This window comes from Mycobacterium venezuelense, assembly GCF_054919535.1.
Genome location: NZ_JBONDW010000022.1, coordinates 1 through 55,846, shown reverse-complemented (window position 1 = coordinate 55,846; position 55,846 = coordinate 1). Strand labels below are relative to the sequence as shown.

General features: G+C 66.5%; 58 protein-coding genes and 1 other RNA gene (1 of these 59 cut by a window edge). 23 read left to right on the top strand and 36 right to left on the bottom strand.

Annotation, left to right across the window (positions count from 1 at the left end; translation table 11 throughout):
* From ACRCUN_RS28510 to ACRCUN_RS28485, 6 genes are all read right to left on the bottom strand, one after another.
* Positions 1-527 carry the 5' portion of a lysophospholipid acyltransferase family protein gene (locus ACRCUN_RS28510; protein ID WP_462144978.1) on the bottom strand. Its footprint begins 316 nt before the window's first position, so 527 of the gene's 843 nt are visible here — the first part of the coding sequence; its start codon is at positions 525-527; the stop codon falls past the left edge of the window.
* Positions 524-1,372, bottom strand: a complete 849-nt coding sequence (locus ACRCUN_RS28505) for a GNAT family N-acetyltransferase (protein WP_462144977.1) — start codon at positions 1,370-1,372, stop codon at positions 524-526. The genes ACRCUN_RS28510 and ACRCUN_RS28505 overlap by 4 nt, the downstream gene beginning before the upstream one ends.
* 100 nt (positions 1,373-1,472) lie before the next feature.
* The gene (locus ACRCUN_RS28500; protein WP_462144976.1) at positions 1,473-2,123 is read right to left on the bottom strand and encodes a nitroreductase; all 651 of its coding nucleotides are present in this window, start codon (positions 2,121-2,123) and stop codon (positions 1,473-1,475) included.
* Position 2,124: 1 nt separating this feature from the next.
* Positions 2,125-2,868, bottom strand: a complete 744-nt coding sequence (locus ACRCUN_RS28495) for an SDR family oxidoreductase (RefSeq protein ID WP_462144975.1) — start codon at positions 2,866-2,868, stop codon at positions 2,125-2,127.
* Between the two features lie 171 nt (positions 2,869-3,039).
* Positions 3,040-3,996 (bottom strand): electron transfer flavoprotein subunit alpha/FixB family protein, encoded by a 957-nt coding sequence (locus ACRCUN_RS28490; RefSeq protein ID WP_462144974.1) that lies wholly within the window; start codon positions 3,994-3,996, stop codon positions 3,040-3,042.
* A 45-nt stretch (positions 3,997-4,041) separates the two neighbouring features.
* Positions 4,042-4,833: an electron transfer flavoprotein subunit beta/FixA family protein gene (locus ACRCUN_RS28485; RefSeq protein WP_462144973.1), complete on the bottom strand. Its 792-nt coding sequence runs from the start codon at positions 4,831-4,833 to the stop codon at positions 4,042-4,044.
* 227 nt (positions 4,834-5,060) lie between these two features.
* On the opposite strand from ACRCUN_RS28485, the gene ACRCUN_RS28480 reads away from it, so the two are divergent.
* From ACRCUN_RS28480 to ACRCUN_RS28460, 5 genes are all read left to right on the top strand, one after another.
* On the top strand, positions 5,061-5,840 hold the full coding sequence (locus ACRCUN_RS28480; RefSeq protein ID WP_462144972.1) for a class I SAM-dependent methyltransferase: 780 nt from the start codon (positions 5,061-5,063) through the stop codon (positions 5,838-5,840).
* On the top strand, positions 5,837-7,384 hold the full coding sequence (locus tag ACRCUN_RS28475) for a 1,4-alpha-glucan branching protein domain-containing protein (RefSeq protein ID WP_462144971.1): 1,548 nt from the start codon (positions 5,837-5,839) through the stop codon (positions 7,382-7,384). The genes ACRCUN_RS28480 and ACRCUN_RS28475 overlap by 4 nt, the downstream gene beginning before the upstream one ends.
* 106 nt (positions 7,385-7,490) lie before the next feature.
* Positions 7,491-8,732 carry a glycosyltransferase family 4 protein gene (locus ACRCUN_RS28470; protein ID WP_462144970.1) on the top strand — a complete coding sequence of 414 codons (1,242 nt, stop codon included), beginning with the start codon at positions 7,491-7,493 and terminating at the stop codon, positions 8,730-8,732.
* A 45-nt stretch (positions 8,733-8,777) separates the two neighbouring features.
* Positions 8,778-10,145: an MFS transporter gene (locus ACRCUN_RS28465; protein ID WP_462144969.1), complete on the top strand. Its 1,368-nt coding sequence runs from the start codon at positions 8,778-8,780 to the stop codon at positions 10,143-10,145.
* The gene (locus ACRCUN_RS28460) at positions 10,138-10,902 is read left to right on the top strand and encodes an ArsR/SmtB family transcription factor (RefSeq protein WP_462144968.1); all 765 of its coding nucleotides are present in this window, start codon (positions 10,138-10,140) and stop codon (positions 10,900-10,902) included. The genes ACRCUN_RS28465 and ACRCUN_RS28460 overlap by 8 nt, the downstream gene beginning before the upstream one ends.
* Before the next feature lie 7 nt (positions 10,903-10,909).
* On the opposite strand, the gene ACRCUN_RS28455 is transcribed toward ACRCUN_RS28460, so the two are convergent.
* The 3 genes from ACRCUN_RS28455 to ACRCUN_RS28445 are packed head-to-tail and all read right to left on the bottom strand — an operon-like array spanning position 10,910 to position 12,340.
* A complete protein-coding gene (locus ACRCUN_RS28455) occupies positions 10,910-11,224 on the bottom strand; it encodes a DUF202 domain-containing protein (protein WP_462144967.1) in 315 nt (104 codons plus the stop codon).
* Positions 11,221-11,589 (bottom strand): YidH family protein, encoded by a 369-nt coding sequence (locus ACRCUN_RS28450; protein WP_462144966.1) that lies wholly within the window; start codon positions 11,587-11,589, stop codon positions 11,221-11,223. Before ACRCUN_RS28450 ends, ACRCUN_RS28455 begins: the two co-directional genes overlap by 4 nt.
* 10 nt (positions 11,590-11,599) lie before the next feature.
* Entirely contained in the window at positions 11,600-12,340 is a 741-nt protein-coding gene (locus ACRCUN_RS28445) for an acyltransferase (RefSeq protein WP_462144965.1), read from the bottom strand.
* A 95-nt stretch (positions 12,341-12,435) separates the two neighbouring features.
* Between ACRCUN_RS28445 and ACRCUN_RS28440 the strand changes: the two genes are divergently transcribed.
* Both ACRCUN_RS28440 and ACRCUN_RS28435 read left to right on the top strand, forming a co-directional pair.
* Complete coding sequence (locus tag ACRCUN_RS28440) at positions 12,436-13,719, top strand: BamB-related PQQ repeat family beta-propellar protein (RefSeq protein ID WP_462144964.1); 1,284 nt, start codon at positions 12,436-12,438, stop codon at positions 13,717-13,719.
* A 69-nt stretch (positions 13,720-13,788) separates the two neighbouring features.
* Positions 13,789-15,333 carry an alanine/glycine:cation symporter family protein gene (locus tag ACRCUN_RS28435; RefSeq protein ID WP_462144963.1) on the top strand — a complete coding sequence of 515 codons (1,545 nt, stop codon included), beginning with the start codon at positions 13,789-13,791 and terminating at the stop codon, positions 15,331-15,333.
* Positions 15,334-15,348: 15 nt separating this feature from the next.
* On the opposite strand, the gene ACRCUN_RS28430 is transcribed toward ACRCUN_RS28435, so the two are convergent.
* From ACRCUN_RS28430 to yczE, 7 genes are all read right to left on the bottom strand, one after another.
* Entirely contained in the window at positions 15,349-16,047 is a 699-nt protein-coding gene (locus ACRCUN_RS28430; protein WP_462144962.1) for an esterase, read from the bottom strand.
* Positions 16,048-16,117: 70 nt separating this feature from the next.
* A complete protein-coding gene (locus tag ACRCUN_RS28425) occupies positions 16,118-17,251 on the bottom strand; it encodes a THUMP-like domain-containing protein (RefSeq protein WP_462145057.1) in 1,134 nt (377 codons plus the stop codon).
* A 26-nt stretch (positions 17,252-17,277) separates the two neighbouring features.
* Positions 17,278-18,234, bottom strand: a complete 957-nt coding sequence (locus ACRCUN_RS28420) for a class I SAM-dependent methyltransferase (protein ID WP_462145056.1) — start codon at positions 18,232-18,234, stop codon at positions 17,278-17,280.
* 91 nt (positions 18,235-18,325) lie between these two features.
* On the bottom strand, positions 18,326-18,997 hold the full coding sequence (locus tag ACRCUN_RS28415) for an enoyl-CoA hydratase (protein WP_462144961.1): 672 nt from the start codon (positions 18,995-18,997) through the stop codon (positions 18,326-18,328).
* Positions 18,994-19,833: an NUDIX hydrolase gene (locus ACRCUN_RS28410; RefSeq protein ID WP_462145055.1), complete on the bottom strand. Its 840-nt coding sequence runs from the start codon at positions 19,831-19,833 to the stop codon at positions 18,994-18,996. The genes ACRCUN_RS28415 and ACRCUN_RS28410 overlap by 4 nt, the downstream gene beginning before the upstream one ends.
* A 140-nt stretch (positions 19,834-19,973) precedes the next feature.
* Entirely contained in the window at positions 19,974-20,828 is an 855-nt protein-coding gene (locus ACRCUN_RS28405; RefSeq protein ID WP_462144960.1) for an ABC transporter ATP-binding protein, read from the bottom strand.
* On the bottom strand, positions 20,774-21,472 hold the full coding sequence (gene yczE, locus ACRCUN_RS28400) for a membrane protein YczE (protein ID WP_462144959.1): 699 nt from the start codon (positions 21,470-21,472) through the stop codon (positions 20,774-20,776). Before yczE ends, ACRCUN_RS28405 begins: the two co-directional genes overlap by 55 nt.
* 215 nt (positions 21,473-21,687) lie before the next feature.
* Between yczE and yczR the strand changes: the two genes are divergently transcribed.
* Positions 21,688-23,127: a MocR-like transcription factor YczR gene (gene yczR, locus ACRCUN_RS28395; RefSeq protein WP_462144958.1), complete on the top strand. Its 1,440-nt coding sequence runs from the start codon at positions 21,688-21,690 to the stop codon at positions 23,125-23,127.
* A 7-nt stretch (positions 23,128-23,134) separates the two neighbouring features.
* Here the strand turns inward: yczR and ACRCUN_RS28390 are convergent, their stop codons facing one another.
* From ACRCUN_RS28390 to ctaD, 3 genes are read right to left on the bottom strand one after another with little or no spacing between them, the layout of a single operon-like run.
* Positions 23,135-23,428, bottom strand: a complete 294-nt coding sequence (locus ACRCUN_RS28390; protein ID WP_462144957.1) for a hypothetical protein — start codon at positions 23,426-23,428, stop codon at positions 23,135-23,137.
* Between the two features lie 17 nt (positions 23,429-23,445).
* Positions 23,446-24,687: a phosphoserine phosphatase SerB gene (serB, locus tag ACRCUN_RS28385; RefSeq protein ID WP_462145054.1), complete on the bottom strand. Its 1,242-nt coding sequence runs from the start codon at positions 24,685-24,687 to the stop codon at positions 23,446-23,448.
* A gap of 45 nt (positions 24,688-24,732) precedes the next feature.
* Positions 24,733-26,460: an aa3-type cytochrome oxidase subunit I gene (gene ctaD / locus ACRCUN_RS28380; RefSeq protein WP_462144956.1), complete on the bottom strand. Its 1,728-nt coding sequence runs from the start codon at positions 26,458-26,460 to the stop codon at positions 24,733-24,735.
* 212 nt (positions 26,461-26,672) lie between these two features.
* Between ctaD and ACRCUN_RS28375 the strand changes: the two genes are divergently transcribed.
* From ACRCUN_RS28375 to ACRCUN_RS28365, 3 genes are all read left to right on the top strand, one after another.
* Positions 26,673-27,692, top strand: a complete 1,020-nt coding sequence (locus ACRCUN_RS28375) for an iron-siderophore ABC transporter substrate-binding protein (RefSeq protein WP_462144955.1) — start codon at positions 26,673-26,675, stop codon at positions 27,690-27,692.
* 9 nt (positions 27,693-27,701) lie between these two features.
* Positions 27,702-27,977, top strand: a complete 276-nt coding sequence (locus tag ACRCUN_RS28370) for a YciI family protein (RefSeq protein WP_462144954.1) — start codon at positions 27,702-27,704, stop codon at positions 27,975-27,977.
* A 153-nt stretch (positions 27,978-28,130) separates the two neighbouring features.
* A complete protein-coding gene (locus tag ACRCUN_RS28365; RefSeq protein ID WP_462144953.1) occupies positions 28,131-29,180 on the top strand; it encodes an NAD(P)-dependent alcohol dehydrogenase in 1,050 nt (349 codons plus the stop codon).
* A gap of 3 nt (positions 29,181-29,183) precedes the next feature.
* Here the strand turns inward: ACRCUN_RS28365 and ACRCUN_RS28360 are convergent, their stop codons facing one another.
* Positions 29,184-29,510 carry a DUF3349 domain-containing protein gene (locus ACRCUN_RS28360; protein ID WP_085145202.1) on the bottom strand — a complete coding sequence of 109 codons (327 nt, stop codon included), beginning with the start codon at positions 29,508-29,510 and terminating at the stop codon, positions 29,184-29,186.
* Positions 29,511-29,653: 143 nt separating this feature from the next.
* Here ACRCUN_RS28360 and ACRCUN_RS28355 point away from each other — a divergent pair, with 143 nt between their 5' ends.
* A complete protein-coding gene (locus ACRCUN_RS28355) occupies positions 29,654-31,105 on the top strand; it encodes an LLM class flavin-dependent oxidoreductase (RefSeq protein WP_462144952.1) in 1,452 nt (483 codons plus the stop codon).
* Between the two features lie 73 nt (positions 31,106-31,178).
* Here ACRCUN_RS28355 and nrdF read toward each other — a convergent pair whose 3' ends face one another.
* The 3 genes from nrdF to ACRCUN_RS28340 form a co-directional block, all read right to left on the bottom strand.
* Complete coding sequence (gene nrdF, locus ACRCUN_RS28350; RefSeq protein ID WP_462145053.1) at positions 31,179-32,141, bottom strand: class 1b ribonucleoside-diphosphate reductase subunit beta; 963 nt, start codon at positions 32,139-32,141, stop codon at positions 31,179-31,181.
* A gap of 75 nt (positions 32,142-32,216) precedes the next feature.
* Positions 32,217-33,758, bottom strand: a complete 1,542-nt coding sequence (locus tag ACRCUN_RS28345; RefSeq protein WP_462144951.1) for a flavin-containing monooxygenase — start codon at positions 33,756-33,758, stop codon at positions 32,217-32,219.
* Positions 33,759-33,848: 90 nt separating this feature from the next.
* The gene (locus tag ACRCUN_RS28340) at positions 33,849-34,589 is read right to left on the bottom strand and encodes a TetR/AcrR family transcriptional regulator (RefSeq protein ID WP_462144950.1); all 741 of its coding nucleotides are present in this window, start codon (positions 34,587-34,589) and stop codon (positions 33,849-33,851) included.
* Positions 34,590-34,741: 152 nt separating this feature from the next.
* On the opposite strand from ACRCUN_RS28340, the gene ACRCUN_RS28335 reads away from it, so the two are divergent.
* The gene (locus ACRCUN_RS28335) at positions 34,742-35,926 is read left to right on the top strand and encodes an NAD(P)/FAD-dependent oxidoreductase (RefSeq protein ID WP_462144949.1); all 1,185 of its coding nucleotides are present in this window, start codon (positions 34,742-34,744) and stop codon (positions 35,924-35,926) included.
* A 71-nt stretch (positions 35,927-35,997) separates the two neighbouring features.
* Here the strand turns inward: ACRCUN_RS28335 and ACRCUN_RS28330 are convergent, their stop codons facing one another.
* Entirely contained in the window at positions 35,998-36,870 is an 873-nt protein-coding gene (locus ACRCUN_RS28330) for an IclR family transcriptional regulator (protein ID WP_462144948.1), read from the bottom strand.
* A 104-nt stretch (positions 36,871-36,974) separates the two neighbouring features.
* On the opposite strand from ACRCUN_RS28330, the gene ACRCUN_RS28325 reads away from it, so the two are divergent.
* Together ACRCUN_RS28325 and ACRCUN_RS28320 are read left to right on the top strand one after the other, a co-directional pair.
* Entirely contained in the window at positions 36,975-38,294 is a 1,320-nt protein-coding gene (locus tag ACRCUN_RS28325) for an MFS transporter (protein ID WP_462144947.1), read from the top strand.
* Positions 38,294-39,064 carry a 1,6-dihydroxycyclohexa-2,4-diene-1-carboxylate dehydrogenase gene (locus tag ACRCUN_RS28320; protein WP_462145052.1) on the top strand — a complete coding sequence of 257 codons (771 nt, stop codon included), beginning with the start codon at positions 38,294-38,296 and terminating at the stop codon, positions 39,062-39,064. Before ACRCUN_RS28325 ends, ACRCUN_RS28320 begins: the two co-directional genes overlap by 1 nt.
* Here the strand turns inward: ACRCUN_RS28320 and ACRCUN_RS28315 are convergent.
* The 4 genes from ACRCUN_RS28315 to ACRCUN_RS28300 form a co-directional block, all read right to left on the bottom strand.
* Positions 39,042-39,887 carry a GNAT family N-acetyltransferase gene (locus ACRCUN_RS28315; protein WP_462144946.1) on the bottom strand — a complete coding sequence of 282 codons (846 nt, stop codon included), beginning with the start codon at positions 39,885-39,887 and terminating at the stop codon, positions 39,042-39,044. The genes ACRCUN_RS28320 and ACRCUN_RS28315 overlap by 23 nt on opposite strands.
* Before the next feature lie 62 nt (positions 39,888-39,949).
* Entirely contained in the window at positions 39,950-40,093 is a 144-nt protein-coding gene (locus tag ACRCUN_RS28310) for an MFS transporter small subunit (protein WP_462144945.1), read from the bottom strand.
* The gene (locus ACRCUN_RS28305; protein WP_462144944.1) at positions 40,090-41,478 is read right to left on the bottom strand and encodes an OFA family MFS transporter; all 1,389 of its coding nucleotides are present in this window, start codon (positions 41,476-41,478) and stop codon (positions 40,090-40,092) included. Before ACRCUN_RS28305 ends, ACRCUN_RS28310 begins: the two co-directional genes overlap by 4 nt.
* 216 nt (positions 41,479-41,694) lie before the next feature.
* Positions 41,695-42,405 (bottom strand): LysR family substrate-binding domain-containing protein, encoded by a 711-nt coding sequence (locus tag ACRCUN_RS28300; protein WP_462144943.1) that lies wholly within the window; start codon positions 42,403-42,405, stop codon positions 41,695-41,697.
* A 54-nt stretch (positions 42,406-42,459) separates the two neighbouring features.
* Here ACRCUN_RS28300 and ACRCUN_RS28295 point away from each other — a divergent pair, with 54 nt between their 5' ends.
* Positions 42,460-42,846 (top strand): DUF5997 family protein, encoded by a 387-nt coding sequence (locus tag ACRCUN_RS28295; protein ID WP_462144942.1) that lies wholly within the window; start codon positions 42,460-42,462, stop codon positions 42,844-42,846.
* A 32-nt stretch (positions 42,847-42,878) separates the two neighbouring features.
* Positions 42,879-43,214: a VOC family protein gene (locus tag ACRCUN_RS28290; protein ID WP_462144941.1), complete on the top strand. Its 336-nt coding sequence runs from the start codon at positions 42,879-42,881 to the stop codon at positions 43,212-43,214.
* A 341-nt stretch (positions 43,215-43,555) separates the two neighbouring features.
* On the opposite strand, the gene ACRCUN_RS28285 is transcribed toward ACRCUN_RS28290, so the two are convergent.
* The 5 genes from ACRCUN_RS28285 to ACRCUN_RS28265 all read right to left on the bottom strand — a co-directional run bounded on the left by ACRCUN_RS28285 (position 43,556) and on the right by ACRCUN_RS28265 (position 47,636).
* An RNA gene (locus tag ACRCUN_RS28285) (hammerhead ribozyme type II) lies at positions 43,556-43,626 on the bottom strand.
* Between the two features lie 28 nt (positions 43,627-43,654).
* Positions 43,655-45,829 carry a class 1b ribonucleoside-diphosphate reductase subunit alpha gene (nrdE, locus tag ACRCUN_RS28280; protein ID WP_462144940.1) on the bottom strand — a complete coding sequence of 725 codons (2,175 nt, stop codon included), beginning with the start codon at positions 45,827-45,829 and terminating at the stop codon, positions 43,655-43,657.
* On the bottom strand, positions 45,796-46,239 hold the full coding sequence (gene nrdI, locus ACRCUN_RS28275) for a class Ib ribonucleoside-diphosphate reductase assembly flavoprotein NrdI (RefSeq protein ID WP_462144939.1): 444 nt from the start codon (positions 46,237-46,239) through the stop codon (positions 45,796-45,798). Before nrdI ends, nrdE begins: the two co-directional genes overlap by 34 nt.
* A gap of 40 nt (positions 46,240-46,279) precedes the next feature.
* A complete protein-coding gene (locus ACRCUN_RS28270) occupies positions 46,280-46,519 on the bottom strand; it encodes a redoxin NrdH (RefSeq protein ID WP_067857222.1) in 240 nt (79 codons plus the stop codon).
* Positions 46,520-46,943: 424 nt separating this feature from the next.
* Positions 46,944-47,636: a TetR/AcrR family transcriptional regulator gene (locus ACRCUN_RS28265; protein WP_462144938.1), complete on the bottom strand. Its 693-nt coding sequence runs from the start codon at positions 47,634-47,636 to the stop codon at positions 46,944-46,946.
* Between the two features lie 50 nt (positions 47,637-47,686).
* Between ACRCUN_RS28265 and ACRCUN_RS28260 the strand changes: the two genes are divergently transcribed.
* Positions 47,687-48,475: an SDR family oxidoreductase gene (locus ACRCUN_RS28260; protein WP_462144937.1), complete on the top strand. Its 789-nt coding sequence runs from the start codon at positions 47,687-47,689 to the stop codon at positions 48,473-48,475.
* Between the two features lie 30 nt (positions 48,476-48,505).
* Here the strand turns inward: ACRCUN_RS28260 and ACRCUN_RS28255 are convergent, their stop codons facing one another.
* Complete coding sequence (locus ACRCUN_RS28255) at positions 48,506-49,048, bottom strand: NADPH-dependent FMN reductase (RefSeq protein ID WP_462144936.1); 543 nt, start codon at positions 49,046-49,048, stop codon at positions 48,506-48,508.
* A gap of 96 nt (positions 49,049-49,144) precedes the next feature.
* Here ACRCUN_RS28255 and ACRCUN_RS28250 point away from each other — a divergent pair, with 96 nt between their 5' ends.
* From ACRCUN_RS28250 to ACRCUN_RS28240, 3 genes are read left to right on the top strand one after another with little or no spacing between them, the layout of a single operon-like run.
* The gene (locus ACRCUN_RS28250) at positions 49,145-49,753 is read left to right on the top strand and encodes a TetR/AcrR family transcriptional regulator (protein ID WP_462144935.1); all 609 of its coding nucleotides are present in this window, start codon (positions 49,145-49,147) and stop codon (positions 49,751-49,753) included.
* 4 nt (positions 49,754-49,757) lie between these two features.
* The gene (locus ACRCUN_RS28245) at positions 49,758-50,819 is read left to right on the top strand and encodes a DNA polymerase IV (protein ID WP_462144934.1); all 1,062 of its coding nucleotides are present in this window, start codon (positions 49,758-49,760) and stop codon (positions 50,817-50,819) included.
* A 9-nt stretch (positions 50,820-50,828) separates the two neighbouring features.
* A complete protein-coding gene (locus ACRCUN_RS28240) occupies positions 50,829-52,007 on the top strand; it encodes an AAA family ATPase (RefSeq protein ID WP_462144933.1) in 1,179 nt (392 codons plus the stop codon).
* On the opposite strand, the gene ACRCUN_RS28235 is transcribed toward ACRCUN_RS28240, so the two are convergent.
* Complete coding sequence (locus tag ACRCUN_RS28235; RefSeq protein ID WP_462144932.1) at positions 52,004-52,879, bottom strand: SDR family oxidoreductase; 876 nt, start codon at positions 52,877-52,879, stop codon at positions 52,004-52,006. The genes ACRCUN_RS28240 and ACRCUN_RS28235 overlap by 4 nt on opposite strands.
* 22 nt (positions 52,880-52,901) lie before the next feature.
* Entirely contained in the window at positions 52,902-53,564 is a 663-nt protein-coding gene (locus ACRCUN_RS28230; RefSeq protein WP_462144931.1) for a TetR/AcrR family transcriptional regulator, read from the bottom strand.
* Positions 53,565-53,692: 128 nt separating this feature from the next.
* Here ACRCUN_RS28230 and ACRCUN_RS28225 point away from each other — a divergent pair, with 128 nt between their 5' ends.
* On the top strand, positions 53,693-55,174 hold the full coding sequence (locus tag ACRCUN_RS28225) for a cytochrome P450 (RefSeq protein ID WP_462145051.1): 1,482 nt from the start codon (positions 53,693-53,695) through the stop codon (positions 55,172-55,174).
* A 97-nt stretch (positions 55,175-55,271) separates the two neighbouring features.
* Positions 55,272-55,724 carry a MarR family winged helix-turn-helix transcriptional regulator gene (locus ACRCUN_RS28220; RefSeq protein ID WP_462144930.1) on the top strand — a complete coding sequence of 151 codons (453 nt, stop codon included), beginning with the start codon at positions 55,272-55,274 and terminating at the stop codon, positions 55,722-55,724.
* Positions 55,725-55,846: the final 122 nt, after the last annotated feature.

The following is a 55,846-nucleotide window of genomic DNA, read 5'->3' as shown; positions in this document are numbered from 1 at the left end:
CACCACGTGGTGCCTTCCGGGAAGGCCACCACGGTGTGGCCGGCGCGCAGGCGTTCGGCCACCGTGTGCACCACGGCAGGCAGCCGGCGCAGGCTGCCGCGGTCGATCGGGATCACCTTCATGATGCGGGCGAGCCTGCCGACCGCCGGCCATTCGACGAGGTCGGCACGTGCGACGAACGAGCCGGGCAGCACGGCGCCGATCGTGAAGATGTCCAGCCACGACACGTGCCCGCTGACCACGAGCACACCTTGAAGGTTGCGAATCGGACCGCCCGACACCGAGATTCGCACGCCTAGGCAGCGCAGCATCAGCCGGCAGTAGAACCGCTGGATGTGAGAACGACCCGGCATCGGCACCGCGAGCAGTGGCACACCGGGCGCCAGGAGGACCGCCATCGCGACCCGCACCGTCGTGCGGACCCACACCACCAGCCTGCGGCCGGCCTCGGCGCTGCCCGCGTGGACGCAGCTGGCGTCACACGAGGCCTTCGGCAGCCACGAGTGCTCGCACACCGTGCTGGTCACGGCGTTCCCCCGGTCATGCCGTCGGCCATGTCGGCTGCCGCCGCGACCGAGCGAAGGCGCTTGAGGTAGCGGACATCGGCCTTGCGCTTGTCCAGCAGGGCCGGGAAATCGCCGACGCCGAAGTCCGGATCGTGGGCCGGTTCACCGCACACCTGCGCGCCCAGTCGCAGGTAGCCCCGCATGAGCGGGGGCACCGTGGTCCGTGACGGCGGATCGATGTCGTCGAGACCCTTTCCGTCGAGCACCACCGGCCGATTGGGGTACACCGTGTACTCCTCCGGTGCGGCGTGCCTGCGCCGGACGAAGTCACGGACCCCGCGGATCTGGGTGCCCGGCGGTCCGTCCGCATTACCTGCGACCGGCACCGAAACGCATCCCGTCACGTAGTCGTATCCGGAGCGGTCCAGGTAGGCCAGAATGCCCGCCCACATCAGCAGCACGACACCGCCGTTGCGGTGATCGGCACGGACGACCGCGCGGCCCATCTCGACCAACGACGGGCGCAGCGCGTCGAGCCCACGCACGTCGAACTCGGTGGCCGTGTACAACCCGCCTGCGGCAATGGCACCCGGCGGCGGCAACATGCGGTAGCAGCCCACCAGCTCGCCGGTTCCGTCTTCGCGCACCAGCAGGTGATCGCAGTGCTCGTCGAACCGGTCGGCGTCCCGGCCGTCGAGCTCCCCGCTGAGGGCGAATCCGGGCTCGGACGTGAAGACGTCGTGGCGCAGCCGCTGGGCTGCCTCGATGAGCTCGGCGTCGGTGGACAGCAGCAAGGTGTAGCGCGGCGCGTCGGGCGCCGCGCCGTCGGCATGATCAGCGGCGATGAGTACAGATACAGCGCTCATAGCCAGCACGGTCGCCCAGCCGGGTCTCCGGACGGCATCGCGCGCGTGACGTGTCTGTGAGCGGAAGGTGACGAATTGTTCGGTGTGAGGTTGGTCACCCTCAATCGTCGTAGAACACCACGTTCGCCTCGACGGGATTTCGCGGTATGTCGAGGGTGTTGGCGGCGAAGTCCGGGTCGGGATAGCCGATCGACACTCCGCAGAGCACGGTCATCTCGTCGGGAATCTCGAGTACGTCGTGCAGCACGTCGGGACACATGGCAATCGAGACCTGCACGCAGCTACCGATACCGCGCTCGGTCAGCGCCAACAGGAACGTCTGGAGGAACATGCCGACACCGATCGCGTCGGCCGGCCCCAGGTCACGGTCCATACACACCACTCCGGCGAGTGGAGCGCCGAAGAACTCCCAATTGCGCAGCTGTGCCTGCCAGCGCGCGTCGGTGTCCTCGCGCGCGATGCCCATCGACCCATAGACGAGCGCGCCGAGTTCGGCGCGCAGGTGGTGGAAACTGTCGGGCAATCCCAGCGACTGCGGCCGCCGTGCCCGTACCTCCGCCGACAATGCCTTGACCAGGCGCTCCCGCCGCGGCCCGGCCGCGAAGAACACCCGCCACGGCTGCACATTGGAGTTCGACGGCGCTCGCATCGCGAGCGCGAGCGCCTCCTCGACCTCCTCCCGTGGCACCGCCCGGTCCGGAAGGAACTTCCGGATCGACCGGCGCGCACGGACTACCTCGTCGAGCTCCATGTCACCTGCCGGCGATCCAGTCCGCGAAGCGAATGTCGGCGAGCTTGCCATCGTCACCGGTGACGAGGCTGTTGTCGTCGACGGCCGTGCCGAAATAGGTGGCGTTCGAGTCCACGACGACGGGCTTGTTGTCACCCTGCTTGTCCAGCACCGTCTGCGCCATCTCGGCGAACGAAAGCTTCTCGGGCCCACCGATGTTCACCACACCGTTGATCGCAGCGGTCTGAGCGGCCCGAGCCACCTCAGCGGCGACCTCGGGGGCGGCGATGAGCTGGATCCGCGCATCGGGGACCCGCACCTCGTCGCCGACGACGAGCGATCCCGTGATCGCCTCGGCGAATTCGTGGAACTGGGTGGCCCGCACGATCGTGTACGGCAGCCCCGAGGCGACGATGGCCTTCTCCTGGGCGACCTTCGCGCGCATGTAGCCGCTCGCGGGCAGCTCGTCGGCGTTCACGATGGACAGCGCCACGTAGTGCTCGACTCCGGTGGCCTTGGCCGCCTCCACCAGGTTGCGGGTCGACGTGGTGAAGAAGTCCATCACCGGGTCGTCGGCGAACGACGGTGAATTGACCACGTCGACGAGCACATCGGCCCCGTCGAGCGCTTCTTTGAGCCCGTCGCCGGTCAGAACGTCGGCCCCGGACTGCCGCGATGCGGCTACGACGTCGTACCCGGACTCGGTGAGCAGTTCCACCACCTTCGAACCGATCTGACCGGTAGCGCCGAAAACTGTGACCTTCATGGTGCGAATACCTTCCTCGGTGTGGTTGTTGCCTGAATCCACACTGGCACTCGAGGGCCCGGTGACGAACCCCGGAAAGTCCGTAGTTTCCGCCGGAAACCAAGGGTTGCCGACAACGCAAAACCCCGGCGCACCGAGTGCACCGGGGTTTTGTCGAACTGCTGTGAAGCGTCAGCCCTTGCGAGCCTTGACGGCCTCGGTCAGCTGCGGGGTGACCTTGAACAGGTCACCGACGATGCCGAGATCGGCGATCTCGAAGATCGGCGCCTCTTCGTCCTTGTTCACCGCGATGATCGTCTTCGACGTCTGCATACCGGCGCGGTGCTGGATCGCACCGGAGATGCCCAGCGCGATGTACAGCTGCGGCGAAACGGTCTTGCCGGTCTGGCCGACCTGGAACTGGCCCGGGTAGTAGCCCGAGTCGACCGCGGCACGCGAGGCACCGACGGCGCCACCGAGCGAGTCGGCGAGCTCTTCGACCACCGAGAAGTTGTCGGCACTGCCGACACCGCGGCCACCGGCGACCACGACCGTGGCCTCGGTGAGCTCGGGGCGGTCGCCGGCGACGGCGGGCTCACGCTTGGTGATCTTGGTCGCGGTCTCGGCCTGGGCCGGCACCTCGACGTTGACGACCTCGCCTGCACCGTCGGCCGGGGCGGCCTCGACCGAGCCCGGACGCACGGTGATCACCGGGGTGTCACTGGTCACCTGGGCCTCGACGGTGAAGGCGCCACCGAAGATGCTGTGGACGCCCACCGCACCCTCCTTGACGTCGACGACGTCGACCAGCAGGCCCGAGCCGATGCGGGCGGCGAGGCGACCGGCGATCTCCTTGCCGTCGGCGCTGGCGGCGATCAGCACGCCGGCGGGCGCGGCCGACTCGGCCAGCCCGGCCAGCACGTCGACCACGGGGGTGATCAGGTAGTTCTCGACGTCATCGGACTCGGCGACGTAGATCTTGGCCGCGCCGGCAGCCTTCAGTCCGTCGGTGAGCGGCGCCGCCGAGCCCGGCTTGCCCACCACAACGGCGGCAGGCTCACCCAGCACCCGGGCGGCGGTAAGCAGTTCGGCGCTGACCTTCTTCAGTGCGCCATCGGCGTGCTCGACGAGCACAAGTACTTCAGCCATGGGTTCTCGTATGTCTTTCGCGTCTCGTGAATTCGGAATGAGCTGCTAGATCAGCTTCTGCGCAACCAGGTAGTCGGCGATCTTGGTGCCGCCGTCGCCTTCGTCGGTCACCTTCTCGCCAGCCGTCTTGGGCGGCTTCGGGGTCGAGGACAGCACCTTCGACCCGGCGTTGGCGACGCCGACCTCGTCGGCCTCGACGCCGATCTCGGCAAGCGTGAGCACGGTGACTTCCTTCTTCTTGGCGGCCATGATGCCCTTGAAGGAGGGGAAGCGGGGCTCGTTGATCTTCTCGTTGACGCTGACGACGGCAGGCAGCGACGCCTCGAGGGTGAACACACCGTCATCGGTCTCGCGCTCAGCGGTGACCTTGCCGCCCTCGACGTTCAGCTTGCGAACGTGCGTGAGCTGGGGCAGGCCGAGATACTCGGCGATGACCGCGGGAACCGCGCCGCCGACACCGTCGGTGGCCTCGTTACCGGCGATGACCAGCTCGGTGCCCTCGATGGTGCCCAGTGCGCGGGCGAGCGCCCATGCGGTCTGGATGACATCGGAGCCGTGCAGGCCGTCATCTTTGAGGTGCACTGCCTTGTCGGCACCCATGGACAGGGCCTTGCGGATTGCCTCGGTGGCACGCTCCGGACCGGCGGTCAGCACGGTCACGGTGCTGTCGCCGCCCTCGCGCTCCTTGATCAACAGTGCCTCTTCAACGGCACGCTCGTTGATCTCGTCGAGCACGGCGTCCGCAGCCTCACGGTCGAGGGTGAAATCGCCGTCGGAAAGCTTGCGCTCCGACCAAGTGTCTGGGACCTGTTTGATCAGGACCACGATGTTCGTCATGACTCTGGTTCGTCCTCCTCGATGAGGCCGGTAACCGGCCCAATATCACGTTCTAAGCTACTAGCACCATGTTACCCGTCGGTAACTTTCGGTGGTTCGCAGGAACACCATAGCTGGTCGAAGTTCGTATTCCGGCCGCCCCTATCACACCGCCCCAGAGGGGAAGTGTTGGTGGATCGGCCACCAACACCTTCACCCTGGGTAAGCCTGGGTTAGCCTGCCTTCCAATGAGCGCATTCGTGGGCGACCCGGGGAACGCCCTACCCCTGACCGGCGAGCGAACCATCCCCGGCTTGGCCGAGGAAAACTACTGGTTCCGTCGCCACGAAGTGGTCTACCAGCGGCTGGCCGACCGCTGCATCGACCGCGATGTCCTGGAGGCGGGCTGCGGCGAGGGATACGGTGCCGACCTCATTGCGGATGTCGCTCGCCATGTCATCGGGCTTGATTACGACGAGGCGACGGTCGCCCATGTGCGCGCCCGCTACCCGCGGGTCGACATCCGCCACGGAAACCTCGCCGAGCTGCCCCTGGCCGACGGCTCGGTCGACGTCGTCGTGAACTTCCAGGTCATCGAACACCTGTGGGATCAGGCGCAATTCGTTGCCGAGTGTTACCGCGTGCTGCGACCGGGCGGCCTGTTCATGGTGTCAACGCCCAACCGCATCACCTTCTCCCCCGGCCGCGACACCCCGTTGAACCCGTTCCACACGCGCGAACTCAACGCCGCCGAGCTGACCGACCTGCTGGAGACGGCCGGGTTCGACATCGAGGGCATCTACGGGGTCTTCCACGGCGCGGGCCTGACCGAGATGGACGAGCGCCACGGCGGTTCGATCATCGAGGCGCAGGTGCAGCGCGCGGTGGCCGATGCACCATGGCCCGAGCAGTTGCTCGCCGACGTCGCCGCGGTGCGTACCGACGACTTCGATCTCGAGGAAGCCGGACGCAACAACCGCGACATCGACGACAGCCTCGACCTCGTCGCGATCGCGGTGCGGCCGTGACGCAACCGTCGAACCCCGAGCCGGTCCCCGGCTTATTCACGCTCGTCCTCCACACACACCTGCCATGGCTTGCCCACCATGGCCGATGGCCGGTGGGAGAAGAGTGGCTCTACCAGTCGTGGGCAGCGGCCTATCTGCCGCTGATGCGCGTGTTGCGCACGTTGGCCGCCGAAAATCGCACGCACCTCATCACACTGGGGATGACGCCGGTCGTGACGGCCCAGCTCGACGACCCGTACTGCCTGACCGGCATGCATCACTGGCTGGCCAACTGGCAGCTGCGGGCGCTGGAGGCCACGACGCTGCGTGACCCGAAAGCCTTGCGCAAGTTCGGGGCTCGCGAATACGACGAAGCCGGTTCGGCGCTCGAGGATTTCACCGGCCGCTGGCGGCACGGCGCCAGCCCGCTGCTGCGTGAGCTCATCGACGCCGAGACCATCGAACTCCTCGGCGGCCCGTTGTCGCACCCGTTCCAGCCGCTGCTCAACCCGCGGCTGCGCGAATTCGCGCTGCGGGAGGGACTTGCCGACGCCAGGCAGCGTTTCGCACACACGCCGAAGGGCATCTGGGCGCCCGAGTGCGCCTATGCGCCTGGCATGGAAACCGGTTATGCCGCAGCAGGTGTCGGCCATTTCATGGTGGACGGACCCTCGCTGCACGGCGATACGACGCTCGGCCGCCCGGTCGGTGATTCCGATGTCATCGCGTTCGGCCGCGACCTGCAGGTCAGCTATCGCGTGTGGTCACCCAAATCCGGGTATCCCGGCCACGCCGCCTACCGCGATTTCCACACCTACGACCACACCACGGGCCTCAAGCCGGCACGCGTCACCGGACGCAATGTGCCGTCCGAAGAGAAGGCGCCCTACGACCCTCAGCGCGCCGACCGCGCCGTCGACGACCATGTCGCCGACTTCGTCGAGGTGGTGCGCCGGCGGCTGACGGCAGAAAGCGAGCGGATCGGCCGGCCCGCCCACGTCGTCGCCGCATTCGACACCGAGCTGTTCGGCCACTGGTGGTACGAGGGGCCGATCTGGTTGGAGCGCGTGCTGCGGGCATTACCCGAGGCCGGCGTGCGGGTGGGCACGCTTTCGGACGCCATCGCCGGCGGCTTCGTCGGCAGCCCGGTCGAATTGCCGCCCAGCTCATGGGGTTCGGGCAAGGACTGGCAGGTCTGGAACGGGGAGCCGGTGGCCGATCTGGTACAGCTCAACAACGAAGTCGTCGACAGTGCGCTGAGCACCGTCGACAAAGCCCTGACTCAGCACGCCACGATCGGTTCGCCGACCCCACGGGACCGCGTCGCCGACCAGATCCTGCGCGAAACACTGCTCACGGTCTCCAGCGACTGGCCGTTCATGGTCAGCAAGGAGTCGGCTGCCGAGTACGCGCGCTACCGCGCACACCTGCACGCCCATGCCACGCGGGAAATCTCCGATGCGTTGGCTTCCGGCCGTCGCGAGCACGCCGAGCGTCTCGCCGACGGCTGGAACAAGGCCGACGGTCTGTTCGGCGCCCTCGACGCGCGGCGGCTCCCGAGATGACGATGACCCCCACCCCCTGCACCGCGAGCGTGCGCGTCTGTCGCCCGACACGCCGCCCAGCGCCAGCAGTTTGCGCACGCTCACCGAAGCCCGAAGGCACGCAACTGTGAAAATCCTGATGGTGTCATGGGAGTACCCGCCAGTCGTCGTCGGCGGCCTCGGCCGCCACGTGCATCACCTGGCGACCGCGCTGGCGGCCGACGGCCACGAGGTCGTGGTCCTCAGCCGCAGGCCCTCGGGCACCGATCCGAGCACGCATCCGTCGACCGACGAGGTCAGCGAAGGCGTCCGCGTCGTCGCCGCCGCGCAGGATCCGCACGAATTCGACTTCGGAAACGACATGATGGCCTGGACGCTCGCGATGGGCCACGCGATGGTGCGAACCGGCCTCGCGGTCAAGGACCACTCCGGCAACCCGTGGCTCCCCGACGTGGTGCATGCCCACGACTGGCTCGTCGCCCATCCGGCCATCGCTCTCGCTGAATTCTTCGACGTCCCACTGGTTTCCACCATCCACGCGACCGAGGCAGGTAGGCATTCCGGGTGGGTTTCTGGCCAGATCAGCCGGCAGGTGCATGCCGTCGAATCGTGGCTGGTACGTGAATCCGATTCGCTGATCACCTGTTCGACCTCGATGGACGGCGAGATCACCGACCTCTTCGGCCCCGAGCTCGCCGAGATCCGCGTGATCCGCAACGGAATCGACGCGGAACTTTGGCCGTTCGCGCGACGGCAGCCCCGGCAGGGCCCGGCGCAGCTGCTCTACGTCGGACGGCTGGAGTACGAGAAGGGCGTTCACGACGCGATAGCGGCGCTCCCCCGCATCCGTCGCGCACACCCCGGCACGACACTCACGATCGCCGGTGACGGCACACAGCAGCAATGGCTCATCGAGCAGGCCCGAAAACACAAGGTGCTCAAGGCCACCCGGTTCGTCGGGCGGCTCGGCCACGACGACCTGGTGCGTGCGCTGCAAGCGGCCGACGCCGCCGTTCTCCCCAGCCACTACGAGCCGTTCGGCATCGTGGCGCTGGAAGCCGCGGCCACCGGAACCCCGCTCGTCACTTCGAACGTCGGCGGGCTAGGCGAGGCGGTGATCGACAGCCAGACCGGAATGTCTTTCGCCCCAAGGGATGTGGCCGGTCTGGCCGCAGCGGTGCGTGCGGTCCTCGATGACCCCGATGCCGCACAGAATCGCGCGATCGCGGCCCGTGAGCGGCTCACCGCTGACTTCGACTGGCACACTGTCGCGGCCGAGACGTCGCAGGTGTACCTGGCGGCCAAACGCCGCGAACGCGAGCCCCATTCCCGCCGTCCCATCGTCGAGCACGCGCTGCCCGACCGCTGAAACACTTCGACCGGCGTCGAATCATTGCGCGCCTAGCGTGCGGGTATGGCACTCACGCGTTCCCAGATATTCACTCTGATCGCGGCCTACCTCGGGCTTTTCGTGGGCCTCGTCGACGCGAACGCGGTCAATCTCGCGTTGCCCGCCATCGGGACCGATCTCGGTGGCGGGGTGCCCGCAGCGCAATGGACGATCGACGCCTACAACGTCACGTTCGCCGCGTTGCTGCTCACGGCCGGTTCGCTCGGCGACCGGTTCGGCCGGCGCCGGCTGCTGCGTATCGGCCTGGTGACGTTCGTCGCCGCGTCGCTGGCGTGCGCATTGGCACCGACGACACCGTTCCTTCTGGTCGCCAGGGCCGCTCAGGGCGTCGGCGCGGCGATGATGCTTCCGCAGGGTTTGGCGATCACCGCCGCGGCATTCCCGGACCCCGCCGACCGGGCCAGATCGACTGCCGCCTGGGCGATGGCTGCAGCGAGCAGCACCGCGGTCGGACCGTTGCTCGGCGGTGTGTTCGCCGACACCGTCGGCTGGCGCTCGATATTCTGGCTCAACGCCCCGGTGGGCGCACTGGCGTTGCTGCTGAGCTACCGTCACCTCCCGGAATCACGCGATCCGGCCGCGGCCCATATCGACCTGGTGGGACAACTGCTCGCCGTACTGGCGCTCGGTTCGCTGACCGTCGCACTCGTGGAGTGGCGGACGTCGCCGCCCGGCCGCATCGCGGTGATCGCGCTGGTGGCCGCGATTTCGACGGTGGCCTTCATCAGGTTGCAACGCCGGCGCCCGCATCCGATGCTGCCGCTCGACATGTTCGGTAGCCGCCGCCTGGTCGCCGCCCTGCTCGCGACGTTCACTATGACGTTCGGCATCTACGGGCTTCTGCTCGTCAATACCTTTGCGTTCCAACAACTCCGGGGATTGAGCGCGCTGGCAACGGCGATCTGGTTTCTGCCGATGCCCGTGATTTATCTGATGTTGATCCCGGCGGCGACCAGCCTGGCCCGCCGGACCAGCCCGCGCGCCGCGATGACGGCGGGCCTGGTCGTGATGGCCGGTGGTCTGGTGCTCTATGCCGCGGCGGGCGCAGGGTCTGCGATCTGGCTGCTGGAGGCGTCGTTCGCCCTTGCCGGGGCCGGGTTGGCACTCACCACCGGGCCTGCCGTCGCGCTGGCGATGTCGGCGATGCCGGTGCGGCGCTCCGGGTTGGCAGCGGGCGTGGTGAATCTGGCTCGGCTGCTGGGTATCACTGTCGGTGTGGCGGTGTTGGGTAGCACCATGGCGGCGGTCGGTGGCGACGCGGGCGTGCGCGCCGCGTTGCTGCTCGGCGGTTTGTGCCAGCTGACCGCCGCGATCGCGGTGACCGCGATGGTGCGCTCCGGCGCACGAGAAGCGGAGGTGTGCGATGTATGACGCGCAGGATCTGCCGTCGGTGGCCGACGTCGACATCGCGGCACTGGGCGGGCTGCTTGCCGACCCGGCCAGGTGCAAAGTGCTGCTGGCCCTCGACGACGGTCGTGCACTGCCTGCGAGTGTCCTTGCCGACGAGGCAGGCGTAAGTCGCCCCACCGCCAGCAGTCACCTGCACAAGCTCACCGATGCCGGTCTGCTGTCGGTCCAGACCCACGGCCGCCACCGCTATTACCGCCTCGCCGGTCCAGAGGTCGGTGCACTGCTCGAACAGCTCGGCCGGCTCGCCCCGTCGCGTCCCGTGACGTCATTGCGCGAGGGCACCAGGGCGGCGCGGTTACGCAGCGCGCGAACCTGTTACGACCACATCGCAGGGCGGTTGGGTGTGCAGATCATGGGCAGCCTGATCGATCGGGAGGTGCTCGCAGGCGGGGACGGCCACTATGACGCAAGCCGTGACGCGCGCGACGCGCTCAGCAGTCCAGGCCGCGACGTCCCGTACGAGCTCACCGAACACGGCCGTGACTTCCTGGCCCGGGCCGGAATCCGATTGCCCTCGGGCAGAAGGCCACTCGTCCGCTATTGCGTGGACTGGACCGAACAGCGCCATCATCTCGCGGGCGGCCTTGGGCAGGCCGTGCTCGACCGAAGCCTGTCGGCCGGCTGGCTCAAGCGCGTACCGCGCGGCCGGGCACTCACGGTCACCGATGCGGGACGGGCCGCGCTGAGCGAGGTCTTCGGTGTCGCGTGGGACGGTTGAGCGCCCACTACTGCGGCAACGAAAGCACCGACACGGCAATGAGAATCAGCACGGCCGCCGTCACCGCGTGCACCTCGACGGTGGGCGCCAGTCGTTTCGGCAGTGGCTCACGGGCAAGCAAACGCTGCCTGCGGACCCCGACGAGATACGTCAGCAGCGAGATCACCACCGCCACGCCCGCCGCCACCAATCCGAACCCGGCCCGATGGTCCTGGATGTCGTGCAGCATGTGCACCGCCCCGGTCCCGAGCACCGCGAACGAGGTACGCGTCCATGACAGCGCCGTCCGCTGCGCCGGCAGGGTCTGCTCGAAAGTCCTCAACCCGTCACCAGCTTCACCACGGCGCCGACCAGGACCAGCAGGCCGATCACGCACAATCCCACCGCCAGGTAACCCGGAGTGGGATGGCGCGGCAGCGAAGTGCCTGCCCGCATGGCGCGGTCGACCTGGCGCCAACGCCACAGCCCGACCCCGGCGGTCGCCGTCGCCAACATCGTCAGCACCAAACCCAGGATGTGGCGGGCGCCGGGCAGACCCAGATCCGGAACGAACTGAATCACCGCGACCGCGGCCGCAAGCAGCCCCAACGAAGTGCGCTGCCAGGCCAGAAACGTCCGCTCATTGGCGAGCGTGAAACGGTAATCCGGTTCCTCGTCGGGCTCTGGAGTCTGGCCGGACTGCTGCACCGCTGTGAGCTTAGTTGCTCGCAGCCTTCTTGCGTTCGATGTCGGCCAGTGCCGCAGCCAGTTCGGCTCGCTGTGCCGCCGAAGTGTCCCACGCCAGCTTGCGGTTCTTGACCACCTTGGCGGGTGACCCGACCGCGATCGAGTGATCCGGGATGTCACCCTTGACCACCGCGTGCGCGCCGAGCACGCAGCCGCGTCCCACCGTCGTGCCCCGCAGCACCGTCACCTTGGCGGCGATCCAGGTGTCGGGGCCGATCCGCACCGGGCTCTTGATGATGCCCTGGTCCTTGATCGGGACGTTGATGTCATCCATCTTGTGGTCGAAGTCGCATATGTAGCACCAGTCGGCCATCAGCGCCGAGTCGCCGAGCTCGATGTCGAGGTAGGTGTTGATGACATTGTCGCGGCCCAGCACCACCTTGTCGCCGATCCGCAGAGAACCCTCGTGGCATCGGATGGTGTTCTTGTCACCGATGTGCACCCAGCGGCCGATCTCCATCTGGGCCAGCTCCGGGGTGCACTGGATCTCGACACCCTTGCCGAGGAACACCATGCCGCGGGTGATGATGTGCGGGTTGGCCAGCTTGAATTTCAGCAACCGCCAATACCGCACCAGGTACCACGGGGTGAACGCCCGGTTGGCGATGACCCACTTGAGCGATGCCATCGTGAGAAAGTCGGCCTGGCGCGGGTCGCGCAGCCGGGACCCACGCCACCGTTTGTGAATCGGTGCGCCCCACATCGTCGTCATGGCCGGAAAGCCTACGCGAGCGCGCATGGGCCGCCGGGTTACCCTCACGTGGTCGATCCATGCGGCCCAGTCCGGCTTCCCGACGAAAGGACACCGTGATCCGGCGATACCTTGCACTGGCGGTAGCTGCGCTGCTCACGGGCCTGCTCGCCGGATGTGAGAACACCGATTCCTGGGTCGAGGCGCACGCCGCTTCAGGGTGGTCGGCGCAGTACGGAGACGCCGCCAACAGCAGCTTCACCGCGACTCCCGGCGCTGACAATCTGCGCCTGGAGTGGAGCCGGTCCGCCAAGGGCGACATGGCCGCGCAGGTGGCGTTGGGCTCGGCTCAGTATCTGGCGGTCAACGCGCAGAGTGCTGGCGGTTGCTCGCTGATGGTCTGGGAGGCCGACAACAACGCCCGGCAACGCTGGTGCACCCGTCTGGTGCAGGGCGGCGGTTGGTCGAGTCCACTGTTCGATGGCTTCGACAACCTGTACGTCGGCCAGCCCGGCGCCATGCTGTCCTTTCCACCGACCCAATGGATCCGGTGGCGGCAGCCGGTGATCGGCATGCCGACGACGCCGAGGCTTCTCACCGACGGACAGCTGTTGGTGACCACCCATCTCGGTCAGGTCCTGGTGTTCGACGCGCATCGCGGCACGGTTGAGGGCACGCCCCTTGACCTCGTGTCGGGCGTCGACCCGACCGATCCGCAGCGCGGCCTGGCCGACTGCCAACTGGCCCGGTCCCGTTGCCCGGTGGCGGCCGCGCCTGCGTTCTCGGCTGCGAGCGACACCGTGGTCCTGACGTTGTGGGAACCCGGCGCCGAAGCGCCCGTGCTGATCGGGCTGAAGTACCGGCCCGGTCAGACGCCGCTGTTGGCGCGGGAGTGGACCAGCGATGCCGTGGGTCGAGGCCCGTTCGCCAGCCCGGTCCTTTCGGCGGACGGCGCGACGGCCTACGTGAACGGGCGCGACGAACAGCTGTGGGCCATCAACACCGCCGACGGTTCGGTGAAATGGTCGGTGCCACTGGACTATCTGGCGCAAACTCCGCCGTCCGTGTCTCCCGACGGCCTCATCGTGGCGGGCGGCGGCCCGGACGCGAAGCTCGTCGCCGTGCGAGACGCCGGCGACCGCGGCGAGGTCGTGTGGACGCGTGACGACGTCACCCCGCTGTCCACGTCGAGCCGCTCGGGCGGTGTCGGCTACACCGTGGCTCGCGAGGGCGGGCACGGCCAGGCGCTGCTGGTCTTCGACAGTGCGGACGGACGCACGGTCAACACCTACCCTCTGCCGGAGGCGACGGGCTGGCCCGTCGGCGTGTCGATCGCCCACGACCGTCGCGTCGTCACCGCCACCAGTGACGGGCAGGTCTACGGCTTCGCGCCGGCCTGAGCAGAAGATCTAACCCCGAGTTGACAGGTTTTTAACAGTCAACGGCCAGACACATGCCAGTATCCGACTGTGTCGGACTTCCTTGACAACGTAAACGGTTACGTCTGGAGCAGCGCACTGGTGTACCTGTGCCTGGCTGCGGGCGTCTACTTCTCCATTCGGACGCGGTTCGTCCAGGTACGCCAGGTGCCGGAGATGGTTCGCCTGATGCTCAGAGGCGAGAAGTCGCCGTCCGGGGTGTCGTCGTTTCAGGCGCTGACCATGTCGCTTGCCGGTCGGGTCGGCACCGGCAACATCGCGGGAGTTGCCACCGCGATCGCGTTCGGCGGTCCCGGCGCACTGTTCTGGATGTGGGCGGTGGCCTTCCTCGGCGCATCGACATCCTTCGTGGAGTGCACGCTCGGCCAGATCTACAAAACCCGCGACCGGTTGACCGGGGAGTACCGCGGCGGGCCGGCTTATTACCTCAGCCGGGCGCTGGCGCATACGCGCGGCGCGGGGTTCTTCAAGGTCTACGGGATGGTCTTCGCGGCTGTCACCATCCTTGCCTGTGGCCTGTTGCTGCCCAGCGTCCAATCGAATTCGATGGCGGCCGCGATGAATTCGGCCTGGGGGTTCTCGACGTGGTGGGTTGCGGTCGGCACCGTGATCGTGCTGGCCTTCGTCATCATCGGTGGCGTCAAACGTATCGCGGCATTCGCGTCGATCGTGGTGCCGTTCATGGCGGTCGTCTACATCGCGCTCGCCCTCGTGATCGTCGCGGTCAATGCGAGCCAGGTCCCAGAGGTTCTGCGGATGATCTTTGCCAGCGCATTCGGCCTTGACTCGGCATTCGGCGCGATCATCGGGTCTGCGGTGATGTGGGGCGTCAAACGCGGGATCTACTCGAACGAGGCAGGCCAGGGCACCGGTCCGCACGCCGCCGCTGCCGCCGAAGTGTCCCACCCGGCCAAGCAGGGGCTGGTGCAAGCATTCGCGGTCTACGTCGACACGCTGTTCATCTGCTCGGCCACCGGCTTTCTCATCCTCTCGACGGGTGCCTACCGAGTCTTCGAGGGAGAGAGCGAGACGGGCGCGGTGCTCGCAGACGGTGGCCTGCTGCCGTCGGACGCGGCCGTGGGGCCTGCCTTCGCGCAGGTCGGCTTCGACTCGCTGTGGAGCGGTGCCGGTGCCTCGTTCATCGCAATCTCGTTGGCGTTCTTCTGCTTCACCACGCTGGTCGCCTACTACTACATGGCCGAGACGAACCTGCGGTTCATCCTCGGCAAGGCCAACTCGGTCCCGGTCCCGCTGATTCGCGGCACCGTGGGGTCGAACGCGACGATGCTGCTGCAGGCGCTGATCCTGGTGTCGGTGGTCATCGGGGCCATCTCGACCGCCACCGAGGCCTGGACACTGGGCGACATCGGCGTCGGATTGATGGCGTGGCTCAACATCATCGGCATCATCATCCTGCAGCGCCCGGCCCTCGCCGCCCTGCGGGACTACGAGAATCAGCAGAAGGCCGGCCTGGATCCCGTGTTCGACCCACTCCACCTCGGGATCACCGGCGCCGCGTTCTGGGAATCCTACGATCCCACCGGCGAGAAGAACCGCGCCTCGACGACGGTGTGATCCGCCGATGCCCGCTCAGGCGAGCATCGGCGCCAGCGCTGAGCGCGGCACGGCCGCCTGGGTGGCCCCGGCGGCTTCGGCAAGCAGTTCGCCCTGGCCGAAGAAGAAGATCACCGAGTCGTCGGTGATCGCGAAGTTCTGGTAGTGCGTGGGGTCCAACCCGGCCGACGGCGGTATCGCCTGCTCGACGCCCGATTGCTTCTGCAGTTCGCGCTGCACGATCGGGAAGATGACGTCGAGCGGCCTGGCGCCGGGCTTGAACAGCGTGCCGAAGGTGATCGGCGCCCGGGTGAGCAGGTCGTAGTTGAACGCCTTGTACCAGGTCTGCGGATGAGCTCCGCCGACGTTCTGGTACACCTCGAACACCAGGCTCTGGGTGCGCGGTGGCAGGCCCGGAACGCCGGAGGTGTAGGCGGTTCCCCTCGCGTCGAGCACATACGGCTGGTCACGGGATCCCGGCATGTCCGAGACGTTGACGAATCCATCTCGGGTCTGGATCAGGTAACCGGCGACGGCCTGTTGATCGGGGTAGCCCTCGGGGAACGTGTAGTCCAGCGTGTATGCGGCGTTGGCGGTATGAACCTGGCACACCTGATCCTGGTCAACCGTGCCGCCGAGTTCGGCACATGCGGTCTGGGCGGCTGCCGTCGGCACGCCGCCCCAGCCGCCGAGCAGACCGGCCGCGATCAGCGCCAGCACATGGGGAATTCGCATCCTCAGTCGTCCTCGCAAGGGGATCAAGTCACGCCGATACCGGCGCATCGGATTCAAGCCTACTGGCGGGTCACCACGACGGCCGACAAATGAATGCCGTTGCCCGACTGGCCGCCCCGGATCCCAGCCGGGTGATGACGACCGCGAGCCGCTCCTCGCCGCGCAGCCGCAACCGTGCCCGCAGCGCATCGGGGTCCACGTCGACGCCGCGGATCAGGATCTCGACCGCACCCACCGACCTGGCCGCAAGCGCTGTCCGCAGCCGCCGCTCGTGGTAGCCGAGCTGTTCGAGGACCTCGAACCCGCGCACCCCGTCCGGTAGCTGCTCGCCGGACAGATAGGCGATGTCGGGATCGAGTTGCCACAATCCGTGCCGAGCCGCGTAGTGCCGGACCAGTCCGGCCCGCACGACCGCGCCGTCCGGGTCCACAATCCACCGACCGGCAGGTGCCAACGGACAGTCATCGGGGTCGAGGTCGGTGATGTGTTCGTCGCGATCCAGCACCGTGGCCCGTCTGCGCACGCCGGCGTCGGTGAGCCCCGGCGACCACAGGCACGCCTCGCGCACTCCCCCGCCCAGCGATGTCACTTCGATCTCTCCGGCGAACCCGAGCCGCTCCACTTGGTCGAAATCGATTCCGGGAGCACACTTCACGACCAGATCCCGGTCGCGGTAAGTCTCTAGAACGGCGTCGAGCGCCGGGGTGTAGGCGCGCGGGTCGAACCGGCGCCGGCCCCCCTGGCGCCGGGCGGGGTCGAGAATCACGACCGTGTCCCGGGTGATGGGCCGCAATGCGTCGGCCCGGCACAGATCCACGCCGTCGACGTTGTTCGCAGCCATCGCCAGGCGCACCGAATCGATGTCGCTGCCGACGACTTGCGCGGCCGTATCCTTCAGCGCCGCAAGCTCACCGCCGATCGAGCACGTCGCGTCGTGCACCCGCGCGCCACTCAATCGCGCTGCCCGGTGGGCGGCCACCGGCGTCGCGGTGGCCTGCTGCAGCGCCTCGTCGGTGAACAGCCAGTCCGACGGGTCGTCGAACTTGGCCGCCGCACGCCGACGCAGCTGCACGGTTTCGACCAGGACAGCGGCACGGTCACCGAATCGCGTTCGCAGCGCGGCGATATCGCTCACCAGCGTGGTCCCCGACAGCGAATATCCGCCGACCTGACACAAAGCCTGCCTACCCGCCTCCGAACGCAGGTAGGAGACTGCTTCGCTGTCGAAGGCTACGACGGCTTAACTCCGGTGACCATCACGTTGTAGAACCAGCCCTTGGGCACCACACGGCGCCACACGTTGGCATCCACCCAACTGAGCGTCGTCCAGCTGTTGAACGCGAATTTCGCCCAGCCCCAGCCCAGCCGTCCGGGCGGCACGGCCGCCTCGAACGTGCGAACGGGCCAGCCCAGCATGGCCGCGGTGAATTCCTCACTCGCGGTGCGTATCTCGACTGCGCCGGCATTGGTCGCCATGCGTTCCAGATCGGCGGGATCGAACGTGTGCAGGTCGACGACGGCCTCGAGCGCGGCCGCCCGCGACGACTCGTCGAGCTCGGCCTGCGGGCGGCGCCAACCGCTCAGCCAAGGCAGCTTGGTGAGATTCGTGGTGGCGTGCCACGTCAGCGTGGACAGCTCACGCGCATACCGGTTTCCCACGGTCGTGGGCTCGCCGGCGAATACGAAACGACCGCCCGGTTTGAGGATCCGAACCACCTCGCGCAGCGACAGCTCCACGTCGGGAATGTGATGCAGCACGGCATGGCCGACGACGAGATCGAACGTGTTGTCCTCGTAGGGAATGCCCTCGGCGTCAGCGACGCGGCCGTCGATGTCGAGGCCGAGGGACTGCCCGTTGCGGGTCGCGACCTTGACCATGCCCGGCGACAGGTCGGTCACCGAGCCCCGCCGCGCGACCCCGGACTGGATGAGGTTGAGCAAGAAGAACCCGGTGCCGCAGCCAAGCTCCAGCGCCCTGTCGTAAGGCAGGTTGCGCTGCTCCTCCTCGGGAACGATCGCGTCGAACCGGCCGCGGGCATAGTCGATGCAGCGCTGGTCGTAGGAAATCGACCACTTCTCGTCGTAGGTCTCGGCCTCCCAGTCGTGGTAGAGAACCTGAGCGAGCTTGCTGTCATGCATCGCGGCCTCGACCTCTTCGGCCGTGGCATGGGGGTTAGGAGCCGGCATGCCAGCCACATCGACCGGCGCATCGAATCCGGTGCCGGGTTCCGTCGTTTCCGTCATGAAGGGCAGCCTAACGGCCGTTGTCCAGTGCGCGTCAGGGCCGGTCCGCGACCCGGTCAACGGCGGCCTTCGCCGCGGCCAGGACATCGACCGGATGGTCGACGAAGCGTCGTGCCCATGTCAGGGCGGCGTCGAACACATGATCCGGCGCCACCATCTCGTCGATCAACCCCAACTCCAGGGCCTCCTCGGCGCCGACGAAGCGTCCGCTGAACACCAGCTCCTTTGCCTTGCTTGGCCCGATGGCACCGGCCAACCGTGGGCCGCCACCACCGCGGGGCGCGAGCCCGGCCAGAATCTCGGTCGACCCGAATTTGACGTTGTCGCCGCTGACGCGCCAATCCGCAGCGAGCGCCAACGTCAGCCCACTGCCCAGGGCGTAACCGGTGATCGCCGCCACGGTGGGTTTGGGGATCGCGGCCACCGCCTCGATGCAGCGCTGCAATGCGTGATCGGCGGCGGCCTCCTCCTCGACGTCGAGCGTGCGCAGCTCGGGCACGTCATCGCCGGCGCAGAAGATCTCATGGCCACCGAACAGGATCACGGCGGCCACATCGGCACGTTCGGCGAGCTCGGCGGCGGCCGACGAGATCTCCCGGTAAATCTGCCGGGTGAGAGCGTTGGTCGGCGGCCGCGACAGCAGCAACGTGGCCACCCCGGCCTGCTCCGGCGCGGCCCCGATCACGACCCGAACGAATTCACTCACTGAGCCGATTCCCCGGTCGCTTCGCTCCTGCCCGCCGGCGCCGATTCCCCGGTCGCTTCGCTCCTGCCCGCCGGCGACCGGTGATTCCGAGCCGCGTTATACCGCTCACTGTCGAAGAACTCGATCTCCCAGTTCCCCCCGCCGACCGCCAGGCTGGGCTCGATCGCCACGATCTTGCGCTCGACGGCCAGGACTTCCGCGACCGTACGGCCGTTGAGAGAGTCCAACTGGGTCCACGTCGGCGGCAGCAGGAAACTTCGACCCGCTTCGAAGTCGTCCAATCCGGCTTGAGGAGTGCTCCAGAAGGCCTGGTCGCTCTCGGTGTTCTCGCCGTCGGCCCGCTGCCCATCCGGCAGTGCGCCCACGAAGAAGTACGTGTCGTAGCGCCGCGTGCGCTCCTCCTTGGGGGTCACCCAGTTGGCCCACGGCCGCAGCAGATCGGCCCTCAGCACCAGTTTCTCCTCGCGCAGGAAATCCGCGAACGACAGCGAATGGTTGGCCAGGGCCGCCCGCGCGTCGCCGTAGACCGACGCGTCACGCACGATCCCGTCAGGGTCGTCGGCCGGGCCCGCGAACAAGACCCCGGACTCCTCGAAGGTCTCGCGAGCCGCGGCACACACAAGCGCCTCGGCAAGGCCGATGTCGACGCCGAGTCGCTGCGCCCACCACGACGGCTCGGGACCGAACCAGGCGATGTCGGCGTTACGGTCCCGATCGTCGACGCCACCGCCCGGGAACACCATGACGCCGGCGACGAAATCCATCGCCGCATGCCTGCGCATCAGGAAGACTTCGATTTCCGGCGAACCGCCCCGGCGCGTGTCACGGACCAACATCACCGTTGCGGCAGGCCGCGGCACCAGGGGATCCGTGCTCGCGCTCGGCTCCTCGCGCAAGCGCTCGTCGCTGCTTGTCGGCTCCTCGCGCAAGCGCTCGTCGCTGCTTGTCGGCTCCTCGCGCAAGCGCTCGTCGCTACTCAATCTCGCCTCCTGTGCGCTGCGCGACTTCTCACCCGACGCGCAAAGTACCGTCCGTCGATCACATCCAGGGCGATGGACTGACCGAACGCCTTGGACAGATTCTCTGCAGTCAACACCTCGGTCAGCAGGCCCGACGCAACGACCTTGCCTTCGGACAGGATCAGGCCGTGGGTGAACCCTAGTGGGATCTCCTCGACATGGTGGGTCACCAGCACCATGGCCGGCGCGTCCGCGTCAGCGGCCAGGTCGGTCAATCGCGCCACGAGTTCCTCGCGCCCGCCTAGATCGAGCCCGGCCGCGGGTTCGTCGAGCAGCAGCAGTTCGGGATCGGTCATCAACGACCGGGCGATGAGCACCCGCTTGCGCTCACCTTCGGACAACGTGCCGTAGGCCCGCTCGGCGAGATGCTCGGCGCCCACGCTTTCGAGCATGTCGACGGCCTGGACGTAGTCGACGTCCTCGTAGTCCTCGCGCCACCGGCCCAGCACCGCGTATCCGGCCGACACCACGAGGTCGCGCACGATCTCGCCGTCGGGAATCCGTTGCGAGAGTGCGGAACTGCTCAAGCCCACCCGCGAACGCAGCTCGGACATGTCGGTGCGGCCCAGCCGTTCACCCAGCACATAAGCGGTTCCCGAAGAGGGGTGCTCGTGCGCTGCGGCGATGCGTAACAGTGAGGTCTTGCCCGCGCCGTTCGGTCCGATGACCACCCAGCGCTCGTCGAGTTCAACCGCCCAGGTGACGGGCCCCACGAGGGTGTTGCCACCCCGGCGCAGCGTCACCCTGGCGAAGTCGATCAGCAGGTCTTCGTCAGGGGAACCGTCGGCTGCGTCTTCTCCGGTTGTGGGCACTCGCTCATCGTAGTGACGCGTTCCCGACGGGCTCGGTTGCCACCGCTGAAATCGTGGAAAAGTATGCGACGTGGCATAAGTCGTAAAAACAGCTGCACGAGCGGTCCGATGCCGAACGCGTAGACCACCGTGCCGACGCCGATCGTGCCGCCAAGGAGCCAGCCGGCCACCAGGACAGTGGCCTCGATGGCGGTGCGAACCACCCGCACCGACAATCCGGTGCGAGCGACGAGACCGGTCATCAGACCGTCGCGCGGGCCCGGTCCGAGGCCGGGGCCGATGTAGAGCACCGTGGCGATGGCGTTGAGCACCACGGCGCCCACCATCATCGCGATGCGCACCGGCATGGCCGACGGCGCCGGCAGCACCGCGAGGGTCGCGTCGACCGTCACGGCGATGACGATGACGTTGGCGATAGTGCCGATGCCCGGCCGGTTGCGCAGCGGGATCCAAGCCAGCAACACGACGACGCCGACCACCGCCGAGGCCATGCCCATGGTCATCGGGGTGTGACGGGTCAGGCCCTGGTGGAAGACGTCCCACGGATCAAGGCCCAGCCCGGCGCGCACCATCATGCCCATCGAGAAGCCGTAGCCGATCAGGCCGGTTATCAGCATGGTCCCGCGAGCGACTGCAGCCCTCATGAATGGTGCTGAAAACGCAGCCGGATCAGCTCCAACTCGCGGCGCATACGTTCCTCGTCTCGGTCCGCGAAGTCGCAGCTGCCGTTGAGACCGGGCCAGTTGTACGTGTTCGCCAGAGATTCGGCCAGTCGAGATCGCCAATTTTTTCGCATGCACCGATAATCTGGCGATCTGGCTTGCTCATCAATAGCCAGTTGGCGGATACTGGCATCATTATGAGTACCGATATGGCAGCCAGAGCGCTCGATGTGGACCTTTTGGCTCGCGAACTCGGCAACTGGCGCACGTCCAGCCTCAGCGGACCCGCCTATCTGGGACTCGCCGACGCGATCCGGTTGCTCATCGTGGACGGCCGCGTTCCGGTCGGTTCGCGACTGCCGAGCGAGCGAGCCCTGGCCGAGGCGCTGCGGGTATCGCGCACCACAGTCACCGCGGCGTTCGCCCAGTTACGCGAGGACGGCTACCTCAACGCCCGCCGCGGCGCCCGGAGCACCACGGCGTTGCCGGTCCGCCCCCAGGTCGCCGCGGAGGCCGGCACCCCCACCGTCAACCTCGCCGCGGCCGCGCTTGCCGCACCGAGCACACCGGTCCTCGAGGCATTCGCCGAGGCCGCGAAGGACATCCCCCCATATCTGCAGGAGCCCGGCCACGAGTTGATGGGTGTGAGCGCGCTCCGCGCGGCGATCGCCGAAAGGTATTGCGCGCGTGGGCTTCCCACCGACCCCAGCCAGATCATGGTGACCAGCGGCGCGCAACACGCCATCGGCCTGATCCTCGCGACGCATACCCAGCCCGGCGACCGAGTGCTGGTCGAGCAGCCCACCTATCACGGTGCACTGTCTGCGATTTCGACCGCGGGCGCCCGCGCGGTGCCCGTCGCGTTGACCGAGGAGGGGTGGGAGCTCGATGCCGTCCACGCCGCGCTGCGCCAGCTCGCGCCGAGCCTGGCTTACCTCATTCCCGACAACCACAATCCGACCGGCTTCATCATGCCAGCCGAGGACCGGAAACGGTTGGGGCAGATCATCTCTGACACGCGTACCCGAACAATCGTCGACGAGTCGATCATCGACATGTGGATGGACGAGGCGCCACCCGAACCGCTCGCCGCGTCAGTGGGACGCCACGACCTGGTGCTCACGGTCGGCTCGATGTCGAAGTCGTTCTGGGGCGGCTTGCGGGTCGGCTGGATCCGTGCCGAGCGCAGCACGCTGGCCACCATCGCCGCCATCCGTCCGTCCGTCGACCTGGGAACGTCGATCCTCGAACAACTCGCCGCGGCGAGGCTGCTGGCCACGCGAGACGAAGTGCTGCCGGAACGCCGCGAGCTCATCCGCACCCGTCGACAGTTCCTGGTCTCCCTGCTGGCGCGCGAACTGCCGGACTGGCAGCCAGGACGGGGCCGCGGCGGTATGTCGCTGTGGATCAAGCTGCCTGCTCCGATGAGCACCGCGCTGGCCGCCGCGGCCTCCCGCCTCGGAGTCGATCTGCCCGCCGGTCCCCGGTTCGGTGTCGACGGCACGCTGGAGCGTTTCGTGCGGTTGCCCTACGCGCTACCCGAGCCGCAACTCGAGGAGGCCGTCGAACTTCTGGTACGGGCCTGGCACAGCATCACCGGCACGGTTGAACCGCAGCAGCACGCATTGGTGGTGTAGGCGGCCGCTACGGCTGCTGGGTCATCGCCAGGCAGGTGCCGTAGTGCTCCTTGGTGCACGGGATACCGTTCACGGTCGCGAGCCCGCCCGGCTGCCCACCGATCACCGGGCCTCCGCCGCTCGGCGGCAGCACCGGCACAAGCCCCCCACCCGACGCGCCTTTGACGCACACACCTTCGAACTTCGACTGGACGGTGCCCGACGGGCAACGCTTGGCCTCGGCCGGTACCGCGACCGCCACCTGTCCAAGGACTGCTGCGACTGCGAAACCACCAACCAGAACCGCGTGCTTGACCGTCATCACGGGCTAAGCCTACGTCAGTCGTCCGGGATGTCGACGCGTCGCACGACGCCATCGACGGCGTCGGCCGCCTCGATCTCCCCGCGCGTGATGCCGAGGATGAACAACACCGTGTCGAGGTAGGGGTGACTCAGTGACGCGTCGGCGACCTCGCGCAGCGCAGGCTTGGCGTTGAACGCGACACCCAGCCCGGCTGCCGCCAGCATGTCGATGTCGTTGGCGCCGTCACCGACCGCCACGGTCTGCTCCATGGGCACACCGACCTGTTGGGCGAAGTCGCGCAGCGCCTTGGCTTTTCCGGGCCGGTCGATGACGGAGCCGATCACCCGACCGGTGAGCTTGCCGTCGACGATCTCGAGCTCGTTGGCCGCGACGTAGTCCAACATCAACTCGTGCGCCAGTGGCTCGATCACCTGGCGGAAACCACCGGACACCACACCGCAGTGAAAGCCCAGGCGCCGCAGCGTGCGGATGGTCGTGCGCGCACCTGGCGTCAGCTCAAGCTGTTCGGCCACGTCGTCAAGCACTTCGGCCGGCAGCCCGGCCAGCGTCGCCACTCGGCGGTGCAAGGACTCGGCAAAGTCCAGCTCGCCGCGCATCGCGGCCTCGGTGACCTCGGCGACCGCAGCCTCCGCGCCAACCCGCGCGGCAAGCATCTCGATCACCTCCCCCTGGATCAGCGTCGAGTCGACGTCGAAGACGATTAGGCGCTTGGCGCGCCGCGACAGGCTGTAATCCTCCAGCGCGATGTCGACGCCCTCGTCGACGGCGACCTTCGCGAGGGCGGTCTGCAGCTGCCCGTAAGCGGCCCCCGACGGGACCGACACGCGAAGCTCGAGACCGGTCACCGGATAGTCGGACACTCCCCGGATGAAGTCGATGTTGACGCCCAGTTCGGCCACGGCGCGGGCCACCACGCTGAAGGCGCCTGCGGTGATGGGGCGGCCCAGCACGACGATCGTGTGCGTGGACGGCTCCCGCATCACCGGGAGGTCGTCGCTGCGCTCGATCACGACATCGAGACCGACGCCGTGAATGGCGGCCTCGACGTCGCTGCGCAGCCCGTCTCCGTCGGCGATCTCAGCAGGCACCGCGACCAACACACCCAAGGTGAGCCGGCCGCGGATGACGACCTGTTCGACGTTGCGCAGTTCCACCTTGTGGCGGGACAGCACCTCGAACAGGGCCGAGGTGACGCCTGGTTGATCGACCCCGGTGACGGTGATCAGGACCGATGAGCGCTCGCGCGAGGAGCCGATAGGAGAAGGCACTTTCGACTCATCTCCCCCGGATGCCGCCTACCGTCAACTGGACTTGTCCGCGGTTTCGAGCTCGGGGTGATGCGAGCGGCCCACGTGGGCCTCGGCGCGCATCCGCTCGACCATGTGCGGGTAATGCAGCTCGAACGCCGGACGCTCCGACCGGATGCGCGGCAGCTCGGTGAAGTTGTGCCGCGGCGGCGGGCAGGACGTCGCCCACTCCAGCGAGTTGCCGTAGCCCCACGGATCGTCGACCGTCACCGGCTCGCCGTAGCGCCAGCTCTTGAAGACGTTCCAGGCGAACGGCAGCACCGACACACCGAGGATGAACGCGCCGACGGTCGAGATGACGTTGAGCGTCGTGAATCCGTCACTGGGCAGGTAGTCGGCGTAGCGACGCGGCATACCCTCGTCACCCACCCAGTGCTGCACCAGGAACGTGGTGTGGAAACCGATGAACGTCAGCCAGAAGTGCAGCTTGCCCAGCCGCTCGTCGAGCAGGCGGCCCGTCATCTTCGGGAACCAGAAGTAGATGCCCGCGTACGTGGCGAACACGATGGTGCCGAAGAGCACGTAGTGGAAGTGCGCGATGACGAAGTAGCTGTCGGTGACGTGGAAGTCCAGCGGCGGGCTGGCCAGCAGCACGCCGGACAGGCCACCCAGCAGGAACGTGATGAGGAAGCCGACCGAGAACAGCATCGGTGTCTCGAACGTCAACTGGCCCTTCCACATCGTGCCGATCCAGTTGAAGAACTTGATACCGGTCGGCACCGCGATCAGGAACGTCATGAACGAGAAGAAGGGCAGCAGCACCGCGCCGGTGGCGTACATGTGGTGCGCCCACACCGCGACGGACAGCGCCGCGATGCTGATGGTCGCGTAGATCAGCGTGGTGTACCCGAAGATCGGCTTGCGGCTGAACACCGGGAAGATCTCACTGACGATGCCGAAGAACGGCAGCGCGATGATGTACACCTCGGGGTGGCCGAAGAACCAGAACAGGTGCTGCCACAGGAGCACACCGCCGTTGGCCGGGTCGTAGATGTGCGCGCCGAGGTGGCGGTCGGCGGCCAGGCCGAACAGCGCAGCGGTCAGCAGCGGGAAGGCCAGCAGCACCAGGATCGAGGTCACCAGGATGTTCCAGGTGAACACCGGCATGCGGAACATCGTCATGCCGGGCGCGCGCATGCACACCACGGTGGTGACCATGTTGACGCCACCGAGGATCGTGCCGAGACCACCGACGGCCAGGCCCATGATCCACAGGTCGCCACCCGCGCCGGGCGAGTGGATCGCGTCGGTCAGCGGCGAATACGCGGTCCAACCGAAGTCGGCCGCGCCGCCCGGGGTGATGAAGCCGGCGATCGCGATCAGCGCGCCGAACAGGAACAGCCAGAACGAGAACGCGTTGAGGCGCGGGAACGCCACGTCGGGCGCACCGATCTGCAGCGGCAGCACCAGGTTGGCGAAGCCGAACACGATGGGCGTCGCGTAGAACAGCAGCATCACCGTGCCATGCATGGTGAACAGCTGGTTGAACTGCTCGTTCGACAGGAACTGCAGACCCGGCATCGCCAGCTCGGTACGCATGAACAGCGCCATCAAGCCGCCGATCGCGAAGAACGCGAAGCACGCGACGCAGTACATGATGCCGATCAGCTTGTGATCGGTGGTGGTGATCAGATTGTAGATCAAGTTCCCCTTGGGGCCCATACGTTCCGGAAACGGACGACGTGCCTCGAGTTCTCCGATTGGGGGCGCTTCGGCTACCAAGAGGTCCTCCAAAGATTCGTCGGGAAATCCCGCTTATCGAACTGAATCCTAACTCTCCCCGCGACATGCGTGCCCGTGGGTCCTACAAAGTGTCGTACTGGCCGGGCAACTGCCGCAGACGAAGCCCTGACCAGCTGCAAGCGGTCGAGTGTTAACGTCGCCCCGTGCTGAGGAACCGCGCCATGGCATGCGCCGTGTTGACTGTTGCAGCCATGACGCTGGCCAGCGGGTGCGGTTCGGAAGACGCCACCCCGGCGAGCCAGCCGGCGACGACCACCAGTGTGACCAAGATCGCCGACGCAGGCGTGCTCGGAAACCAGCGCAGGCCCGACGAGTCCTGCGCGCCGGACCCGGCACCCGCCGACCCCGCGCCCCGCGAGGTCCGCAACGCCCGGGGCGCCGACATCCCCGAGACGACGGAAGTGCGGGGCGACCCGCAGCGCATCGTGGTGCTGTCCGGCGACCAGCTCGACGCACTGTGCGCGTTGGGCCTGCAATCGCGCATCGTGGCGGCGGCCCTTCCGGACGGGTCGACCACGCAGCCCTCATACCTGGGCACCGTTGTCCACGAAGTGCCACCGGCAGGCACCCGCGGCGCCCCTGACATCGCCGCGATCGAGGCCGCGAAACCCGACCTGATCCTGGGCTCTCAGGCGTTGACGCCGTCGTCGTTCGGCGCGCTGTCGGCGATCGCGCCGACCGTGTTCACCGCCGCACCCGGCGCTGCTTGGCGCGACACCCTGCGTGCGGTGGGCGCATCGACGGGACGCACGGGTGCCGCCGACGATCTGATCGAGAAGTTCGACGATGCGGCCCGCAAGACCGGTGCGGACAATGACGCCGCCCACTTCCAGGCGTCGGTGGTGCAGCTGACCGAGAACACTGTGCGCGTGTACGGCGCCGACAACTTCCCCGCCAGCGTGCTGGCCGCGGTGGGCCTGGATCGCCCTGCCGCACAACGGTTCACCGACAAGCCTTACGAAGAGCTGAGCTCGTCCGACGCGGATTATTCGATCGCCGACGCCGACATCGTCTACGTGTCGTTCGCCTCCGCCGCGGCCAGGGACAACGCCACCGCGATCCTCGACAGCGACGCGTGGCGCGCGCTGTCCGCCGCGCGCGACAACCGGGTGTTCGTGGTCAACAACGAGGTATGGCAGACCGGGCAGAACATCGTGGCCGCGCGCGGCATCCTCGACGACCTGCGCTGGGTCAACGCACCGATCAACTAGTCTCACAGCGTGTTCCACGTACTCATCACGACGTACCTGAAGCCGCTCGACGTCGTCGATCAGACCCGGCCCGCCCATATCGCCTGGCTCAACGAGGAAGTGGCGGCCGGGCGCATCCTGCTGGCCGGCCGCCAGGAAACGCCGACCGGTGCCGTCCTGATCACCGGCGACATCAGCACCGAGGAAGCCCAGAGCGTCATCGACCGCGACCCCTACACACAGGCCGGCCTGGTCAGCGTCGAGCGCGTGTCGTTCAACGGCTCGATCCGCGCACCCAGCCTCTAGGCAGGAAGTCGGGACCAAGGTCACAGCAAAAGCTGGGATTAGCGCTACCCGCCTCGTCGTTTCTCATACGGGCTCTGCTGTGTCCAGCAGGCGCCAGTTAACTGGGCTAATGTCCCCAGAAGTATGCACTGACGACGATATAAGAGGGCTTTGATGAGCACTGTTTCCGCCTACGCCGCGAGCTCGGCAACCGAGCCACTGACCAAGACGACCATCAAGCGCCGCGAGGTCGGCCCGCACGACGTAGCCTTCGACATCCATTTCGCCGGGATCTGCCATTCCGACATCCACACGGTCAAGGGTGAGTGGGGCACGCCCAACTACCCGGTCGTCCCCGGCCATGAGATCGCCGGTGTGGTGACCGAGGTGGGTTCCGAGGTCACCAAGTACAAGGTCGGCGACCACGTCGGAGTCGGCTGTTTCGTCGACTCCTGTCGTGAATGCGACAACTGCAAGGCCGGCCTTGAGCAGTACTGCACCGGCACCGGCATGATCGGCACCTACAACTCCACCGAGCGCGACGGCACCCCGACCTACGGCGGCTACAGCGGCGCCATCGTCGTCGACGAGAACTACGTACTGCGCATTCCCGACAGCATTCCGCTCGACGCCGCCGCTCCCTTGCTGTGCGCCGGCATCACCACCTACTCCCCGCTGCGGCACTGGAACGCCGGCCCCGGCAAGTCGGTCGCCGTGATCGGTCTCGGCGGGCTCGGCCACATGGCCGTCAAGCTCGCCAAGGCGATGGGCGCGGAGGTCACCGTGCTCAGCCAGTCGCTGAAGAAGATGGAAGACGGCCTGCGCCTCGGCGCCAGCCACTACTACGCCACGGCCGATCCGGACACCTTCAAGAAGCTGCGCGGGTCGTTCGACCTGATCCTCAACACCGTGTCGGCCAACCTCGACCTCGGCGCCTACCTCGGCCTGCTCAAGGTCGACGGCACGCTCGTCGAACTCGGCATGCCCGAGCACGCCATGGAGGTGCCGCCGTTCCCGCTGGCCGGTATGCGGCGCAGCCTGTCCGGGTCGATGATCGGCGGCATCGCCGAGACCCAGGAGATGCTCGACTTCTGCGCCGAGCACGACGCGCTGCCCGAGATCGAGGTCATCGCGCCCGACTACATCAACGAGGCCTACGAGCGCGTGCTCGCCAGTGACGTGCGGTACCGATTCGTCATCGACACCGCATCGCTGCGGGGTTAGGACTCAGACGGTTTCGCGCTCGACGCCGGCCAGGGGCCAACCCGCGGCGGCCAGTTTGGCCGCGACCCGATTGATGTTCTCCGGGCCGGCGTCGTGGTGCGACACCTCGGCGATGAAGGCCGCGATCTCGTCGTGATCGATCGAGCCGTCGACGAGCGCTGTCGAGCCGTCGGCGGTGAGATTCCGCACCACCTCTTTGACCTGTTCATCGGTCAACGGGGTGGCGCGCAGCAACGCCAGCAGCGGCACGCGGTCGTCGCCGGGGACACCCTCGGGGTATCCGGCACGCAACCAGTTCAGGATCGAGATCACCAGCGACTGTGTGGTCACTGCGCCAGTTTGGTGGGTGGGCGATGAGCGCACCACTCGAGGGCCGACAGTTGGTCGCCCCTTCACCCGTCGTTCACCGCGAGAAACAATCCCGCTGAACACAACCGGTGAAACCACCGCGGTCACCCGGCATCCTCGGCGCGGTGACCCGCGTGATCCGCTTCAACGCCTTCGACATGAACTGCGTCGCCCACCAATCCCCCGGGCTGTGGCGCCATCCCGACGATCAATCCTGGCGCTACAAGGACGTCACCTACTGGACCGAGCTCGCGAAGTTGTTGGAGCGCGGTCGATTTGACGGGTTGTTCATCGCCGACGTGCTCGGCACCTACGACGTCTACGGCGCCAGTGACGAGGCCGCCATCCGCCAGGCGGCACAGATCCCGGTGGGCGATCCCATGCTGCTGGTGTCGGCCATGGCGCTGGTGACCGAGAATCTCGGCTTCGGCATCACCACCGGCACCGGTTTCGAACACCCCTACCCGTTCGCGCGGCGCATGTCGACGCTCGACCACCTCACCAACGGCCGCATCGGCTGGAACATCGTCACCGGGTATCTGCCTGCGGCCGCACGCAACATGGGCCAGACCGACCAGCCCGCGCACGACGCGCGCTACGACCACGCCGACGAGTACCTGGAAGTGCTCTACAAGCTGTGGGAAGGCTCGTGGGAGGACGACGCCGTTGTGCGCGACGCCGAGCGCGGTGTGTTCACCGACCCGGCCAAGGTGCATCACATCGGCCATGCCGGTGAGCATTTCAGCGTTCCCGGCGTTCATCTCGCCGAACCGTCACCGCAGCGCACCCCGGTGATCTACCAGGCCGGCTCGTCGCCACGCGGAGTCCGGTTCGCCGCCGAGAACGCCGAGGCGATCTTCACCGCCGCCCCGACCAAAGCCATTCTGCGCGAGACGGTTTCGACGATCCGCTCCGAGCTTGAACTGGCCGGCCGCGATCCCTACTCGGCGAAGATCTTCAACCTGACCACCGTCATCACCGGTGAGACCGACGAGGAAGCCCACGCCAAACACGCCGAGTACCTGTCCTACGGGGATCCGGAGGGCGCGCTGGTCTTCATGTCCGGTTGGATGGGCGTGAACCTCGCTCGCTACGGCCTCGATGAACCGATCGGCAACGTCGACTCGAACGCAATTCTCTCCGCAGTCAAGGCTTTTCAATCGGCCTCGGACAAGGGTGGCGAGTGGAACGTGCGCGACATCGCCGAATGGGGCGAGATCGGTGGCATGGGTCCGCGCATCGTCGGCTCCGGCGTCCGGGTGGCCGACACACTGCAGGAGTGGGTCGACGAAACCGACGTCGACGGCTTCAATCTCGCCTACGCCATCACGCCCGGCTCATTCGCCGACTTCATCGCCCACGTCGTCCCCGTGCTGACCGCGCGGGGCGCCTACCAGTCCAGCTATGCACCGGGCAGCCTGCGCAACAAGCTGCTCGGCAACGGCGACCGGCTCGCCGACGAGCATCGCGGGGCGAGTTACCGTGTGGGAGGCCGCAATTCGACGATCATCGACCGGCCGTCCACGGTGCCGTCGTCATCGGCTTCGACGGCCGCCCAGCCGGCGCGGGGCCGCTGAGCACCGCCGAGCAGATGCAGAATCGCACGAATCCGCAACGCGGAGTGCGATTCTGTGTCTGCTCGTACCGGAACTAGAAGTCCCAGTCCTCGTCTTCGGTGTTGACGGCCTTGCCGATGACGTAGCTCGAACCGGACCCCGAGAAGAAGTCGTGATTCTCGTCGGCGTTGGGGCTCAGCGCCGACAGGATCGCCGGGTTCACGTCGGTCTCGTCGCGCGGGAAGAGCGCTTCATAACCGAGGTTCATGAGCGCCTTGTTGGCGTTGTAGCGCAGGAACTTCTTGACGTCCTCGGTCAAACCGACCCCGTCGTAGAGATCCTGGGTGTACTCGACCTCGTTGTCGTAGAGCTCGAACAGCAGCTCGTACGTGTAGTCCTTGAGTTCCTGGCGCTTGGCTTCGTCGACCAGCGCCAAGCCGCGCTGGAACTTGTAGCCGATGTAGTAGCCGTGCACGGCCTCGTCGCGGATGATCAGCCGGATCATGTCGGCGGTGTTGGTCAGCTTGGCCCGGCTCGACCAGTACATCGGCAGGTAGAAGCCCGAGTAGAACAGGAAGCTCTCCAGCAGCGTGGAGGCCACCTTGCGCTTGAGCGGCTCGTCGCCCTTGTAGTACTGCATGACGATCTCGGCCTTGCGCTGCAGGTTCGGGTTCTCCTCCGACCAGCGGAACGCGTCATCGATCTCGGCGGTTGAGCACAGCGTCGAGAAGATGTTGCTGTAGCTGCGGGCGTGCACGGACTCCATGAACGCGATGTTGGTGTAGACCGCTTCCTCGTGCGGCGTCAGCGCATCCGGGATGAGACTCACGGCGCCGACGGTGCCCTGGATCGTGTCGAGCAGCGTGAGGCCCGTGAACACCCGCATCGTCAGCTGCTTCTCGTGTGCCGTCAGCGTCCCCCACGACGGGATGTCGTTGGACACCGGGACCTTCTCCGGCAACCAGAAGTTACCGGTCAGCCGATCCCAGACCTCGGCGTCTTTCTCGTCCTGGAGCCGGTTCCAGTTGATCGCTGAGACGCGGTCGATCAGCTTCATGCCTTCGCTCACCAGAACCCCATTCCACCAGGTCGTTGTGTTTGCCGGACGGCACCACCGACACTACCCCTGGGGTCAGCCACCGGCGGTGACCGCAACACCTTGTGTTTTCGTGTCGCGCTCCGTGTCGTAGAAATCGAACTCCGATGGGTCGAGGGAGCGCGTTGCCAACCAGTACTGCCAGGTCATGCCGCTCCACAGCGTGCGGTTGACGCCGTGGTCGTCCAGGTACCAGCTCCGGCAACCTCCGGTGTTCCACACCGTGCCGGTCAGATCGTGCTGCAGCTCGGCGTTGAACGCGTCCTGGGCACGCCGGCTCGGCGCCAGCGCGGCGGCGCCGGCCTTGTCCACGGCCGCGATGGCCTGCCCGACGTAGCGGATCTGCGACTCGATCATGAAGACCACCGAGTTGTGTCCGAGTGCGGTGTTCGGCCCGAGCAGGAAGAACAGGTTGGGCATGCCGGCCACGGCGATGCCGCGGTGCGCCTGGATGCCCTCCCGGTTCCAGCGGTCGACGAGATCCTCGCCGCCCGCCCCCTTGATGTCGACGTAGGTGTAGGAGTCGGTGACGTGGAATCCGGTGGCCCAGACCACGACGTCGACCGGGTGCTCGACGCCGTCGGCGGTGACGATGCCAGCCGGGGTCATCCGGGCGATGCGTTCGGTGATCACCTGGGTCTTCGGGTTGGCGATGCCGCGATAGTAGGTGTCGGAGTTGAGGATTCGCTTGCAGCCCGCCCGGTAGTTCGGGGTGAGCTTCCGGCGCAGCTCCGCGTCTTTGATGCTGCGGTTGATGTTGTAGCGGCCCATCATCTCGCCGATCTTGAGCAGCCGCGGCTGCTTGGTCATGGCGAAGCCGACGCCCTCGTGGATCCAGTAGATCCCCGCGCGCAGCAGTGCGCGCGTGCCGGGCACGTAGCTGAACACGCGGCGCATCCACAGCGGGAACTTGTTGTTGACCCGTGGCATGACCCAGGCCGGGGTCCGCTGGTACAGATGCAACTCGGCGACGTCTTTGACGATCTCCGGCACGATCTGGATGGCACTGGCCCCGGTGCCGATGACCGCCACCCGCTTGCCACGGATGTCGACACTGTGATCCCACTGCGCGGAATGGAATGCGGCACCGGCAAATTCGTCGCGACCCTCGACGTCGGGAATCTGAGGGATGTGCAGGCCACCGGCCCCTGAGACCAGGAACTGGGCGACGTACTCGCGCCCGTCCTTGGTCAAAACGTGCCAGCGCAACTCGTCGTCGTCCCAGTGTGCGCGGTCGACGTGCGCGCCGAACGTGATGTAGCGCCGCAGCCCGTACTTGGCCGTCACGCCGAGCAGGTAATCCTGGATCTCGGGCTGGAACGACCACATGTGGCTCCAGTCGGCCTTCGGCTCGAACGAGAACGAGTACATGTGCGACGGGATGTCACACGCGCAGCCCGGATAGGTGTTGTCCCGCCAGGTGCCGCCGATCTCGTCGGCCTTCTCCAGAATCAGGAAGTCGACGCCGCGCTGTTGCAGCTCGATGGCCATGCCCAGCCCCGAGAAGCCCGTGCCGATGATCAGCGCGCGAGTCCGCATGGGTTGCTGGCTGGCAGCGGCCTGTTCGGCAGCCGTCATAGTCAGATCCTTTCCTGGGAACGCCGGTACCGGCTATTTGCCAGTTTCCGGCCCCAGCGCTCGGCTGTCAACGCGCGGTGAGGTAGTCGATCAGCTCACGTGTTCGCGGCGCTGCACACCTTCGTGGAGCGGAAGATCGGGGTCGATCCAGATGCCGAGCAACTCGCAGGTGCCGTTGATCGAGCCGACCATGATGGTGGTCAGGTGCGCGACGAACTCGTCGATCGGCATCCGCCGCGGGCTGTCCTCCTTGGTGCCCAGCCACCAGTCGGTGGCCGACGCGGCCGCTCCGAACGTCGCGAACGCGGCCAGCTCGATCGCCGCCCCGTCGAGTTCCATCTCCCGCAGCTCGTTGGAGAACATGTCGGCCATCGCCAGGGTGATGCCGCGCCCCTCGTTGAGTGCGCGCATGGTCGATTCGCTCTGCTCGGCGAAGCGGCCCTGGATCAGGAACCGCAGCACGTTGGGGTGCTGGTCGACGAGTTGCACGTACTGCTCGACACTGCGCCGGATGACCTCGCGGGCCGGGTCGGCGGCGAGGTTGATCGACGGGAAGATCGCCGACCACAGCATGTCGCGCAGCCGCTCCCCGATCGCCTGGAACAGGTCGGATTTGTCGGCGAAGTGGCGGTAGATCTTCGGTTTCGCAGTCCCGGCTTCTTCGGCGATTTCCCGCAGGCTCAGCTCGGGCCCGAGCCGGTCGATCGCGCGAAATGCGGCGTCGACGATCTCGGACCGCACCTTCTTGCGGTGTTCACGCCAGCGCTCGCTACGGGCATCGACCTTGACGCCCGCCTCGCTGCTGGAATGTGATCTCGACCCTCGTCGCACGCGATCACTGTACTCGCCTTACAGCGCTGACCTGCTCAGACCGCGCAGTAACACGCGTGACGAGGCCGCTGACCCGCGAGTTTCTCCCGGCAAGCTGGGTACATCTACCTTGGGTACTATCTCTGCGACACTCAACGAACGAGACGAGGCTCATGACGCAGCGATACGACCTGGTCATCGCCGGAGGTGGCCCATCGGGGTCGGCCGCCGCATGGCAGGCCGCTCAGACCGGCGCCAAGGTGGTCGTCCTGGACAAAGCGGAGTTCCCCCGCGACAAGCCGTGCGGCGACGGACTGACCGCACGCGCGGTGAGCTATCTGCAGAAGATGGGACTGGCCGACGAGGTCGCCGCCTATCACCGGGTCAACCGGGTGACCGTGTTCAGCCCGAGCGCGTGGGAGCTGTCGTTCCCGCGGCGCCCCGGGATGCCCGATCACGGCCATACCGTCAGCCGGACACATCTTGACACCGTGTTGCTCAAGCACGCCGAATCGGCGGGCGCCGAGGTGCGGCAGGGCGCTGAAGTGGCTGGGCCCGAGTTCGACGCCAACGGCCGTGTGGTCGGCGTGGTGCTCAAGAGCGGCGAGAAGGTGTTCGGCGACGCCGTCATCGCGGCCGACGGCGCCTACTCCCCCATCAAGCGCGCACTCAAGATCGACTCGGAGTACAACGGCTACTCGGCGATCGCGATCCGGTCCGAGATGCACGCCAACCGCGCCGACTCGGACAGCCTCGACATCTATCTCAAGCTGATGTTCCAGGGCGACCAGCTGCCGGGTTACGGCTGGGTATTCCCGATGGGCAACGGAATCTTCAACATCGGCCTCGGCTATGTGAACTCCTACAAGAACTGGCAGTCCATCAACGCGACCCAGTTCCTCGGCGAGTTCCTGCGGACCCTGCCGACCGAATGGGAACTGCCGCCGATCGAAGAGCTCAAGAAGAACAAGAGCGTGCGGGCCTGGCGATTGCCGATGGGCTTTACGGCATGGCCGCCATGGCGTCCGGGCGTGCTGTTCACCGGCGACTCGCTGGGTGCGGGTAAGCCGGCGTCGGGCGCGGGTATCTCCAAGGCGCTCGAGTCCGGGCTGGCCGCCGGCGAGTGTGCGATCGCCGCGCTGCAGAACGGCGGACCCGACGACTTCACGAACTACGCGCAGCGCATGGAAGCCGCGTGGGGTCGGGAGTACCGGCGTGGCCGCTACATGCACAAGCTGATCGGCTACCCGAAGCTGGCCAACGCCGGCGTCAAGCTGATCGACAACGCCGCGTTCCGCGACCGGATGCTCAAGGCGCTGTACAAGAAAGCCCAGGGCCCGCAGCACATCATCAAATAGCCGGCTGTGCCGAATGGCCAGTTCTGACACGCGTTTTCGTCATCTGCGTGTCAGAACTGGCCATTCGTCGTCTATGGCAACGCCGCGGCCGCCTCGAGCAGGCCCGCGTGAGTCGCCAGGAGGGCGGCGTCGTCGCCACGGTCGTGAGGGACGGTGGCGCACAGGGCGACTCGCTCGCGCCACGATCGGCCCGGCAGCGCAACCGCCGTGCCGCACAACCCGACCGCGGCCTCCTGCCTGCTGAAGGCGTGCCCGCTTCGGCGAATGGTGGCAAGTTCGTCGAGAAGTCCGGTCACCGTGTCGATGGTCCAGGGGGTGACCTTGGTGAGCTGCTGGGCCGGATACAGGGCGCGGACCTGGTCATCGGTGAGTTGCGACAGCAGCAGCTTGCCCGCCGAAATGGCATGGGCCGGGCGCAAATACCCCTGCTGCAGCGTTGCGCGCACAGGTCGGTCGGGCTCTATCCCGTCGAAGAACAGCACCTGGGTTCCCACCAGGGTCGCGACGTGGACGGTTTCGCCGGTGAGGTCGACGGCGCGACGCAGCACCGGCAGCAGGCGGGTTCGGTCGTCGAGGTCGAGTCCTCGCGGGCGGGCCAGGTCGAGCAACACCGGTCCGGGAAAATACCCGCGGCCGGTCGGCCCCAGGATCACGATGCCCCTGTTGCGCAGCGTGTTGAGGATCCGGTAGGCGCTGGAACGCGAGCACGACAATTCGCGGGAAACCGACGTGACGTTGATGCTGTCCGAGTTGACGAACATCGTCATCACCCGCAGGCCGGAGTCCAGCGAGGACAGATGCTCGCCGATGGGTTCGACGTCGATGCTCAGCTCCTCACTTTTTGTCCCGGCATGAGGAACAAAATAGTGTCTAAATCGGATGATGGCGCTTATTAGTCCCGTATCGCGAGACTTCTGGCGCTCACTATAGAGACGGCGCGTCACTCTGTGCCCTACTTGAGGCCTTGTTCACAGGCTCTTGTTCTCAGAAAGGCCACGCCATGCCGTCGTCACCGATTCGCGTGCAATCGGTTATCGATGACACCCCCATGAATCTCAAGCGCTGGGGTGTCGTCGGCTTGTGTTTCGCCATCGCCCTCCTCGACGGCTTCGACACCCAGTCGATCGCGTTCATCGGATCGTCGATCGCCGAGGAATTCTCCATGGCGACCGCCGAGATGACCGCGGTGATCACCGCGAGCACGGTCGGCATGGCGCTGGGCGCCATTACGCTCGGATCGATCGGTGACCGCATCGGCCGCAAGCGGGCAATCCTGTTGGCGCTCTGCATCTTCGGCTTCTTCTCGCTGCTCGGCGCGTTCGCGCAGGCCCCGTGGCAGATCGTGCTGCTGCGGTTCCTCATCGGCCTGGGCATGGGTGGTGCGACGCCGTCACTGCTGGCTCTCGCGGCGGAATACAGCCCCGAGCGGTCCCGGAAACTGTCGATGACGCTGGTCTTGTTGGGCCTGCCCGGCGGCGCCATGCTCGGCGGCGTGGTCGCGGCGGCCTGGCTTCCGGCGCTCGGCTGGCGCGGCATCTTCCTCCTCGGCGGCGTGCTGCCATTGCTTTTGCTGGCGATCGTCGTCGTCTTCCTGCCCGAGTCCCCGAGTTATCTGGCGACCCGCGACGACGCTGCGAGCCAGGCCAAAGCCCGCGATCTACTGCGCCGAATCACCGGAGCACCCATCCCCGACGAAGCGACCCTCGCCGCCGAACAGCGTGAGCAGAATGCCGGCTCGGTCCGGGCCCTGTTCGCCTCGGACTACCGCACCTCGACCATCACGATCTGCGCGATCTACCTCGCGAACTGGATCGCGTGGTTCCTGTTGCTGCAGTGGACTCCGACCGCCCTGCACCAGGCCGGGCTGTCGAAAGAGCAGGCCGCATCGGGCACCATCGTCGTCAACGGCGCGTTCATCGTCTTCTCGTTCCTGGTGACCGCATTGCTGTCTCGCGTGCCGATCCGCCGACTGCTGCTGGGCATGTTCGGCCTGGGGATCGTCGTGGCGCTCGGCCTCGCGGTCAGTGGCTCGAACTGGACGTTGACGTTCGCATTGATCGCGGTGGCCGGGCTCGGCATCGGCGGTCAACAGCTGGTGCTGAACTACCTGATCGCCGAGACATACCCGACTCAGCTGCGCGGCACCGCAACCGGCTTCTCCATCGGCATTGGCCGCACCGGCTCGATCATCGGTTCAGCGCTCGGCGGCTGGCTGCTCGGCAGCTTCGGGGTGGGCGGTTACTTCGGATTGATCGCCGTCCCGCTGGCCATCGCCGCGCTCGCGACGTTGATGCTGCGCCCGCAGCACCGCGGCTTGTCCGGGGCCGACGCGACCAATGAGTCCGCGGTCACGGTGGAGAGCCGGTGATGCGCTTCAAGGGCAAGGTTGCCGTCGTCACGGGGGCGGCGCAGGGTATCGGCAGGGGCGTCGCGTGCGGTATCGCCGCGGAGGGCGGAGCCGTGGTCCTGGCCGACCGATCCGACCGCGTCCACGGTGTCAGCGACGAGCTCTCATCGGGCGCCGAAGCTCGGGCTTTCGTCTGCGACCTCGAAACCTACAGCGGCGCATGCGATCTGATGCGGTTCGCCATCAGGGAGTTCGGACGAATCGACATCCTGATCAACAATGTCGGCGGGACGATCTGGCGCAAACCGTACGAGTTCTACGACGAGCACCAGATTCTCGCCGAACTGCATCGCTCCCTGCTTCCGACGCTGTGGTGTTCGCGCGCCGCCCTGCCGTCCATGATCGAACACGGACGCGGAGTCATCGTCAACGTGTCGTCGAACGCCACCCGCAGCATCAACCGGGTGCCGTATGCGGCCGCCAAGGGCGGTGTCAACGCACTCACCGCGTCGCTCGCTTTCGAAGCGGCGAGCAAGGGTATTCGCGTCGTCGCCACCGCCCCTGGCGGAACCGCCGCACCGGCGGGCGGCATCCCCCGCAATCCCGATCCGCTCACCGACGACGAAATCCGCTGGCATGAGGAAACAGTCGTGCAGAGCACCGAGAGCACCTTCCTCAAGCGATACAGCAGCATCGAAGAGCAAGTCGCGCCGATCCTCTTCATGGCGTCCGACGACGCCAGCTACATCACCGGCACTGTCCTGGAAGTCAGCGGCGGCGATCGGGGCTGAGCGCATACCGGACGTTCTCGGCAACGGGCACAAAGCCGATGCGCTCGTAGACGCGGTTGGATACGGCATTCGCGGCATCGGCGAACAACACGACATCGCTCACGCCGCGGTCACGCGCGAATCGCGCCGCTGCGGAAGTCACCGCGGCGGCATAGCCGTGGCCCCGGTGCTCGCGGGGTGTGTAGACCGGGCCGATACGCGACGTGCCGAGCACAGCGGGATGTAGGCGCGCCATGCTCACCGGTACACCTTCGGCGATCCACAACATGACATGGCCGCCGGCAGCCCAAACCGACTCCAACATGCCGCGGTTCGCCTCGACATTCGGCTCGGCGCCGAACGCATCGACATAGAACGCGTCGAGCCAACGCTCGAAGAGCTCGGCGTCACGGTCTTCGGCGAGCCGCCATTCGCCGGCGACCCCGGTGGGCGGCGTGAGCAGACCCAGGCGGTACAGCACGTCCTCCGACGTCTGGCGCGCGGGAGCGCCGGTGGTCTCGTGCCACGCTCGGGTGAAAGCCGTTGCATTCGTAGGTGTTCCGCGCACACCCAACAGCTCAGCGTTCACTGACGCGAGCGTGTCGGCCGCCGACCCCGCAGTTTCGGGAGGCAGACCGCTGACCAACAGCACCGACCCGCGCATCTGCACGGCCGCACCGGCCACGGCGTCACCGTTCGACACCGAAAGCAGGATTTGATCGGCCGGCCACGGCGCGGTGCGCAGCGTCGTCAGCTCAGAGGTGAACAACACCGGGTCCGCGCCGTACAGCGCACCCGTTACCGCCTCGAAGTCGCTCGGCGACGAATGCAGGTGGGCGATCATGCACTCGAGCGTGACAACTCCAGGCGTGGGTCTCCACTCATTTTCGTCGGCAAACCTCCGAGTCAACCGAACAGCTGGCCCACCTTGAGTAGCAGTTGGTAAACGCCGTAGCCGAACGGCACCACGACCCACAACCACGCGAGCGCGATGTAGGCCTTCGGCACCGTTGGCGCGTATTCGTGATACTCGACAGCAGGCTCGCTCACCGGGCCACCTCTTTCGCGACAGACTTAACCGAATTGACCTTGGGTTCATGCCATTTCGATGGCACCGGGCGGATCAGCTCATTGCACACGAGTGCGACCACCAACAGGCCGATCATGATCGAGAACGACACGGTGTAGAGCGCCGGGCCGTCTTTACCCGCCGCGGCCTGGCCGTCGGCGACCGAGTTGACGATGATCGGTCCCAGGATGCCCGCCGCCGACCACGCCGTGAGCAGGCGGCCGTGGATGGCGCCCACCTGGAAGGTCCCGAACAGATCGCGCAGATACGCGGGGACGGTGGCGAATCCGGCACCGTAGAACGACAGGATCAAGATGGTCGCGATCAGGAACACCAGCTTGTTGGAGTTCTCCATCAGCGTGATCGTCAGGTAGAGCAGCGCGCCCGCGCCCAGGTAGAGCCGGTAGGCGTTCTTGCGGCCGATCACGTCGGAAAGGCTCGACCAGCCGATGCGGCCGAGCATGTTGCCCAGCGACAGCATCGCCACATATCCCGCCGCGGCGGCGGCCAACGCACCGGCTGCCGCGCCCGCCACCGGGAAGTAGTCCTGATAGATCGGCGAGGCCTTCTCCAGGATGCCGATGCCCGCAGTAACGTTGAAGCACAAGACAACCCACAGCAGCCAGAACTGCGGCGTCTTGACCGCGTTCCCGGCAGACACCTGGCCGCCGGTCACGATCGACCCCGCCTGCACCGGAGGTGGCGTCCAGCCTGTCGGCCGCCAATCCGGCCGCGGCACCCGCACGAGAAGCCAGCCCAACGACATGAAGACCGCGTACACCAATCCGTGTACGAGGAAAGTTTTCGCGATCCCGGCGGTGTCGGTGCCGAACGCACCCAGCATCGCCGTCGACCACGGCGACGCGATGAGCGCACCACCGCCGAAGCCCATGATCGCCAACCCTGTCGCCATTCCCGGCTTGTCGGGGAACCACTTGATCAGCGTGGAAACCGGTGAGATGTAGCCGATGCCCCAACCGATTCCGCCGAGCACCCCGTAACCCAGCAACACGAGCCAGTACTGACCCATGGCCAGTCCGGCGGCGCCGACGAGCCATCCACCGCAGAAGCAGCACATCGCCGCGAACATGGCCATCCGCGGCCCGTTGCGGTCGACCCAGGTGCCGAATACCGCCGCCGACAGCCCGAGCATGACGATGCCGATGGTGAACGGCAGCGCGCTGAGCGTGCCGGAGATACCGAGTGCTCCCTCGAGCGGCTTCTTGAAGACGCTCCACGAGTAAGCCGCGCCAACGGAGAGATGGATCGACAAGGCCGCGGGCGGCACCAGCCATCGACTCCAGCCGGGCGGCGCGATGATGCGCTCGCGGCTGAAGAAGGGCGCCGTGGTCCTTGCGGTGGACACTGTCATCCTTGGCCTTTCCTTGCCTGACGACGCCCGTGCTGCCACCGCGAGCGTCACTCCCGCCACGAATGTGGTCGGGGACACATGAAGCGAATCCTCGACGGACCTTAGCGAAAGCCCGGCCGTTTTGAAACGTTTCACGGAAATTGACAATGCAAGCGGTTATGACCTGTGCAAACCCGCCACTTCGCTTCCCTCGGAAGCCATCTGGCTAGGTCAGCGTCGACCGCGCTGGGCCCGGCCCGGTTTGCGGGCCACCTTGCCCGCGGCGGCGCGGGCGGCCTGCTTCGCCAGCGTCTTCTCCCGCGCGGTGCGTTTCGGCGCCGGCTCGGTCTGCCCCCGCGACGAACTGGGTTTGCGGCCGCGCACAACACCGATGAACTCCTCGACCAATGGTGACTGAGGCCCTTCCGGGAACGCGAGCGCCACGGGGCACGTAGGCGCGTCGGTGATCGGGCGGTATGTGAGGTCTTTGCGGTGATACAGCCGCGCCAGCGATTGCGGAACGACGAGCGCGCCCATTCCGGCCGCGACGAGTTCGATTGCGTCTTTGGTGGTCTCGGGTCGGTGATCAAGCGGGGTACCGGGAGCGGCCCAGCTGACGACATTGTCGAGGGGTAGCAGCAACGGCTCACCGTCGAGGTCCGCGGCGGTTATCTCGTCGTCGGCGGTGAGGACGTGATCGGTCGGCACCACAGCCACCGTTGTCTCCTCGTAGAGAGGGATGACGGCGAGTCCCGACGTGTCCGCGGGCAGCCGCAACAAAGCGACGTCGACCGTGCCGGCCCGCACCGCGTCGGCCGCATCAGCCGCATCCACGGCGTTCAACTGCAGCGGCACCCCGGGGTGACGCTCCATCCAGATCCGAGCCCACTTCGCGGGCGTCCCGCCTGGGACGTAGCCGAGGGTGAGCGAGGACTGGGTCACCGCCTCAGGCTACCGATAGGCTGGGGTCATGAGCGACGCTTGCGAGGGAGCAGCATGAGCAGGCCGAATGCGCAGTCCATGAAACCCGCCACGGCGGCGAAGAAGCTGGACGTGTACTTGCCGGCGACGCCCGCGGAGTTCCAGGAGAATGCGATCACGCGCGCCGAACTCGCCGCGCTGCAAGCCGATCCACCGCAGTGGCTCAAGGACCTCCGCAAGAACGGGCCGCATCCGAAGAACCTGGTCGCAGCCAAGCTTGGTGTCTCGATCGCAGGTCTCGCACGGGGCGGCGTCACCGAGGCACTCACCACCGAGGAGATCAATCAGCTGCTCGAGGAGAAGCCGGACTGGCTGGTCGCCGAACGGGAGAGCTACCAGAACGTCCTGAGCGAAGAGCGCCGTCTGAAGGCTTTGCGTGCGGAGCAGGCTCGCGAGAGCTGAGCCGCGCAATGCCCGCACAACAGACTCGGCGCATGCTGCCCCTTACGCTTTTCGAACTGTACGTCGCCGACCTCGAACGGTCACGCCGCTTCTACACCGACTTGGGGCTGACACTGACCAGGGAACAGTATGGCGATAGGCCCGTCCACTACGCCACCGTGCTTGCTGGCGACGTGATCCTGAGACTGCTACCGGCTGGCGATGGCCCGACGACCCGCACGCGTCTCGGGTTCGCCCTGCCAGATCCGGGAACCACGGCAGAGTGGGTCGGCGCGACGCGCTACCCGGTGATCAACCGGCGCGGGATGGTGCTGACCGCTAAGGACCCCGACGGGAACATCGTCGAGATGACACTCCTTGAAGCCTGACCGCGGCCCGATCGGCTGTTCAAGGAGAAAACTGAGCAGTTCGGCACACTGGATCGCCGAATGGCCAGTTATCGTTCGCATTTTCGCGATGTACGTGCAATAACTGGCCGCCGGACATGGAGTGGTCGCTCTTTCGCCTGACTTTCACAGGCTCGTCAGCAGGGTAACCCTGGAGAGCGGGAGGTGGTTTTTGCCGGTTTTGACCGTGCGCCCTTTGGCGCATTTCACTATTTTCCTGCTCATACGCGTGACCTCCTTAGCGATGATCGTTGACAGGTACCCAATAACTTCTGATACTGCGAAGCCCACAAGAAAACTCAAGGGACCAACGGTCATGAACACTGCGGCTGCCATCATCAGCCTGAGAAAGCCACCTCCCAGGGACGCCGACCTCGTAGTCGGCGTTTCGGCAATTCAGTTCTCGCTGCTCGCGCCACTCGTCACAACATGCAGCTGACGCAATTTTCAACCTCAGTGCCTTGCAACGCCATCTGGCGCAACCGGATGTAGTACAGCGTCTTGATTCCCTTGCGCCAGGCGTAAATCTGCGCCTTGTTGACGTCGCGGGTGTTGGCGGTGTCTTTGAAGAACAGCGTCAGGCTGAGCCCCTGGTCGACGTGCTGGGTGGCCGCGGCATAGGTGTCGATGATCTTCTCGTACCCAATCTCGTACGCGTCCTGGTAGTACTCCAGGTTGTCGTTCGTCAGGTACGGCGCCGGATAGTAGACGCGACCGATCTTGCCTTCCTTGCGGATCTCGATCTTCGATGCGACCGGGTGGATCGACGACGTCGAGTGGTTGATGTAGGAGATCGACCCGGTCGGCGGGACCGCCTGCAGATTCTGGTTGTAGATGCCGTGCTTCTGCACCGACTCCTTGAGCTGCTTCCAATCGTCCTGTGTCGGAATGTGAATGCCGGCGTCGGCGAACAGCTGTCGCACCTTGTCGGTCTTCGGCTCCCACACCTGCTCGGTGTACTTGTCGAAGAACTCACCTGAGGCGTACTTGGACTTCTCGAATCCGCCGAAGCGCGTATCACGTTCGATGGCAATGAGATTCGATGCCCGCAGGGCATGGAACAGCACGGTGTAGAAGTAGATGTTGGTGAAGTCGATGCCCTCTTCGGATCCGTAGAAGATCCGTTCACGAGCGAGGTACCCGTGCAGGTTCATCTGGCCGAGCCCGATCGCGTGCGAACTGTTGTTGCCCTGCTCGATCGACGGCACCGACCAGATGTGCGTCTGATCGCTCACCGCGGTCAATGCCCGGATCGCCACCTCGATGGTCTGCGCGAAGTCCGGCGAATCCATGGTCTTGGCGATGTTGAGCGAGCCGAGGTTGCACGAGATGTCCTTGCCTACTTTGGCATAGGACAGATCGTCGTTGAACACCGACGGAGTCGACACCTGAAGAATTTCCGAGCACAGGTTGCTGTGCGTGATCTTGCCGTCGATCGGATTGGCCCGGTTCACCGTGTCCTCGAACATGATGTAGGGGTAGCCCGACTCGAACTGCAACTCGGCCAGCGTCTGGAAGAACTCGCGCGCCTTGATCTTGGTCTTGCGGATCTGCGCGTTGTCGACCATCTCGTAGTACTTCTCGGTGACGGAGATGTCGGCGAATGGCACGCCGTAGACGCGCTCGACGTCGTACGGCGAGAACAGGTACATGTCCTCGTTCTTCTTGGCCAGCTCGAACGTGATGTCCGGGATCACCACGCCGAGCGACAGCGTCTTGATCCGGATCTTCTCGTCGGCGTTCTCGCGCTTGGTGTCGAGGAACCGGTAGATGTCGGGATGGTGTGCGTGCAGGTACACCGCGCCGGCACCCTGACGGGCTCCGAGCTGGTTGGCGTAGGAGAACGAGTCCTCCAGCAGCTTCATGATCGGGATGACGCCCGAAGACTGGTTCTCGATGTTCTTGATCGGCGCGCCGTGCTCACGAATATTGGTGAGCAGCAAGGCAACGCCGCCGCCGCGCTTGGACAGCTGCAGCGCAGAGTTGATCGAGCGGCCGATGGACTCCATGTTGTCCTCGATGCGCAGCAGGAAGCACGACACCGGCTCGCCGCGCTGCTTCTTGCCCGAGTTGAGGAACGTCGGCGTCGCCGGCTGGAACCGGCCGTCGATGATCTCGTCCACCAGCTTCTCGGCCAGTTCGGTGTCACCGGCAGCGAGGGTCAGCGCGACCATGACGACGCGGTCCTCGAACCGCTCCAGATAACGCTTGCCGTCGAACGTCTTGAGCGTGTAGCTCGTGTAGTACTTGAAGGCGCCGAGGAAGGTCGGGAACCGGAACTTCTTGGCGTAGGCGCGATCCAGCAGCCCCTTGACGAAGTTGCGGCTGTACTGGTCGAGCACCTCGCGCTCGTAGTAGTTCTTCTCGATCAGGTAGTCGAGCTTCTCGTCCTGACTGTGGAAGAAGACCGTGTTCTGGTTGACGTGCTGCAGGAAGTACTCGCGCGCGGCCTGCTTGTCTTTGTCGAACTGAATCTTCCCGTCTTTGTCGTACAGATTCAGCATCGCGTTCAGGGCGTGGTAGTCCGTCTCCCCGGGGAGCGCGTGCGTGCTGTCGCTGTCGCTTACAGGCTCTGCAGCTGTGACGGTTGGTGGCACGTCTGGTCCTTCCAAAAGTCTTCCAAGCCCGCGCGGACGGCTTGCACGTCGTCCGGGGTTCCCATGAGTTCGAAGCGATAGAGATACGGGACGCCGCACTTGCGCGAGACCACATTGCCCGCGTAGGCGAACTCCGCACCGAAGTTGTTGTTGCCCGCGGCGATGACGCCGCGGATCAACGACCGATTGTGTTCGTTGTTGAGGAACGCGATGACCTGTTTGGGAACGTAGCCACCGTCATTGATGTTCGGGGTGGCACGGCCGCCGCCATAGGTGGGCAGGATCAGAACGTAGGGTTCGTCCACCTCGATGCGGCCGTGCAGCGGGATCCGAACGGCGGGGATGCCCAGCTTCTCGACGAAACGGTGGGTGTTTTCCGAGACGCTGGAGAAGTAGACGAGATTGGCCATCTTGTCCCCATCCTCTCCCCCGGTCGTTGTTGCCTTACGTCTATGCGCTCACCGCTGCGGAGCTGAGCGCCTTGATGCGGTCCGGGCGGAAACCCGACCAGTGCTCGTTGCCGGCCACCACGACAGGCGCCTGCAGGTAGCCCAGCGCCATGACGTAGTCGCGGGCCTCGCTGTCGAGGGTGATGTCGACCTTCTCGTAGGCGATGCCCTGCTTGTCCAGCGCCTTGTAGGTGGCGTTGCACTGCACGCATGCGGGCTTGGTGTACACGGTGACGGTCATCTTCGGTACGGCTCCTCTTGCGGTAAGTGAAGAAATCTAGACAGTGACTGGCAACTGGTCGGGTACTGCATCTCGCTATATATCAGCGACCGTCGGACCGCCAAAATTCCTGCTGCCCGAGGCCGCTCTCCAGCCGGTTCTGAAACCGACTCCGCCGGATTCGCTGCGCTCCGGCGGGCTCCCGAACTGTGGTGGCCTGTCGGTCTCACAGACACTACACCTAGTGGCCCGCCATCCGAAGCCATACAACATGTTCTGAATAACATTTTTGAAATTCCCAGGTCGTAAGCTTGCCGGGCGCCTCACCCCCGGCGTGTCGCGAACCCACCCCGAGACCGTGTCGCCCTATATAGAGGTGTCTACCACCAGGCACCGACAACCATCGGGCCGAAACGGGCGTGCAGCAAAGCGTCCGTGAGGGTTGTCAAGTCCGCGACAGCCTTGACAACCACTCGTCGAGCAGCACTCGTTCGCCATCGCTCAACGACGGCCCGCCGCCGCCCGTCGCGGCGAGGGCGTCAACGAGCGCGGCGGCGGCCTGCGCGACCTCCGACACGGGCCCGGTTTCCGGCGCGGAGGTCATGAGCACGCCGGCGAGGACGTTCTCTCGCAACGCGACCGACAGGCCCAGATCAACGGCACCCGCGGGCTCGGCGATCAACTGCAACGTCACGCCGACATTGGCCGCGACGATCTGTTGCGCGGCCTCATCGACCGGAACCCGCAACAGGCCGCGGCGTTCGGCCCGCTCCAGCAGCCTGATCAATTGAGCCTGCGCGACGGCCGTGACCTTGCACGGCCGCCCTGGAGCGATCCCGCCGTACAGCAGGACATAGAACGCGGGATGGTCCAGCCCGTACCGGACATGCTCGTCCCAGCCACGGCGCAGATCGGCGACCGGATCGTCGTCGGCGTCACCTTGGGTGGCGTACTGACCGAGCCCGAACTCGACGACTGCGTCCAGGAGACCCTGCTTGCTGCCGAAATGGTGATACAGCGTTGGCGCCGCCACACCGGCCCGTTCGCACACGGCCCGAGTGGACACCGGTTCACCGGGAGCGGCGTCGAGCAGTTCGGCGGCTGCCCGCAACAGTCGGTCGGGCGCGTTGTCCTTCACGTCGCTATAGTACTTCTATAGCAGCGCTATAGGGCCGAGGAGGAACCGAAATGACCACGCACATGCCCGCCCCAGAAGATCTGCACGGCAAGCGGGCGGTGGTGACCGGCGGCACCCGCGGCATCGGCCGGGCCATCGCCGATCGCCTCCGCGAGGCCGGAGCGACTGTCGTCGCAGTGGCGCGGACGGCGTCCGACGACCACACTGCCGACGGACTCGTGGTGGCCGATATCGCGACACCGGAAGGAGCGCAGGCCGTCGCCACCGAAGTCATCGAGCGGTGGGGCGGGGCGGACATCGTCATACACAACGCCGGCGGATCGGCTCAGCACGACGGTCCGACCGCGACCCTCACCGACGACGACTGGTTCTCGACGTTCAACCAGAATTTCTTCGGCGCCGTCCGGCTCGATCGGCTACTGGTCCCCCGCATGGTCGACCGGGGCAGCGGCGTGATCGTGCATGTGACGTCGATCCAGCGCCTCTCTCCATTGCCCACGACCGTGCCGTACGCGGCGGCCAAGGCCGCGCTGGCCAATTACAGCAAGGCGCTGTCGAACGAGTTGGCGCCGAGTGGGATTCGCGTCATCGCGGTATCGCCCGGTTACGTCGAGACCGAGTCGGCGCACGCCATGGCAACCGCCCTGGCGGAGATGAACGGGGTCGACCTGCCTGCCGCCCGCCGCGCGATCATGGAATCGATCGGCGGCATCCCGATGGGCGCACCGGGGCGCCCGCGCGACGTCGCCGAGCTCGTCGGATTCCTGGTCTCAGATCGGGCTGCCTACATCACCGGCGCCGAATACGTCATCGACGGCGGCAGCCTACGCACGGTCTGATCGTCGGCTCAGCCGACAGCAGCGGCGAGCTCAGCCGACCTCGGCGGCGAGCTTGCCGACGACATCGCGCAGATTCGCGACGACCTCGGCGTTCTCCCGCGGATGCTTGCCGTCGAACACCTTGGCCGGGATGGACAGTTTGAGGTCCTCGACCACGCGCGGACCCGCGATGCTCAACGACTTGCGCGTCTCGTCATGTGCCCACACCCCGCCGTACTGACCGAGGGCGGCGCCGATCACGGCCACGGGCTTGTCCTTGAGTGCGCCGCTGCCGTACGGCCGCGACAGCCAGTCGATCGCGTTCTTCAGCACGGCGGGGATGGTGCCGTTGTACTCGGGGGTGACGACGAGTGCGGCGTCGGCGCCGGCAGCCGCTTCGCGCAGTGCCGCGACGGGCTCGGCCACGTCCTGGGTGTCGATGTCCTCGTTGTAGAACGGCAACTCGGCGAGCCGATCGAAAACCCGCAGATCCACGCCGTCGGGCGCCGTCTCAACGGCGAGTCCCGCGAGCTGTCGGTTGATCGACGCCGCACGCAGGCTTCCCACCAGTACGAGCACCTTGATATCGGCCATGTTCGCGTTCCCTTTCGTCTGAACCGGTCTTTCCGATCGTCCCACCCGGTAACCGGACCGTGGTCCGATTAATTCCAGCTGAGTTAAAGTGCAAGGGTGGCAGCCTCCGACCGCCCGACCCGGCTCGCGGTCACCGACGCGGTGCCACACGAACGCGGCGACGCCGCCCGCAACCGGGCGCTACTTCTTGACGCGGCCCGCAGGCTCATCGCCGAACGTGGACCCGACGCCGTGAGCACCGACGATATCGCGGCGGCCGCAGGTGTCGGGAAGGGCACGTTGTTCCGCCGCTTCGGCAGTCGAGCCGGGTTGATGATGGTGCTGCTGGACGAGGACGAGACGGCCCAGCAGGAAGCGTTCATGTTCGGTCCCCCGCCGCTGGGCCCCGGCGCGCCGCCACTGGAACGGTTGGTGGCCTACGGTCGCGAGCGGCTGAGATTCGTACAGTGTCACCAGGCGCTGCTGTCCGACGCGGTGCGGGATCCGCAGATGCGGTTCTCCGGCCCGTTCATGTTGCACCGGTCGCACGTACGGATGCTGCTGGAAACCGCAGGAACCACCGGCGATCTGGATGCACAGACCGATGCCTTAATCGCCCTGCTGGACGCCGATTACGTGGCACACCAGGTGGCCGACCGCGGCAGAAGCCTCGATGACCTGGCGGCGGCGTGGGAGGACACCGCTCGCAAGTTGTGCGGCCATTAGCGCGATGACCAGTTGGGTGCTTCACGTCGACCTGGACCAGTTCCTGGCATCGGTGGAGTTACGCCGCCACCCCGAACTCGAAGGCCTTCCGGTCATCGTCGGGGGCAGCGGCGACCCCACCGAGCCGCGGAAGGTGGTGACCTGTGCGTCGTATCAGGCCAGGGAATTCGGCGTCCATGCCGGCATGCCCCTGCGTACCGCGGCACGGCGGTGCCCGGATGCCACGTTCCTCCCCTCGGATCCGGCCGCCTACGACGAGGCATCCGAACAGGTCATGGGCCTGCTGCGCGACCTCGGCCATCCGCTGGAGGTATGGGGCTGGGACGAGGCCTACCTAGGGGCAGATGTCGAGGATCCGGTCGAGCTCGCCGAGCGCATACGCACGGTGATCGCCGCTGAGACGGGACTGTCCTGTTCGGTCGGTATCAGCGACAACAAACAACGCGCCAAAGTGGCGACCGGGCTGGCCAAACCGGCGGGCGTCTATGTGCTCACCGAGGCCAACTGGATGGCCGTCATGGGTGACCGTCCGCCCGACGCGCTGTGGGGTGTCGGGCCCAAGACCACGAAAAAGCTCGCCGCCATGGGCATCAGCAGGGTCGCCGACCTCGCCGCAACCGACGCTTCGGTGCTCACGTCGGCTTTCGGTCCCAGCACGGGGCTGTGGATTCTGTTGTTGGCCAAGGGCGGCGGCGATACCGCAGTCAGCTCCGAGCCGTGGGTGCCGCGCTCACGCAGCCATGTCGTCACATTCGCCCAGGATCTGACCGACCGCAGCGAGATCGACGCGGCCGTGGCGGAACTCGCACACCGGACTCTGGCCGAGGTGGTCGATCAGAACCGCATCGTCACCCGGGTGGCGGTAACCGTTCGAACCAAGACGTTCTACACCCGGACCAAGATCCGCAAGCTGCCGACGCCGACCACGGATCGCACCGTGATCACCGATACCGCACTGGCGGTGCTGGACCAGTTCGAGCTCGACCGGCCGATCCGGCTGCTGGGAGTCCGCCTGGAACTCGCCATGGAGCAGGCCACCGAACCAGTTGTCGGTGACGGCCAATAACCTCGACTCATGCTGCAGACCATCGCCATTCGGGGCTATCGCTCACTGCGTGAGGTCATCCTGCCGCTGACCGATCTCACGGTGATCACCGGCGCGAACGGCACCGGGAAGTCCTCGATCTACCGTGCGCTGCGGCTGCTGGCGGACTGTGGTCGCGGGCAGGTGATCGGCTCGCTCGCCCGCGAGGGCGGGCTGCAGTCGGTGTTGTGGGCCGGCCCCGAGCAAGCCGCCGAGGAAGCGCAGGGCACCACCCGGACGCGGCCGGTGTCACTCGAATTGGGCTTTGCTGCCGATGATTTCGGCTATCTCGTGGATTTGGGTCTGCCGCAGATGGCTGGTTCGGGTGGCAAGCCGTCGGCATTCGCGCTCGATCCCGAGATCAAGCGCGAGGTCGTGTTCGCCGGGCCGGTGCTGCGGCCGAGCTCGACGTTGGTGCGCCGCACACGGGAGTTCGCCGAGGCGGCCGCGCAGTCGGGACGCGGGTTCGACGAGTTGAGCCGGTCCTTGCCGGCCTATCACAGCGTGCTCGCCGAGTACGCGCACCCGCATGCCCTCCCGGAGCTGTCGGCGGTCTCCGACCGGTTGCGCGACTGGCGGTTCTACGACGGCTTTCGGGTCGACGCGGGCGCACCCGCGCGCAGGCCGCACGTGGGCACCCGCACACCGGTCCTCGCCGACGACGGTTCGGATCTGGCAGCCGCCGTGCAGACCATCATCGAAGCGGAACTCGGCGATCTGGAGCGAGCGGTGGCCGAGGCATTCGACGGCGCGGAGATCTCGGTCGCGGTAAACGACGGGTTTTTCGACCTGCAGCTACGACAGCGTGGGATGTTGCGGCCGCTGCGCGCAGCCGAATTATCCGACGGCACACTGCGTTTCATGCTATGGGCGGCGGCTCTCTTGAGCCGCCGCCCGCCTTCGCTCATGGTGCTCAACGAACCCGAGACGTCGCTGCACCCCGATCTCGTCCGGCCGCTCGCCTCGCTGATCAGCACCGCCGCAAGCCAGACACAGGTCGTTGTGGTCACCCACTCACGCGCGCTGTTGGAATTCCTCGGCACCACACCGGTGGCCGACGAGGACCGCGGCGCAGCGGTGGAGATCGAGCTCTACAAGCAGTGGGGCGAGACCAGGGTCAGCGGGTTGGGTATGTTGACCACACCCGCGTGGCATTGGGGTAAACGCTAGCGCTGTACGGGTTTTGGCCGCAGCGCGCGGCTGAACAAGACATTCACCTGGCGCATGGCGACGCTGTAGGGCCACCACGCGACCCGCTTGAACGTGTACAGCGCCCGGATGTCGGTAGAGGTGTAGATCAAGAACCGGTTGCGGCGCACGCCCGCCAGGATCTTGGCGGCGGCCTTCTCCGGTGAGATGGCGTGACCGGCGAACCGGTCCACCCACTTCTGGACGTTCGGGTCTTCCCGGTCGACCCCGGCGATCTGAACCGTCTGCACCAGACCGGTTTTCACGGCACCCGGCACCACCACCGACACCCCGATGCGATGGCGCGCCAGATCGAAGCGCAGCACTTCACTCAGCCCGCGCAGCCCGTATTTGCTGGCGCTGTAGGCACTGTGCCACGGCAGCGCGACGAGCCCGGCCGCCGAGGACACGTTGACGAGGTGCCCGCCCCGGCGAGCCTCGACCATCGGCGGCAGGAACGTCTCGATCACGTGGATCGGGCCCATCAGGTTGATGTCGATCATCGAACGCCACTGCTCGTGGCTGAGCCGGTCGACCGTGCCCCATGCCGATACCCCGGCGATGTTCATCACCACGTCCATGGACGCATGCGCGGCGTGGATGTCTTTGGCGAACGCCGCCACCTCGTCGTAGTCGGAGATGTCGAGTACCCGGTGCTCGGGTACCTGCGCGCCCAGCGCGCGGGCATCGGCGACCGTCTGGGCGAGCCCCTCGTCGTCACGATCGGTCAGGTAGAGCTCAGCGCCCTGGGCGGCCAGCGCGAGTGCGGTCGCGCGCCCTATTCCACTCGCCGCACCGGTGACGAAGCACCGTTTCCCGCGAAAGTACCCCCGCACGTCGCTGCCCTGCGCCATAGCGGTGACCTTACCCGCGGCGCTAGTCGGGCAGGCCACCCCACAGCGCGTTGAGCCACAACCGCTCCACGATGTCGAGCGCACGTGCCGGATCGGTGCCCCGGCCGACGAAGGCCGAGTCGTGCGAAAGGGTCATCGCGGTGGTCGCGGTCAGGGTGCGCACAAGCGCGGGCAGGTCGTCGGAGATGGGACGAGCACCCTCGTCCTGTTCGATGAGGCCGACGATCTTGCCGATGACGACATCTTCGAAGTCGTTCATCAACTCCCGGATCTGGGCGTCGGTGTTTTGCGCGACGGTGCAGGCCGACATGATCGGATCGTTGGTCGCGAACACCGCGGCCGCGCTGCCGACCATGCGTTTCGCGAATGCCGCGGGTGTCTCCCCCGGTTCGCGCGGCGCGTAGTCGTGGGTCAGTGCGGCAAGTTCTTCCATCGCATCAGCAAGGATCACGGCGAGCACCGCGTACTTCGAGTCGAAGTAGAAATAGAACCCCGACCGCGCCACGCCGGCGCGCTCGCTGATCGTGCTGACCGACAGGTCGGCGAACGACTCCTTCTCCAGCAGTTCCCGCACGGCCTTCACGATCGCGTCGCGTTGCCGGTCACCCCGGCTGCGGCGGGCCTGCGAGGACGCGGGTACGCCGACGGGGCCGTTGCTGCCCTCGGGTAGAGATTCGGCGGTCATGGCATTAAACCTTTGCACCGCGGCACGCCAGAACAAAACTTGACATGCGTCAAGTGTGGCATTCAGGATGGGGGTCACAGGTGACTTCCACCACAGACTTGCAGCGTCAGCAACGTCAGGAGCGGTATATGGCCACGATCAGCACCCCGCACTACCTTCTCGACCAGGCGAAGCGCCGGTTCACCCCGACACCGAACACCATGCCCGGCATGGCGGCGGTCGAGAAGCGGCTCAAGGCCAAGGAGTGGGACCAGTTCGTGTTCGCCGAGCCACCGGCCGGCAGTGGCCTCAAACCGATCGTCGGCGACGCCGGTTTGCCGATCATCGGCCACATGATCGAGATCTTCCGCGGCGGCCCCGACTTCATCCTGGAGCTGTACCGCAAGTACGGGCCGATCTATTACGCACAGTCCCCCGCGCTGTCATCGGTCATGGCGCTGGGCCCCGACGCCACGCAGGCCGTGTTCTCCAACCGCAACAAGGACTTCTCACAGCGCGCCTGGGATCCGGTCATCGGACCGTTCTTCGAAGGCGGGCTGATGCTGCTCGACTTCGACGAGCACATGTTCCATCGCCGGATCATGCAAGAGGCGTTCACTCGCACCCGGCTCACCGGCTACGTCTCCCACATCGACTCGGTGGCCTCGGCCGTCCTGGCCGACGACTGGGTGGCCAACGACCCGCGGTTCCTGTTCCACCCCGCGATCAAGGAACTCACGCTCGACATCGCGTCCGAGGTGTTCATGGGCGTTCCCGCGGGCACCGACCGGGCGCTCGTCACAACGGTCAATCACGCGTTCACCACCACCACGCGCGCCGGCAACGCGATAGTGCGCAAACCGGTACCGCCACTGACCTGGTGGCGCGGAATCAAGGCCCGCAAGACCCTCGAGGATTACTTCTCCAGCCGCATCACCGAGAAGCGGCGCTCGGAGAGCACCGACATGTTCAGCGTGCTCTGTCATGCGGCGGACGAGGACGGCCAGAGCTTCACCGACGATCAGATCGTCAGCCACATGATCTTCCTCATGATGGCCGCGCACGACACCTCCACGTCGACCATGACGACCATGGCCTACCACCTGGCCGCAAACCCCGAGTGGCAGGACCGGCTGCGCGAGGAATCCGAGCGCATCGGCGACGGTCCGCTGGACATCGAGGCCCTCGACAAGCTGGAGATGTACGACCTCGTGGTCAACGAGGCACTGCGGATGATGACGCCGCTGCCGTTCAACTTCCGTCAGGCCGTGCGCGATACCGATCTCCTCGGCTACTTCATCCCGGCCGGCACGAGCGTGGTCACCTGGCCCTCGATCAACCACCGGCTGCCGGAGCTGTGGACCGATCCCGAACGATTCGACCCCGAGCGCTTCGCCGAGCCCCGCAACGAACACAAAAAGCACCGCTACGCGTTCGCACCGTTCGGCGGCGGCGCCCACAAGTGCATCGGCATGGTGTTCGGCCAGCTCGAGATCAAGACCGTCATGCACCGGCTGCTGCGCCGGTACCGGTTGGAGCTCGCACACCCGGGCTACAAGCCGCGCTACGACTACGGCGGCATGCCCGTACCGATCGACGGCATGCCGATCGTCCTGCGCCCACTGCACTGACGCAGCCGGGCGTTCAAGGGCCGGTTGTTGCACGCGGATACCGAAACCCCCTGCGATAACTGGCCCTTCGGCATTGTTGCCGTCTAACGTTCGCGTCATGGCCTCCCGCGCAACCGACCGCCCCGGCGACACCTCGCCGTTCGCCCTCGGATTGCTGCTCCGGCGCGCGCATTGGCATGCCGCGGCGGTGATGTCGGAGGCCCTTCGCCCGTTGGGCATCGAGTTGCGGCATTTCGCGGTGTTGCTCGAACTGGTCAATCATGGACCGACCGAACAACGGGCGCTGGTGGAGGCGACGGGTTCGGACAAGGCCGCGATCATGCGCGTCGTCGACGATCTGGAGAGCAAAGGCCTGGCAGTCCGCAAGCCGGTTCCCGGAGACCGCCGCGTACGAGCCGTCGAGATCACCCCGAGGGGCCTCGAGTTGTTCGATGCCGCGCACGTGGCGGCACAACCGCTGGCCGAGCGCCTGGTGTCGACGCTGGAGCCGGGCGAGGTCCAGCAGCTCAGGAATCTGCTCATCCGGTTCAGTCCTCAGCCCGAGGTGTAAGGCGGCACCGCCGAAGCCCGGGAATAGTTTGACCTCAGATGGTATTGAATAAGATAGTCGCGAACGCGACGATCTTCCGCCACCAGGAGGCACACACGATGTTGGACGTCTATGACGCAGTC

What these genes read in the sequence shown, in the direction of transcription:
- ACRCUN_RS28505 (WP_462144977.1), bottom strand. Translation starts at nt 1,372, where the DNA reads ATGAGCGCTGTATCTGTACTCATCGCCGCTGATCATGCCGACGGCGCG.
- ACRCUN_RS28500 (WP_462144976.1), bottom strand. Translation starts at nt 2,123, where the DNA reads ATGGAGCTCGACGAGGTAGTCCGTGCGCGCCGGTCGATCCGGAAGTTC.
- ACRCUN_RS28495 (WP_462144975.1), bottom strand. Translation starts at nt 2,868, where the DNA reads ATGAAGGTCACAGTTTTCGGCGCTACCGGTCAGATCGGTTCGAAGGTG.
- ACRCUN_RS28490 (WP_462144974.1), bottom strand. Translation starts at nt 3,996, where the DNA reads ATGGCTGAAGTACTTGTGCTCGTCGAGCACGCCGATGGCGCACTGAAG.
- ACRCUN_RS28485 (WP_462144973.1), bottom strand. Translation starts at nt 4,833, where the DNA reads ATGACGAACATCGTGGTCCTGATCAAACAGGTCCCAGACACTTGGTCG.
- ACRCUN_RS28480 (WP_462144972.1), top strand. Translation starts at nt 5,061, where the DNA reads ATGAGCGCATTCGTGGGCGACCCGGGGAACGCCCTACCCCTGACCGGC.
- ACRCUN_RS28465 (WP_462144969.1), top strand. Translation starts at nt 8,778, where the DNA reads ATGGCACTCACGCGTTCCCAGATATTCACTCTGATCGCGGCCTACCTC.
- ACRCUN_RS28460 (WP_462144968.1), top strand. Translation starts at nt 10,138, where the DNA reads ATGTATGACGCGCAGGATCTGCCGTCGGTGGCCGACGTCGACATCGCG.
- ACRCUN_RS28445 (WP_462144965.1), bottom strand. Translation starts at nt 12,340, where the DNA reads ATGACGACGATGTGGGGCGCACCGATTCACAAACGGTGGCGTGGGTCC.
- ACRCUN_RS28430 (WP_462144962.1), bottom strand. Translation starts at nt 16,047, where the DNA reads ATGCGAATTCCCCATGTGCTGGCGCTGATCGCGGCCGGTCTGCTCGGC.
- ACRCUN_RS28420 (WP_462145056.1), bottom strand. Translation starts at nt 18,234, where the DNA reads ATGCCGGCTCCTAACCCCCATGCCACGGCCGAAGAGGTCGAGGCCGCG.
- ACRCUN_RS28410 (WP_462145055.1), bottom strand. Translation starts at nt 19,833, where the DNA reads ATGTTGGTCCGTGACACGCGCCGGGGCGGTTCGCCGGAAATCGAAGTC.
- yczE (WP_462144959.1), bottom strand. Translation starts at nt 21,472, where the DNA reads ATGAGGGCTGCAGTCGCTCGCGGGACCATGCTGATAACCGGCCTGATC.
- yczR (WP_462144958.1), top strand. Translation starts at nt 21,688, where the DNA reads ATGAGTACCGATATGGCAGCCAGAGCGCTCGATGTGGACCTTTTGGCT.
- ACRCUN_RS28390 (WP_462144957.1), bottom strand. Translation starts at nt 23,428, where the DNA reads ATGACGGTCAAGCACGCGGTTCTGGTTGGTGGTTTCGCAGTCGCAGCA.
- ACRCUN_RS28375 (WP_462144955.1), top strand. Translation starts at nt 26,673, where the DNA reads ATGACGCTGGCCAGCGGGTGCGGTTCGGAAGACGCCACCCCGGCGAGC.
- ACRCUN_RS28365 (WP_462144953.1), top strand. Translation starts at nt 28,131, where the DNA reads ATGAGCACTGTTTCCGCCTACGCCGCGAGCTCGGCAACCGAGCCACTG.
- nrdF (WP_462145053.1), bottom strand. Translation starts at nt 32,141, where the DNA reads ATGAAGCTGATCGACCGCGTCTCAGCGATCAACTGGAACCGGCTCCAG.
- ACRCUN_RS28345 (WP_462144951.1), bottom strand. Translation starts at nt 33,758, where the DNA reads ATGACGGCTGCCGAACAGGCCGCTGCCAGCCAGCAACCCATGCGGACT.
- ACRCUN_RS28335 (WP_462144949.1), top strand. Translation starts at nt 34,742, where the DNA reads ATGACGCAGCGATACGACCTGGTCATCGCCGGAGGTGGCCCATCGGGG.
- ACRCUN_RS28325 (WP_462144947.1), top strand. Translation starts at nt 36,975, where the DNA reads ATGAATCTCAAGCGCTGGGGTGTCGTCGGCTTGTGTTTCGCCATCGCC.
- ACRCUN_RS28320 (WP_462145052.1), top strand. Translation starts at nt 38,294, where the DNA reads ATGCGCTTCAAGGGCAAGGTTGCCGTCGTCACGGGGGCGGCGCAGGGT.
- ACRCUN_RS28315 (WP_462144946.1), bottom strand. Translation starts at nt 39,887, where the DNA reads ATGATCGCCCACCTGCATTCGTCGCCGAGCGACTTCGAGGCGGTAACG.
- ACRCUN_RS28295 (WP_462144942.1), top strand. Translation starts at nt 42,460, where the DNA reads ATGAGCAGGCCGAATGCGCAGTCCATGAAACCCGCCACGGCGGCGAAG.
- ACRCUN_RS28290 (WP_462144941.1), top strand. Translation starts at nt 42,879, where the DNA reads ATGCTGCCCCTTACGCTTTTCGAACTGTACGTCGCCGACCTCGAACGG.
- nrdI (WP_462144939.1), bottom strand. Translation starts at nt 46,239, where the DNA reads ATGGCCAATCTCGTCTACTTCTCCAGCGTCTCGGAAAACACCCACCGT.
- ACRCUN_RS28270 (WP_067857222.1), bottom strand. Translation starts at nt 46,519, where the DNA reads ATGACCGTCACCGTGTACACCAAGCCCGCATGCGTGCAGTGCAACGCC.
- ACRCUN_RS28260 (WP_462144937.1), top strand. Translation starts at nt 47,687, where the DNA reads ATGACCACGCACATGCCCGCCCCAGAAGATCTGCACGGCAAGCGGGCG.
- ACRCUN_RS28255 (WP_462144936.1), bottom strand. Translation starts at nt 49,048, where the DNA reads ATGGCCGATATCAAGGTGCTCGTACTGGTGGGAAGCCTGCGTGCGGCG.
- ACRCUN_RS28245 (WP_462144934.1), top strand. Translation starts at nt 49,758, where the DNA reads ATGACCAGTTGGGTGCTTCACGTCGACCTGGACCAGTTCCTGGCATCG.
- ACRCUN_RS28240 (WP_462144933.1), top strand. Translation starts at nt 50,829, where the DNA reads ATGCTGCAGACCATCGCCATTCGGGGCTATCGCTCACTGCGTGAGGTC.
- ACRCUN_RS28235 (WP_462144932.1), bottom strand. Translation starts at nt 52,879, where the DNA reads ATGGCGCAGGGCAGCGACGTGCGGGGGTACTTTCGCGGGAAACGGTGC.
- ACRCUN_RS28230 (WP_462144931.1), bottom strand. Translation starts at nt 53,564, where the DNA reads ATGACCGCCGAATCTCTACCCGAGGGCAGCAACGGCCCCGTCGGCGTA.
- ACRCUN_RS28225 (WP_462145051.1), top strand. Translation starts at nt 53,693, where the DNA reads ATGGCCACGATCAGCACCCCGCACTACCTTCTCGACCAGGCGAAGCGC.
- ACRCUN_RS28220 (WP_462144930.1), top strand. Translation starts at nt 55,272, where the DNA reads ATGGCCTCCCGCGCAACCGACCGCCCCGGCGACACCTCGCCGTTCGCC.